Genomic DNA, 57671 nt, shown 5'->3' with positions numbered 1-57671 from the left:
GCTGCCCGTGAAGAGTTTCGAGGATCTGTTCGCCGAGCTCGGTGAGCGTGCCCGAACCCGGCCGCCCGGCAGTGCGACGGTGGCCGCACTGGACGGCGGGGTGCACGCGCTGGGGAAGAAGATCCTGGAAGAGGCCGGCGAAGTCTGGTTGGCCGCTGAACACGAACCCGACGACGCACTCGCCGAGGAGATCAGCCAGTTGCTGTATTGGACGCAGGTGTTGATGATCTCCCGCGGGCTGACGCTGCGCGACGTGTACCGGAAGTTGTGATGCTACGCGTCGCGGTGCCCAACAAGGGAGCATTGAGTGAGCCGGCCACCGAGATCCTCGCCGAGGCCGGATACCGGCGTCGCACCGATCCCAAGGACCTGACGGTCCTCGATCCGGTGAACAACGTGGAGTTCTTTTTCCTGCGGCCCAAAGACATTGCCATCTACGTGGGTTCTGGCGAGCTTGACTTCGGGATCACCGGCCGCGATTTGGCACGCGAATCCCAGGCTCCGGTGCGCGAGCGGCTGGCTCTGGGGTTCGGCTCCTCGAGCTTCCGCTACGCGGCCCCGGCCGGCCGGGACTGGACCATCGCCGACCTTGCCGGACGGCGCATCGCCACCGCCTACCCGAATCTGGTACGAAAAGACTTGGCCGGCAGGGGCATTGATGCCACCGTCATCCGGCTCGATGGGGCGGTGGAGATCTCGGTGCAACTCGGCGTCGCAGACGCCATCGCCGATGTGGTGGGATCAGGGCGGACACTGAGCTTGCATGATTTGGCGGCCTTCGGTGAACCGCTGTGTGATTCGGAGGCGGTGCTCATCGAACGAGCCGACCCGGAGGAAGGCAGCAACACCCGTGATCAACTGGTGGCGCGGGTGCAGGGCGTCGTTTTCGGACAGCAATATCTGATGCTGGACTACGACTGCCCGCGTTCTGTTCTGGACGACGCCACGGTGATCACGCCGGGACTGGAATCACCGACGATCGCCCCGTTGGCCGACCCGGATTGGGTGGCGGTGCGCGCACTGGTTCCGCGCCGGGACGTCAACGCCACGATGGACCGGCTGGCCGCCATCGGGGCCAAGGCCATTCTGGCCTCCGACATCAGGTTCTGCCGATTCTGAGGTAGGCCGGCATCGGGGCCGTTGCTGTGTTAGCGTCCGGCTAACTAATCCCGCCCCAGGAGGGCTGCCGTGACGCATTCCCTTGTCCTGTTGCTTGCCCTGTTGATCGGCGTCGTCGCCGGTCTGCGTGCCCTGACGGCGCCCGTCGTGGTCGCGTGGGCCGCGCTCTTCCAATGGATCAACTTGGACGGCACCTGGGTGTCGTGGCTGGCCCATCCGATCACCGTTGCCGTGCTGACGATTCTCGCACTCATCGAACTGGTCACCGACAAGCTTCCCTCGACACCGAGTCGCACCGCGGTGATGTCGTTTGCTGCCCGAATTATCCTGGGCGCCTTCGCCGGCGCCGTGATTGGCACGGCATGGGGCTACCGGTGGGGTGGGCTGGGCGCCGGCATCATCGGCGCCGTGCTGGGCACCCTGGGTGGTTATCAGGCACGCACCAGGCTGGCTGCGGCGCACGGCCATGATCTCTCGGTCGCCTTGCTCGAGGACGCGGTAGCGGTGCTGGGTGGATTCGCAATTGCGGCGATGACGGCCGTTCTGTGACAACGCGTTTCGACGCCATAGTGGTAGGTGCTGGTCAGGCCGGCCCGCCGCTGGCCGGGCGGTTGACCGCCGCCGGCCAACGCGTTGCGGTGGTGGAGCGCAAGCTGATCGGCGGCACCTGCGTCAACACCGGCTGTATACCCACCAAGACATTGGTGGCCAGCGCGCACGCGGCGCAGCTGGCTCGCCGTGGCGGCGACTACGGTTTCGGCGCCGGCACAGTCACTGTGGACATGGCGAAAGTCAAGGCGCGCAAAGACCACATCATGCTCGCCGACCGCCAGGGCGTCGAGGACTGGCTGGACGGGATGGATGGCTGCACCGTTGTTCGCGGCCACGCCCGGTTCGAGGATCCACACACGCTGCGCGTCGATGACGACACCTTGCAGGCCGACCGGATCTTCCTCAACGTCGGCGGTCGGGCGGTAGTGCCGAACATCCCCGGGCTTTCGGATGTCGAGTTCCTCACCAACACGTCGATCCTCGACCTCGACACGGTGCCCGAGCATCTGGTGATCATCGGCGGTAGCTACATTGCCCTCGAGTTTGCGCAGATGTACCGCCGCTTCGGTGCCCGGGTGACCGTCGTCGAGAAGGGGCCGCGGCTGGCGTCACGCGAAGACGAAGACATCTCCGCCGCGATCCGCACAATCCTGGAAGCCGACGGAATCGATATCGTCGTCAACGCCGATGATATCCACGTGGTCAAGCGCGGCAACGGTTTCGAGCTGATAGCCCGCCAAGGTGCGGCGCCGATCGCGGGCAGCCATCTGCTGGTGGCGGTGGGCCGGCGGCCCAACACCGATGATCTCGGCCTGAAGCATGCCGGTGTGCGCACCGATGACGCCGGATACATCACGGTCGACGATCAGCTGAAAACCAACGTCGAGCACATCTGGGCGATGGGGGACTGTAACGGCAAGGGCGCGTTCACCCACACCTCCTACAACGACTTCGAGATCGTCGCGGCCAACCTGCTCGACGGCGACCCGCGCCGGGTCAGCGACCGCATCACCACCTATGCGCTCTATATCGACCCGCCACTGGGACGTGCCGGCATGACCGTCGAGCAAGCGCGCACGTCGGGCCGGCGAGTCCTGGCCGGCCGGCGGCCGATGACCCGCGTCGGGCGTGCCGTGGAAAAGGGTGAGACACAAGGGTTTATGAAGGTTGTCGTCGACGCAGACACCGACGAGATCCTGGGCGCGGCCATCCTCGGCGTCGGCGGGGATGAATGCATCCACGCGATCCTGGACGTGATGTCGGCCAAAGCGCCCTACACCACGCTGTCGCGTACGATGCACATCCACCCCACAGTCAGCGAGTTGATACCCACGATGCTGCAGGAGATGTCGCCGCTGCAATAGCTCGGCGTCAGCGTCGCTGCACCAGCAGGGTTTGGGCAGAGGTACCGATGAACCCGCTGCGGTCGAAGATCTCGGCGGTGGTGACCCCGATGCCGTCGGGCCCAATCGAACCGCGGGCGCGCAGCCCGAAGTCCGCTCCGCGCGGGGCCCGGTGCAGATGCACGACGGTGTCGGTGTTCATGAAGACGAATCGCTGCGGGTCCAAGGCCGCGCCGACACCGTTGGCCGAATCGACGACCATGGCGAGGTTCTGCAACGGGGTGGTGTCTTCGGCGTCGACGACATGCACCAGCGGGCGTAGCCACCACACCGCCGCTCCGGCCGCATCGTCGGGTTGTCGGCGCCAGTCCACCGACTTCAGGTAGCCCGCGACGTTCCACCAGTGCGGTGGCAGCGGTTCGGCCGGCCCCTCGGTCAGCGGCGCGTAGCGGTCACGGGCCACGTCGGCGGTGTCGCTGGGGGCCAGTGCCCACGCGCTCACCCGTGCCACCGGCCGGTCGCCACCGTCACGCATTTCGGCTGCCACCAAGGAGATTCGCCTTCCCGGCCGCTCGATCCAGGCGCGCACCGACACCGGCGCCACTGGGATAGCGCCCAGAATGTCAAGGTTGAGCCGGCCGATCCGCAACGGCGTGTCGATAACTAGCTCTTCGATGGCCTTGGTCAGCAGCGCCAGTGGCGGTGACCCGTGTTGCAGGTCGGGTGCCCAGTTGCTGCGGGTGAAGTCGGTGGATTCAAACGTACCGTCGGCTTCGGTTGGGAGCCGACGGTAGTGGCAGCCGATCACGCGGCCGGGTCTGCCCGGTGCAGGACGGCGTCCGCATCACCTTCGTGGGGATGCTCTGGCCAGCCGGGGTAGGGCGGCGGTGTGCCGCCGTAGACCGGGCAGTGCGAGCGGTGTGCACACCAGTCGCACAGCCGCGACGGCCGGGGCCGGAAATCGCCTGTGGCCCCTGCTGATTGGATCGCCCGCCAAATCGCAATCAACGTCTTCTCGAAGCGCAGCAGTTCATCCTCGTCGGGCGTGTAGTCCAGCAGCTGGCCATCTGCCAGGTAGATCAGTCGCAGCCGGGTGGGCAGCACGCCCCGTGAGCGCAGCAGCGCGACCGCGTAAAACTTCATCTGGAACAGTGCCTTGAACTCGGCGAGGGCCCGCGCTTCCGGCGGCGCTTTTCCGGTTTTGTAGTCGACTACCCGCAGCTCGCCCGTGGGCGCGACGTCGATCCGGTCGATGAATCCGCGCAGCAGGGTGCCGTCGGCCAGTTCGACCTCGACGCGCTGCTCGCAGCTTTGCGGGTCGAACCGGGTCGGGTCTTCGAGCCGGTAGTAGCCCAACAACAAGGCGCGCGCCTCGTCGAGAAGCTGGCTGCGTTGCTCCGGCTCCACGCTGTCGATCAGGCCGGGCTCCTCGGCGAGCACCTGGTCCCAAGCCGGGCCCACCAGCGCCTGGGCGGTCTCCGGAACGCGCTGCGGCGCCGGCAGCGCATACAACTGCTCCAGCGCGGCGTGCACGACCGACCCCCGCAGCTGCGCCGACGACGGCGGCTCGGGCAACCGGTCGATCGCCCGGAACCGATACAGCAGCGGGCATTGTTTGAAATCGGCCGCGCGCGACGGGGACAACGCCGGTCGCGACTGCGTTCGATTGGCCGGCTCCTCAGCCCGCCGCGCTGCGGCGCGCATCGTCGCCGACCGTGGCGAATCCGGATGGCCGGTCATGGCAGCAGCTTAGGAGCCTAGGCCGACAACCCCAGCCACCCGGGACGGCGCGTCTGCTGGCAGGCTAGGCGATTATGTCCGCAACCGGCCCGTTCACCGTCGGTGACCGCGTCCAGCTCACCGACGCCAAGGGCCGGCACTACACGATGGTGCTCAGCCCGGGCAGCGAATTCCACACACACCGCGGGGCGATCGCGCACGACGCGGTGATCGGGCAGCCGGAAGGCAGCGTGGTCAAATCCGCCAATGGCGACCAGTTCCTGGTGCTGCGCCCGCTGCTGGTCGACTACGTGATGTCGATGCCCCGCGGGGCGCAGGTGGTCTACCCCAAAGACGCCGCCCAGATCGTGCACGAGGGTGACATCTTTCCGGGCGCCCGAGTGCTCGAGGCCGGCGCCGGGTCGGGCGCGCTGACATGTTCGCTGCTGCGCGCGGTCGGCACGGGCGGGGAGCTGATCTCCTACGAGGTGCGTGCCGACCACGCCGAACACGCCCGCCGCAATGTGGAGACATTTGTCGGCAGCCCGCCGCACAACTGGCAGCTGATCGTCGACGACCTGGTGGACTGTGATCTGGCGGACGGTTCGATCGACCGGGTGGTCCTCGACATGCTGGCGCCGTGGGATGTGCTCGAGACGGTGTCGCGGCTACTGGTCGCCGGCGGTGTGCTGATGATCTATGTCGCCACCGTCACCCAGCTGTCCAAGACCGTGGAGGCGCTGCGCGAGCAGCAGTGCTGGACCGAACCGCGGGCCTGGGAAACGATGCAGCGCGGCTGGAACGTCGTCGGCCTGGCCGTGCGGCCGCAGCACAACATGCGCGGCCACACCGCGTTCCTGGTTTCGGCCCGCCGGCTGGCACCCGGGACCGTGACTCCAACTCCACTGCGCCGCAAGCGTTAAGCCCGGTTAGTCGTCACTGCGCGAGAAGCCGCGGCGCACCGACAGCAGCTCGAACTCGGGGTGGGCGGCCACCAGGCGTTCGGCCGAATCGAGCACATCGGTGACATGGCTCCGGTCGGCGCCCACCACGGCGACACCGAGACCCGCCCGCCGGTACAGGTCGTGGGACGCCGTCTCGGCGGCCGACACGCTGAACTTGCGACGCAACTCCGCCACCACCGGACGAATCACCGAGCGCTTCTGCTTGAGTGACCGCACATCACCGAGCAGCAGATCGAACTCGAGCCAGCCGATCCACATTGCCGGCTCAGGGAGTTGGCGGCGACGACGGGCCGGGCGCAGATCCGCTGAAGGTCAACAACATCTGCGCGGTTCGCTGCGACAACTGCCAGCCCCCCTGATAGGGCTTGAACTCCATCGGGAACGAGAAGCCGGCCGGACCGGGGTTCGGCGTGCCGACATCGACGATGGCCACCACGTCGGCTGGGTTCCGGTCCGACCACGCGATATCCCTGGCTTCGAACGTCATCGGGGCGTATCCACCGTCCAGTAGCGCGGTGGCGAATTTGTCCAGCGTCGCAGCATCGTCGGGGGTGGCGCCCTCGACCAGGTTCAGCTTGTCTGTACCGGCGACCCCGGGATCTGCAAGGCGGTACAGCACATCGGTGAGGGCCTCCGGCGGAGGCACGGGAGCAACCGCCTTGGCCTCCGAGGTCAGCACAGCCGACGCCGGCGTCGACGCAGCCGACGAGGAACTGGACGGACCAGCGTCAGGTTCAGCGCCCGAACACCCCGACAGCCCGAACGCCGCCACAATCGTGGCGGCGCTCAAAGCTGCGACGAAGTACCTGGAGACTGGCAAAGCATCCAGCAGCGGTCAGCCCGCCGCCTGGAATTGCTGCACCAGCGACATGGCGGACGCGCGGGACAGTTTCCAGCCGCCCTGGTTGACGAAGGTGATGTTCTGAGTGGTCGGCGCCAGGTTCGGGCCGGTGGCCGTGACCTCAGCCGAGGCGGCACCCGGACCGGCCGGTGCGATATTCGCCACATTGAATGACAGCGGCAGGGAGCCACGCTGGGCGGCCTTCTGCAATTGGCGGTCAGCGAGACGGCCCTCGACCCCGCCGACGCCGCCCTCGACCAGGTTGCCCTTGCCGGCGAACGGAACGCTGGGGTTTTGCAGCTCGTTGAGGACGGTGATCAGCTCGCCGGCAGTCGGCACGTCAGCCGCGGGATCCAGCGGGAGCGGCGCGCCGAACACGACCGGTTGCACCTGGGGCGCAGCCTCGGTAAAGGCTGCACTAAAAGTCATACCGGTGGCTGCCGCACCGATTGCGGCGACGGCGGCAACACCCGTGGCTAGGGATTTCACGGTGACGATTGTCCTCTCGATCAGACTGACTCGAACTAAATGTTAACTCCGGCGCCAGTGTGCCCTATTTCGAGATCCCGCATGATTCCGAAATCGCCGGTAGCGTTGAAGTATCCGCCGCGCCTCCTTCCGGGGCGAGAAAGGAGCGCAACATGGGTGAGTCAGAGCGCGAAGCGTTCGAAGCCTCCCGCGAACCCGACTTGTCCAGCGAGGATGCGGCCGAGCTGGAGGAGTTGCGGCGGGAGGCGGCTATTTTGCGCGAACAGTTGGACAACGCTGTCGGGCCGCAAAGCGCCGCGCGCAACGCCCGCGATGTGCATCAACTCGAGGCGCGCATCGACTCGCTTGCGGCGCGCAATTCCAAATTGATGGAAACCCTCAAGGAGGCTCGCCAACAACTGCTCGCGCTGCGTGAAGAAGTCGACCGGCTCGGGCAGCCGCCCAGCGGCTACGGCGTGCTGTTGGCCACCCACGACGACGAGACCGTCGACGTGTTCACCTCGGGCCGCAAGATGCGCCTGACATGCTCGCCCAACATCGATGTCAAAATGCTGAAGAAGGGCCAGACGCTTCGCCTCAACGAAGCGCTGACCGTGGTCGAGGCCGGGACCTATGAATCGGTCGGCGAGATCTCGACCTTGCGGGAAATCCTGGGCGACGGTCACCGGGCCCTGGTCGTCGGGCACGCCGACGAGGAACGCATTGTCTGGCTAGCCGAACCGCTGGTCGCCTCGGATTTACCGGATGGCGTCCCCGACGCGCTCAACGACGACACCCGTCCGCGCAAATTGCGCCCCGGCGACTCGCTGCTGGTCGATACCAAGGCGGGGTATGCGTTCGAACGCATCCCCAAGGCCGAGGTCGAGGACTTGGTGCTCGAAGAGGTGCCCGACGTCAGCTACGAGGACATCGGTGGTCTGACTCGTCAGATCGAGCAGATCCGCGACGCGGTGGAATTGCCCTTCCTGCACAAAGAGCTCTACAAGGAGTACGCGCTGCGCCCGCCCAAAGGCGTGCTGCTCTACGGCCCGCCCGGCTGCGGTAAAACGCTGATCGCCAAAGCCGTCGCCAATTCGCTGGCTAAGAAGATGGCCGAGGTCCGCGGCGACGACGCGCGCGAAGCCAAGTCCTACTTCCTCAACATCAAGGGTCCCGAACTGCTGAACAAGTTCGTCGGCGAGACCGAACGTCACATCCGGCTGATCTTCCAGCGGGCCCGGGAGAAGGCGTCCGAAGGCACGCCGGTGATCGTGTTCTTCGACGAGATGGACTCGATCTTCCGTACCCGCGGCACCGGCGTTTCCTCCGACGTCGAAACGACGGTTGTCCCGCAGCTGCTGAGTGAGATCGACGGCGTGGAGGGGCTGGAGAACGTGATCGTGATCGGCGCCTCCAACCGCGAGGACATGATCGACCCGGCGATCCTGCGACCGGGACGCCTTGATGTGAAGATCAAGATCGAGCGCCCGGACGCCGAAGCGGCACAGGACATCTTCTCCAAGTACCTCACCGAGGAACTGCCGGTGCACGCCGACGATCTGGCCGAATTCGGCGGCGACCGCTCGCTGTGCATCAAGGCGATGATCGAGAAGGTGGTCGACCGGATGTACGCCGAGATCGACGACAACCGGTTCTTGGAGGTCACCTACGCCAACGGCGACAAAGAAGTCATGTACTTCAAGGACTTCAACTCCGGGGCGATGATCCAGAACGTCGTCGACCGGGCCAAGAAGAATGCCATCAAGTCGGTGCTGGAGACGGGCCAACCGGGCCTGCGCATCCAGCATCTGCTCGACTCGATCGTCGACGAGTTCGCCGAGAACGAGGACCTGCCCAACACCACCAATCCCGATGACTGGGCACGGATCTCGGGCAAGAAGGGCGAGCGGATCGTTTACATCCGCACCCTGGTCACCGGCAAGAGTTCGAGCGCCAGCCGCGCTATCGACACCGAGTCCAACCTCGGCCAGTACCTCTAGTCCCCATTCGCGTCACCTTTCACGCGAACGTGCGTGTCCCCGGTCGACACGCCGCGCGAACGCCGTAGTTTGCGCACGTTCGCCGCGGCGACCGTGCCCGCTGAGCCGTCGCCTAGTCTTTAGGGCATGCAACGAATCATCGGGACCGAGGTCGAGTACGGCATCTCGTCGCCGTCGGACCCGACTGCGAACCCGATCCTGACCTCCACGCAGGCGGTGCTGGCCTATGCCGCCGCCGCAGGTATCCAGCGGGCCAAACGGACCCGCTGGGATTACGAGGTGGAGTCGCCGCTGCGGGATGCCCGCGGCTTCGATCTGAGTCGCTCGGCCGGGCCGCCGCCGGTCGTCGATGCCGACGAGGTCGGCGCCGCCAACATGATTTTGACCAATGGTGCGCGGCTCTACGTCGACCACGCGCATCCCGAATACTCCGCCCCCGAATGCACTGACCCGCTCGACGCGGTGATCTGGGACAAGGCCGGCGAGCGGGTGATGGAGGCGGCGGCCCGACACGTCGCCAGCGTGCCCGGGGCGGCCAAGCTGCAGCTGTACAAGAACAACGTCGACGGCAAGGGCGCCTCGTACGGATCGCACGAGAACTATCTGATGAGCCGGCAGACACCGTTTTCCGCCGTCATCGCCGGACTGACCCCGTTTCTGGTGTCGCGGCAGGTAGTCACCGGCTCCGGGCGGGTTGGCATCGGACCCGCCGGCGACGAGCCCGGCTTCCAGCTGTCCCAGCGAGCCGACTACATCGAGGTCGAAGTCGGGCTGGAGACCACGCTCAAACGCGGCATCATCAACACTCGCGACGAGCCGCACGCCGACGCCGACCGCTACCGCCGGCTGCATGTGATCATCGGTGACGCCAACCTCGCCGAGACGTCGACCTACCTGAAGCTGGGTGCCACGGCGCTTGTGCTCGACCTCATCGAAGAGGGCCCCCAGCACGGCATCGACCTGACTGACCTGGCGTTGGCGCGGCCGGTACATGCCGTGCACGCCATCAGCCGGGACCCGTCGCTGCGCACCGCGGTGGCCCTGGCCGACGGACGTGAACTGACCGCGCTTGCGCTGCAACGGATTTACTTGGATCGGGTCGCAAAGCTAGTCGATTCTCGTGACCCGGATCCGCGCGCCGCCGACGTCGTGCAAACCTGGGCGGGAGTCCTCGACCAGCTCGAGCGCGACCCGATGGATTGTGCGGACCTGCTCGACTGGCCGGCCAAGCTGCGGTTGCTCGAGGGATTCCGGCACCGGGAAAATCTGAGCTGGTCGGCGCCGCGGTTGCATCTGGTCGATCTGCAGTACTCCGATGTCCGGCTGGACAAGGGGCTGTACAACCGGTTGGTGGCACGCGGCTCGATGCGCCGGCTGGTCACCGAACAGCAGGTGCTCAACGCAGTGGACAATCCGCCGACCGATACCCGGGCCTACTTCCGCGGTGAGTGTCTGCGGCGGTTCGGGGCCGATATCGCCGCGGCAAGTTGGGACTCGGTGATTTTCGACCTGGGTGGCGACTCGCTGGTGCGTATCCCGACGCTGGAGCCGCTGCGCGGCAGCAAGGCCCACGTCGGTGCGTTGTTGGACTCGGTGGACAGCGCGGCGGAGCTGGTGGAGCAACTGACGACGTGAGCCGGACAGTGAGCATGGTTAGCCGCGGCAAGACCGGGGTCGACCGGTAGGCTGGAGAAACCGGCCGCCGTGTACTGCGCGGCCGATAACGATGCAGGAGGCAGCGATGGCTCAAGAGCAGACCAAGCGCGGCGGTGGCGGCGGAGACGACGACGATCTGACTGCCAGCACGGCCGCGGGCCAAGAGCGTCGCGAGAAGTTGACCGAGGAAACCGACGATCTGCTCGACGAAATCGACGACGTTCTGGAAGAGAACGCCGAGGACTTCGTGCGCGCATACGTCCAAAAGGGCGGCCAGTGACCTGGCCGTTTCGTGATCGCTTGGCCACCAACTCAGCAATTTCCGGAGTCCCCGCTAGCCCTATAGAGCTGTCGTCTTTCGCTGATTTCCTGCGTCGTCAGGCGCCGGAGCTGTTGCCGATGGGCGCTGGTGGGGTTGAGCCCAGCGGGCAATTGCCGCACGGGACGACCATCGTCGCGCTGAAATATCCCGGCGGTGTGCTCATCGCCGGTGACCGGCGCTCGACGCAGGGCAACATGATCGCCGGGCGGGATGTGCAAAAGGTCTACATCACCGACGAATACACCGCGACCGGCATCGCCGGCACGGCGGCCATCGCGGTCGAATTCGCCCGGCTCTACGCGGTCGAACTCGAACACTACGAGAAGCTGGAAGGCGTCCCGCTGACGTTTGCGGGCAAGGTCAACCGGCTCGCGACCATGGTGCGCGGCAACCTGGGGGCCGCCTTGCAGGGTCTGGTGGCGCTGCCGCTGCTGGCCGGCTACGACATCGACGACCCGGCCCCGGAGAAGGCGGGCCGCATCGTGTCCTTCGACGCGGCGGGCGGTTGGAACCTCGAAGAAGAGGGCTACCAGTCGGTGGGTTCCGGATCGATTTTCGCCAAGTCGTCGATGAAGAAGCTCTACTCACAGGTGAGCGACGCCGACTCCGCGTTGCGGGTAGCCGTCGAGGCGCTCTACGACGCCGCCGACGACGATTCGGCAACCGGCGGCCCGGACCTGGTCCGCGGGATCTACCCGACCGCGGTCACCATCGACGCTGATGGAGCGGTCGACGTGGCTGAGCCGCGCATCGCCGAGCTGGCTCGACAGGTTATCGAAAGCCGTTCCCGCGCAGATACTTTCGGGCCGGACGCGCAGCGGGGTGAAGCGTGAGTTTTCCCTACTTCATCTCGCCCGAGCAGGCGATGCGCGAGCGCAGCGAGCTCGCCCGCAAGGGCATCGCCCGAGGCCGTAGCGTGGTGGCGCTGGCTTACTCCGGCGGTGTGCTGTTCGTCGCCGAGAACCCGTCGCGCTCCCTGCAGAAGATCAGCGAACTCTATGACCGGGTCGCCTTCGCGGCGGCGGGAAAGTTCAACGAATTCGACAACCTGCGCCGCGGTGGAATCCAGTTCGCCGACACCCGCGGCTATGCCTACGATCGCCGCGACGTCACCGGCCGGCAGTTGGCCAATGTCTACGCCCAGACGCTGGGCACGATCTTCACCGAGCAGGCCAAGCCGTACGAGGTCGAGTTGTGTGTGGCCGAGGTTGCGCACTTCGGCGAGACCAAAGCGCCCGAGCTGTACCGGATCACCTACGACGGCTCGATCAATGACGAACCGCATTACGTGGTGATGGGCGGCACGACGGAGCCGATCACCACCGCGCTCAAGGACTCCTATGCCGAAAACGCCGACCTGGCCGACGCGGTCCGGATAGCCGTCGACGCGCTGCGGGCCGGCAGCGCCAACGGCGACCAGCCCACCCTCGGGGTGTCGACGCTGGAGGTCGCCATCCTCGACGCCAGTCGGCCACGTCGCGCATTTCGGCGGATGACCGGCCCGGCGCTGGAACGCCTGCTGCCGAAAGAGGATTCGGCGTCGGACAAGTCGCCGGAGGAGTCGAACGGCGGCTAGCGTGATATCGCCGGTGATATCGACTTAAAACGTAGGGCATCGGTTCGCGGCCGGCATAGCTGTGGCCCGTGTGGCGCCTGGGTATTACGGCGCCCCGGCGGCATGTCCCACCCACGGCATTCAGACACATATCCACAGCTCCACAGGCGAGGCTTCCCACCGTCCCCGTACGGCAACAAGTACGCTCGATCACGTGCAGCGACGGATTATGGGCATCGAGACCGAATTCGGTGTTACCTGCACATTTCACGGCCACCGCCGCTTGAGCCCCGACGAGGTAGCCCGCTACCTGTTTCGCCGGGTGGTGTCGTGGGGTCGCAGCTCGAACGTGTTCCTGCGCAACGGCGCACGGCTGTATCTGGACGTGGGCAGCCACCCCGAGTACGCCACCGCCGAATGCGACAGCCTGGTGCAACTGGTCACCCATGACCGGGCCGGGGAGCGGGTGCTGGAAGATCTGCTCGTCGACGCCGAACAGCGGCTGGCCGACGAAGGCATCGGTGGCGACATCTACCTGTTCAAGAACAACACCGACTCGGCGGGTAACTCCTACGGCTGTCATGAGAACTACCTGATCGTGCGGGCGGGCGAGTTCTCCCGCATCTCCGATGTGCTGCTGCCGTTTCTGGTGACCCGCCAGCTGATCTGCGGGGCGGGCAAGGTGCTGCAAACGCCCAAGGCCGCCACCTTCTGCCTGTCCCAACGTGCCGAACACATCTGGGAGGGCGTGTCGAGTGCAACGACGCGATCGCGGCCCATCATCAACACCCGCGATGAGCCGCACGCCGACGCCGAAAAATACCGGCGCCTGCACGTCATCGTCGGCGACTCCAACATGTGCGAGACCACCACCATGCTCAAGGTCGGCACGGCCGCGCTGGTGCTGGAGATGATCGAAGCCGGGGTGGCGTTCCGGGACTTTTCGCTGGACAACCCCATCCGCGCGATCCGCGAAGTCAGCCACGACGTGACGGGCCGACGCCCGGTGCGACTCGCCGGCGGGCGTCAGGCGAGCGCGCTGGATATCCAACGGGAGTACTACGCGCGGGCCGTCGAGCACTTGCAGACTCGGGAACCCAATGCCCAGATCGAGCAGGTCGTCGACCTCTGGGGCCGCCAGCTCGACGCGGTCGAAACCCAAGATTTCGCCAAGGTCGACACCGAAATCGACTGGGTGATCAAACGCAAGCTGTTCCAGCGTTATCAGGACCGCTACAGCATGGAGCTGTCCGATCCCAAGATCGCCCAGCTCGACTTGGCCTACCACGACATCAAGCGCGGCCGCGGGGTGTTCGATCTGTTGCAGCGCAAGGGCCTGGCGTCGCGGATCACCACCGATGAGGAAATCGAAGAGGCCGTCGACCAGCCGCCGCAGACCACCCGCGCCCGGTTGCGCGGTGAATTCATCAGCGCTGCGCAGGCCGCCGGCCGCGACTTCACCGTCGACTGGGTGCATCTCAAACTCAACGACCAAGCCCAGCGCACGGTGTTGTGCAAAGACCCATTCCGGTCAGTCGACGAGCGGGTCAAGCGGCTGATCGCGAGCATGTAGCTTCTACCCTGGTGCCCGTGGCGACGTCGAAAATCGAACGGCTGATGAACCTCGTCATCGCGCTGTTGTCTACCCGCGGCTACCTGACCGCCGAGAAGATCCGGTCCACCGTCAAGGGCTACGACGACAGCCCCAACGCCGAGGCGTTCTCCCGGATGTTCGAGCGCGACAAGAACGAGTTGCGTGACCTCGGCATCCCGTTGGAAACCGGCAAGGTGTCCTCGTTCGATCCGGTCGAGGGGTACCGCATCAACCGCGACGCCTACGCCCTACCTGACATCGAGCTGACCGGTGACGAGGCCGCTGCCGTGGCAATCGCCACCCAGTTGTGGGAATCGCCCGAACTGATCACCGTCACCCAGGGCGCGCTGCTCAAGCTGCGGGCCGCCGGAATCGACGTTGACCCCGACGCGCCGGTGGCCATCGCGTCACCCGCCGGAGCCGCCGGCCTAGACAGCCTTGGTCCGCTGCTGACGGCGATCGAGGCAGGGCAGGCCGTGCGGTTTCCGCACCGGCCCGCTCCGACGGAGGCGTACACGATGCGCACCGTCGAACCGTGGGGGGTGATCACCGACAAGGGCCGCCCGTATCTGGTCGGGCACGATCGCGACCGCGACGCGACCCGGGTGTTCCGGCTGTCGCGGATCGGCGCGGACGTCACCGCGATCGGCCCCGCCGGCGCGGTGACCCAACCGGCGGATGTGAACCTGCGCGCGGTTGTCGCTGAGGCGGTGACTGACGCGCCGACGGGCGTGCACGCCCGAGTATGGGTGGCCGACGGGCGGGGCACTGCGCTGCGGCGCGCCGGAAACTCTGTCGAGGCGCGGCAATTGGGCGGTCGCGACGGCGAGGTGATCGAACTCGACATCGGGACCACGGACCGGTTGGCGCAGGAGATCACCGGGTACGGCGCCGACGCCGTCGTGCTGGAACCGGAGTCGCTGCGTGAGGACGTGCTGGACCGACTGCGAGCCCACGCATGACCGCGCTGACCACCCGCCTGGTGCGGCTACTCAACATGGTGCCGTACTTTCAGGCCAACCCGCGGGTTACCCGCGCCGAGGCCGCCGCAGACCTGGGGGTGTCGCTGGAGCAGCTGGACGCGGACCTCAAGCAGTTGTGGTACTGCGGTCTTCCCGGCGGTTACGGCGGTGACCTGATCGAATTCGATTTCTCCGGTGACACCATCGAGGTGATCTTCTCGGCCGGCGTGGACAAGCCGCTACGGCTGACTTCGCCGGAAGCCACCGTCGTGCTGATGGCGCTGTGGGCGCTGGCGGACATCCCCGGCGCGGTCGACCCGAAGGCCGCGCGCAGCGCGATCGCCAAGATCGAAACCGCTGCCGGTATCGCCGCGCGGGGATCCGGAGCGGCCGTCGACGAGCCGGCTCCGGCCGAGAGCCAGGCCACGGCCGCGGTGCGTTCCGCAGTGCGCGATAGCCGTGCTGTGGCGATCGACTACTACGCCGCCTCGCACGACACCTTGTCGCACCGGGTCGTCGACCCGATCCGGATCGTGGTGATCAACGACCACAGCTACCTGGAGGCGTGGTCACGTGAGGCCCAAGGCGTGCGGCTGTTCCGGTTCGACCGGATCGTCGATGCGCAGGTGCTCGACGAGCCGGCCGCGCCGCCGGAAGCCGCCTTGTCCGCGCCGCCGGATACCTCGCTGTTCGATGCCGATCCCGAGCTTCCCTCGGCCACCCTGGAGTTGGCCCCGGCGGCGGCGTGGATGTTCGAGTACTACCCGATGCGCCTGCTGCGCGAGCTGCCTGACGGCTACTGCGAGGCGGCCATGACCTATGCCTCCGACGACTGGATGACGCGCGTGGTGCTGGGCCTCGGACCGGCGGTGCGGGTGCTGGCCCCCGAGGCGCTGGCCCAGCGGGTACGGGACGCCGCGGCGGCGGCGCTGGAGATGTACGAGGCGGCGCTGCGGTAGCATCGGTTGGACGTCTGGAGGTAACCAAAGTGGGCAGTTTCAGTCCGTGGCATTGGGCGATCCTCGCCGTCGTAGTGGTCATATTGTTCGGTGCCAAGCGGCTCCCTGACGCCGCACGCGCACTGGGCAAGTCGTTGCGAATCTTCAAATCCGAGGTCCGTGAACTACAGAGTGAGGGCAAGTCGGACGCGCCGGCCGCCCCGACAACCGTGCAGGCCGAACGGGTCGACCCGCCGGCACCTGCACCCGGACAGGATCGGCAGGCTTAGGCTGCGATCGCTGTCAGGGTGTCTGAGCGTCACCCACTGACCGTCGTGCGCACCACCGGTTTATTCAGGCGACTCGATCCGCGCCTGCGTCGCAGCCGCACCAATCCAGACGGGACGATGTCGCTCGTCGACCACCTCACCGAGCTGCGTACCCGGCTGCTGATCTCGCTGGCCACGATCGTGCTGACCACCGCGCTGGGGTTCGTCTGGTACTCGCACTCGCTGTTCGGGGTGGAAAGCCTGGGGGAGTGGCTGCGCCATCCGTACTGCGCGTTGCCGCCCTCGGCGCGCGCGGAGATCAGCGCCGACGGGCAATGCCGCTTGCTGGCCACCGCGCCGTTCGACCAGTTCATGCTGCGGCTCAAAGTCGGGCTGACCGCCGGCATCGTGCTGGCCTGCCCGATGTGGCTCTACCAACTGTGGGCGTTCATCACGCCGGGGCTCTACAAGAAGGAGCGGCGCTTCGCGGCGGCGTTCGTCATTCCCGCCGCGGTGCTGTTCGTCGTCGGTGCTCTGCTGGCCTACCTGGTGTTGTCGAAGGCATTGCACTTCCTGCTAACCGTCGGCAGCGACGTCCAGGTCACCGCGTTGTCCGGCGACCGGTACTTCGGATTCCTGATCAACCTGCTGATGGTTTTCGGCATCAGCTTCGAATTCCCGTTGCTGATCGTCATGCTCAACTTGGCCGGTGTGCTGAGCTATGCGCGGCTGCGGTCCTGGCGGCGCGGCCTGATCTTCGCGGTGTTCTGCTTTGCGGCGATCTTCACCCCGGGATCGGATCCGTTCTCGATGCTTGCGCTCGGGCTGGCGTTGACCTTGCTGCTCGAACTGGCCATCCAGATCACCCGCCTGCACGACAAACGGAAAGCCAAGCGCGAAGCGCTGACCGAGATTCCCGACGAGGAGGCCTCGACGATCGAACCGCCGTCGGCGGTGGCGACGCCGTCGGGCAGCGCCGGATCCCATGACGACGTCACCTGACAGCCACTCGGGCGAGCTGGCGCGGTTCAGCGCGGAACTGGCCTTCGGGCTCGACGGTTTCCAGCAGCAGGCGTGTGCGGCGCTCGAGCGCGGTCACGGGGTCTTGGTCTGCGCGCCCACCGGGGCCGGCAAGACCGTGGTCGGCGAGTTCGCGGTCCATTTGGCGCTTGCTGCGGGAGGTAAATGCTTCTACACCACCCCGTTGAAAGCGCTGAGCAATCAGAAGCACACCGACTTCGTTGCCCGCTACGGCAAAGACCGGATCGGGTTGCTCACCGGCGACTTGTCGGTCAATGCCAATGCACCGGTGGTGGTGATGACTACCGAAGTGTTGCGCAACATGCTGTATGCCGGTTCGCCTGCGCTGCAAGGGCTTTCCCATGTGGTCATGGACGAGGTGCACTTCCTGGCCGACCGGATGCGGGGCGCGGTGTGGGAAGAGGTGATCTTGCATCTGCCCGACGAGGTGCGGTTGGTCAGCCTCTCGGCGACGGTGAGCAACGCCGAGGAGTTCGGCGGCTGGATCCAGACCGTGCGCGGCGACACCGCGGTGGTGGTCGACGAGCACCGGCCGGTGCCGTTGTGGCAGCACATGCTGGTCGGTAAACGCCTCTTCGACCTGTTCGACTACGACGGCGACGGGGCCAAGCATCAGCCCCATGTCGACCCGAACCTGGTGCGCCACATCGCCCATCGCCGGGAGGCCGATCGGCTCGCCGACTGGCGTCCGCGCCACCGTGGCCCGGGTCGGTCCGGCCGGCCCAGCATGTACCGGCCGCCGCCGCGCCCGGACGTGATCACCGCGCTGGACCGCGAAGGCCTGCTGCCTGCGATCACGTTCGTGTTCTCCCGCGCCGGATGTGACGCGGCGGTCGCCCAATGTCTGCGCTCGTCGTTGCGGCTGACCACCGAGGAGGACCGGGCGCAGATCGCCGAGGTGATCGACCATCGCTGTGGCGATCTGGCTGACGCCGACCTCGACGTGCTCGGCTACTACGAGTGGCGCGAGGGCCTGCTACGCGGTTTGGCCGCCCACCATGCCGGGCTGTTACCGGTGTTCCGGCACACCGTCGAAGAGCTGTTCACCGCAGGGTTGGTCAAGGCGGTATTCGCCACCGAGACCCTGGCGCTGGGCATCAACATGCCGGCCCGCACGGTCGTGCTGGAACGGCTGGTCAAGTTCAACGGCGAGCAGCACGTTCCGCTGACGCCGGGGGAGTACACCCAGCTGACCGGCCGGGCTGGTAGACGCGGCATCGACGTGGAAGGCCACGCGGTGGTGATCTGGCATCCCGATATCGAACCGGCCGAAGTCGCCGGCCTGGCCTCCACCCGCACCTTCCCGCTGCGCAGCTCGTTCGCCCCGTCGTACAACATGACGATTAATCTCGTGCACCAAATGGGTCCCGAGCAGGCGCACCGGCTGCTGGAGCAGTCGTTCGCCCAATATCAGGCCGACCGTTCGGTCGTCGGGCTGGTCCGCGGCATCGAGCGGGGCGAGCGGATGCTCGAGGAGATCGCGGGCGGACTGGGCGGCCCGGACGGACCGATCCTCGACTACGCCCGGCTGCGCGAACAGATTTCGCAACGGGAACGCGCGCAGGCCCGCGCCTCGCGGTTGCAGCGCCGGCAGGCGGCCAACGACGCACTGACCGCGCTGCGCCGCGGCGACATCATCACGATCCCGCACGGCCGCCGCGGTGGCCTGGCGGTGGTGCTGGAATCCGCCCGGGACAGCTCCGATCCCCGGCCGTTGGTACTCACCGAACACCGCTGGGCCGGCCGGATTTCGTCGGCGGACTACTCCGGGGCGGCGTCGCCGGTCGGGTCCATGAGCTTGCCCAAGCGGGTTGAACACCGCCAGCCGCGGGTCCGGCGGGATCTGGCGTCGGCGCTGCGCTCGGCGGCGGCCGGACTGGTCACCCCGGCGGCTCGGGGCCGGCGACGAGGCCAGGCATCTGATGGCCCCGATGTGGATCCCGAGCTGGCGTCGCTGCGCGAGCAGATGCGCCGTCATCCCGCCCATCAGGCAGCCGACCGTGAAACCCAGATGCGGGTCGCTGAGCGTTATCTGCGGATTGAACGCGATAACGAGCAGCTGCAGAAGAAGGTGGCCGCGGCCACCAACTCATTGGCGCGCACCTTCGACCGCATCGTCGGGTTGCTCACCGAGCGCGGGTTCATCCGCGCCGGCGACGATGCAGAGCGCAGCGATGAGGAGGAGCGGCGCCATGACGCCGCCGGCGACGCCGACGATGATCCGCAGGTCACTGACGACGGCCGGTTGTTGGCCCGGATCTACAGCGAAAGCGACCTGTTGGTGGCCGAGTGCCTGCGCACCGGGGCATGGGCCGGCCTGCGGCCGCCGGAACTGGCGGCGGTGCTCTCGACGGTGCTCTACGAGACCCGCGGCCCTGACGGTCCGGGGCCGCCGCTGCAACACGGGGAAGCGCTGCCCGCGCAGTTGCGCCAGGCGCTGCACCGGACACGACGGCTCTCGGCCGGATTGCGTGCCGACGAGCAGCGGCACCGCATCACACCGAGTCGCGAGCCCGACGACGGGTTTGTCGCCGCGATCTATCGCTGGGCCAGCAGCGGCGACTTGGCGTCGGCGCTGGCGGCCGCCGACAGTGAGGGTGGCGGTTCGCCATTGTCGGCCGGGGACTTCGTGCGCTGGTGCCGGCAGGTGCTCGACCTGTTGGACCAGGTGCGCAACGCCGCGCCGCAACCGGACCTGCGCGTCAGCGCGAAACGCGCGATCGACGCCATTCGGCGCGGCGTCGTCGCAGTTGATGCCGGGTAGGCTGAGCTCCGGCTACGGTTACAGACGGCAGTGTCAGTACTGAGAGGACCGAGAACACGATGAGTGGACCGCAGGGATCCGACCCCACGCAGCCGTGGCAGCCGCCGCAGGGCGAGGATCAGCAATCCACCGACCAGCCGACCGCGCAGGGCTCGCCCTGGCAGCAGTCATCCGGCGCTGAGCAGCAGGGTTGGCAGCAGCCATCCGCCGACCAGCAGACCTGGCAGGCACCCGCGTACACGCCCACCGAGTATCCGCAGTACCAGCAGACCGGCCAGTTCTATCCGCCGTCGCAGCCGTACGCACAACCACCGGCCTACCCACAGTCCGAGCAGTATGGCGCGCAAACCGAGCAATACGGTGGCCAGCCGGGCCAGTACGGTCAACCGGGCCAGTACGGCCAGCCCACCCAGTACGGCCAGCCGGGGCAGTACGGCCAATACCCACCCGGCCAATACGGCCAATACCCGCCACAACCGGGCCAGTACGGTCCGCCGCCGGCGGGCCCACAGCGTTCGCGAGCGGTGATCGGCACGGTCATCGGAGTGTTCGCCGCTGTGGTCGTCGCGGTGATTCTGGTGCTGGGCTTCTGGGCGCCTGGGTTTTTCGTGACCACCAAGCTGGACATCAACACGGCGCAGACCGGTGTGCAGCAAATCCTTTCCGACGAGACCAACGGCTACGGCGCCAAGAACGTCAAAGACGTCAAGTGCAACGACGGTCAGAACCCGGTCGTCAAAAAGGGCGGAACCTTCGACTGCAACGTCAGCATCGACGGCTCCAAACGGCAGGTGACCGTGACTTTCCAGGACAACAAGGGCACCTACGAGGTCGGCCGGCCCAAGTAAGCCACCGTCAGCCGGGTAGCGAGTCCAGCGCTTTCTGCAGCCGGGCGATCGACGAGCCGACACCGAATTGGTGTGCCAGCTCTGCGACGGCGTTGGGGTCGGCGGCCGCCAGCGGCAGCGCATCGCTCGGCGTCGACAACGTGACCGGCGCATCGGTGGCCACCCGGACCACCGGCCCGGCGGCTTCGACGTAGTCGGCGGCCTCCTGAAGCTTCCGCCGAAGGCCTTTGGACAGCGATGATTTCGGGTCATCGACGGCAGCCAGGATTCCCGCCAGTGACCCATGCTGCGCCAGCAGCGTCGCCGCGGTCTTCTCGCCGATACCGGGGACACCGGGCAGCCCGTCGGACGGATCGCCGCGCAGCAACGCCAGCTCGGCATAGCCGGCGCCGGCCCGATCGGCGGGCACACCGTAGCGGTCGGCCACCTCGGCCGGCCCCATCAGCGTCGCGTTGGTCAAGCCGCGGCCCAGGTAGAGCACCCGAACCCGGACCGGATCGTCGCCGACCACCTGTAGCAGGTCGCGGTCGCCGCTGACGACGACGACGGGGTCGCGGCGTTCGGCGGCGGCCAGTGTGCCGATCACGTCGTCGGCCTCGAAGCCGGTCGCGCCGCCGGCGGCAATGCCGAACGCGTCCAGGATCGCCTCGATCATCTCCACCTGCGGGGACAACTCGTCGGGCACTTCCTCGACATCCGGCTGGCCGTCGGGGTTTGCCTGTTCGACGCGGTGCGCTTTGTACGACGCGATGGCGTCCACCCGAAACTGCGGGCGCCAGTCCAGATCCAGGCACACCACCAACCGGGCAGGCCGCTGCTTGGTGATCACCAGCGCCATCGAGTCCAGGAAGCCGCGGACCGCGTTCACCGGCCGGCCGTCGGGTGACGTGATCGACGACGGCACCCCGTAGTAGGAGCGGAACCACATGCTGGCACCGTCAAGCAGCAGCAGGGGCGCAGGCATGTCCGCCATCGTCTCACGCCTGCGGGCTAGCCTGGCAGGCGTGAATTCCCGCCGATTCGACACCGACGTATACGCCCGCCGCCTCGCCGCAGCGGCCGCCGCCACCGCCGGCGCGGGCCTGGCGGGTTTGGTAATCACCCCCGGCTACGACCTGCGGTATTTGATCGGTTCGCGCGCACAGACCTTCGAACGGCTCACCGCATTGGTGTTGCCGGCCTCCGGTGACCCCACTGTGGTGGTGCCGCGGCTGGAGCTGGCCGCGCTCAAGGAATCGGCTGCCGCGGATCTGGGCTTGGCGGTGGCCGATTGGGTCGACGGCGACGACCCCTATCAGCTGGTCGCGGCGGCACTCGGCGGCGCCCCAGTGGCGACGGCGGTCACCGATGCGATGCCGGCGCTGCATCTGTTGCCGCTGGCCGATGTCCTCGGCGTACTGCCGGTACTGGCCACCGGGGTGCTGCGCCAGCTGCGGATGGTCAAGGACGCCGCCGAGATCGACGCGCTGCGCAAGGCGGGTGCGGCGATCGATCGGGTGCATGCCCGGGTGCCGGAATTTCTGGTGCCGGGCCGAACCGAGGCGGACGTCGCCGCAGACATCTCCGAAGCGATTGTCACCGAGGGTCATTCGGACGTCGCGTTCATCATCGTCGGGTCCGGCCCGCACGGCGCCGACCCGCATCACGAATGCTCCGACCGCGAACTTCACGCCGGGGACATCGTCGTCGTCGACATCGGTGGCTCCTACGAGCCGGGATACCACTCGGACTCGACGCGGACCTACAGCATCGGTGAGCCCAGCGCTGAAGTAGCGCAACAGTATTCGGTGCTGCAGCGCGCGCAGCACACGGCCGTGGCTGCGGTTCGCCCGGGTGTAACGGCGCAGCAGGTGGACGCGGCCGCCCGCGACGTGCTGAGACAGGGCGGGCTCGGCGAGTACTTCGTGCACCGCACCGGGCACGGCATCGGGCTGTCCGTGCACGAAGAGCCTTACATCGTCGCGGGCAACGAAGTCCCACTGACAGCGGGCATGGCGTTTTCCGTCGAGCCGGGCATCTACTTTCCCGGCCAGTGGGGGGCCCGCATCGAGGACATCGTCGTGGTGACCGAAAACGGCGCCGAGCCGGTGAACCAGCAACCACATGAACTGATCGTCGTTCCGATCGACTGACCCGCGGCGCAGCGACTACGCTCGGGCGATGAGCAACCACGACCGTGCCGCTGCCCGTCGGGAAATCGCCGACGCTTTGCTCCTCGCCCTGGAACGTCGCCACGAGGTATTGGACGTGATCGTGGAGGCGGACGACCGACCTGCCGCGGTTGAGGCGATCGTCGCCTCGTTGGGGATCTCGCACCGGGGCAGCGAGGCGGTGATGGGAATGTCGTTCGACCAACTCACCAAGGACTCCCGTAAACGGATCGCTGCCGAACTCGACGACCTGAACACCCAACTGAGCTTTACCCTGCAGGAGCGGCCCGCGAGCTCGGGCGAAAGTCTGGCGCTGCGGCCCTTCGCCGGCCAGGCCGACCGCGACATCTTCGGTGTGCGCACCGAGGAGATCGGCGGCGCGGGCGACGGGTCGGGCGGGCCCGCCGGCACCCTCGACGACGAGATCCGCGCGGCGCTGGCCCGGATCGACGCCGAGGATGCCGCCTGGTTCGTCGCGGTCGACGGCGCGCAGAAGGTCGGCATGGTCTTCGGCGAGCTCATCGGCCACGAGGTGCACGTCCGGATCTGGATCCGTCCCGATTGCCGCCACCGGGGCTACGGCACTGCCGCCCTGGGTAAGTCGCGACCGGAGATGGCGGCCTATTTCCCCGCGGTACCGCTGGTCATCCGAGCGCCCGGCGCCCGCGATGCCCGGACGACCCGCTAGGTTTCGGCCCGCAGCCGGACCATCCGCGTTGTGCTGCTCTCGTCCAGCTCTACCAGTTCGCTGCGTGACCGCAGAAAGTCACTGAATGATCGGAATCCCAGTGACTTTTCACTGAACGACGGGTCCATCCGCTTCATTTGCGCCTTGACTGCCGAGTTGTGCAGCCATTCCGCGTCGTCCTTCTCGTGGCCGATCCGCAGCGCCCGTGCCAGCAAGCCGGTGGCCGCGGCCTGCGCGGCGGGCGGTTGCGGCTCCTCGTCGGCCTCCGGGGTCTTCGTGCGTCGGGGCCGTTTCTTGGGCGCGGCGTCCTCGGGGCTGGAAACGCCGGGCAGAGCATCGTAGCTGACAAAATCGTCGCAGGCTGCGGTGAGCGACCGGCTGGTCGAACCGGCCACGCCGATACCGACGACGTAGCGACCGAGCCGCTTACACCGTTGGGCCAGCGCGATGTAGTCGGAGTCGCCGGCCACGATGACGACGTGGGTGAGGTCCGGCAACCGGAACATGTCTTCGACCGCGTCGACCGCAAGCCGGATGTCGGCCCCGTTCTTGCCGTACGCCGCTGCGGGAAACAGCTGCACCAAATCGACTGCGCGGCCGACCAGTTGGTCACGGTAACCGGCGTTGACGTCGGCTGACCAGTCGGCGTAGGCCCTGGTCAGCACCAGCGTCCCAAACGACGACGCGAAATCGATGATGGCGCCGACGTCGACGGCGGCCTTCACCAACCGCTCCGGCTCTTTGTCGAAGCCGCGTGCCTTGTCGCGTTGGAACGAGTTGCGGCCGTAAACCTGGTCATACCGCGACATCACGATGTTGTCGAAGTCGAGGTACACCGCGACGCGGTCCGCAGCGGGTTCCGTCAAATCAGCCCTTGCCGCGGTCGAGCAGATCCGACGATCCCAGCACCCGCTCCACTTGCACCTCGATGACCACCCGTCGCGGGTTTTCGCGTGGGGTGCGGTAGCGCTGCGCATAGCGCAGTTCGGCGTCGCGCACGGCGTCGACCCCGCTGTTCACACTGGCCCGGCCTTCCAGGGACAGCCAGCGGGCGCCGTCGACCTGACTGAGCACAGCGACTCCGCCGCGCTCCGCGTTGACGGCCTTCTGCGAGCCGCCGCTGGTGATGACGCGTGCGATGTGGGTCTTGGGGTCGAAGGTGAAGCCGACGGCCACCACGTGCGGCGAATTGTCCGCGCGCAGGGTGGTCAACATGGCCAAATGGCGCTCGGTGAGGAACGCCAGCGCGTCGGTGGTGAGCCGGGTGGTGGTATTCGCCATCACCGCTCACGTTATCGCAGGCGATAATCGCAGCCGTGGATGACACGGATGCCGGGACGGTGCTGATTCTGGGCGGTCGCAGCGAGATCGGCACCGAACTGGCGCTGCGGCTGGCTCCCGGGGCCACGGTGGTGCTGGCGGCGCGCCACGCCGACCGGCTCGGCGAGCAGGTGTCGATGATCCGGGCGGCCGGGGCGGTGGCGGTGCGGACCTGCGAGTTCGACGCCGACGACCTGGCTTCACACGGCGCGCTGGTGGAGTCGATCATCGCTGATCACGGGCCGATCGAGACCGCGGTGCTGGCGTTCGGCATCCTTGGCGATCAAGCCCGCGCCGAGACCGACGCCGCGCATGCGGTAGCCGTCGTGCACACCGATTTCGTCGCGCAGGTCAGCCTGCTCACCCATTTGGCGGCGGCCATGCGCACCGCCGGGCGGGGCTCGCTGGTGGTGTTCTCCTCGATCGCGGGGGTGCGGGTGCGGCGCGCCAACTACGTCTACGGCTCGGCCAAGGCCGGTCTGGACGGCTTCGCGAGCGGACTGGCCGATGCGCTGCACGGCACCGGGGTGCGAGTGCTGATCGTACGGCCGGGATTCGTCGTCGGCCGGATGACCGAAGGTATGTCGCCGGCGCCGCTGCCCAGCACTCCGGCGCAAGTGGCCGCCGCGACGGCGCGGGCACTGGCCAAGGGGCGGCGCACAGTGTGGATTCCGTGGGCTTTGCGGCCGGCGTCGGTGGTGATGCGACTGCTACCGCAGTTCGCCTGGCGAAGGATGCCGCGGTGATCCGCGTCGGCGACGATGCAGAACGAAGTGATGAGGAGGAGCGGCGCCAATGATCCGCGTCGGCGACGATGCAGAACGAAGTGATGAGGAGGAGCGGCGCCAATGATCTTTGTTGTGGGGATCGGCGCCGACGGGATGGCCGGCCTGTCGGAGCGGTCGTCGACTGAATTACGCAGCGCCGCAGTTATTTACGGCTCACGCAGGCAACTGGACATGCTCGACGCCTCGGTGCCCGCGCACAAGCGGGAATGGCCGTCGCCGTTGCTGCCCGCGCTGCAAAGCCTGTGCGACGAGTCGACCGACGTGCACGTGCTGGCCAGCGGCGACCCGATGCTGCACGGGATCGGCGGCACCCTGATCCGGCTGTTGGGTGCGGAGCAGGTCGTCGTGTTGCCGCATGTCTCGGCGGTGACGCTGGCGTGTGCCCGGATGGGCTGGATCGTCCAGGACACCGAAGTGATCAGTCTGGTGACCGCGGGGCCGCACACTGCGGTACGCCGCGGCGGGCGCGCGGTCGTGTTGTCGCGCGACGCCGGTACCCCGTTGGCGCTGGCCGGGTTGCTCACCGAATACGGCCGCGGCGATTCGCTGTTCAGCGTGCTCGAGCAGCTCGGCGGTCCAGGGGAGCGATGTCGTCACAGCACCGCCCGCGACTGGGCCGCCGCCCCGCCCGACGATGTCGACGGCCTCAATGTGATCGCGGTGCGGTATCTGCCCGACGACCGGGTGTCGGCGGTGCTGCCCGAGGACGCGTTCGCCCACGACGGTCAGATCACCAAGCAGAGCATCCGCGCGGTGACGCTGGCGGCGTTGGCGCCGCGCCCCGGCGCGCGGTTGTGGGATGTGGGGTCGGGTTCGGGGAGCATCGCGGTGGAGTGGGCGCGCACCGGCCGGGGTTGCACCGCGGTGGCTTTCGAACGCGACGACACGCGTCGCGACAGCATTGCCCGCAATGCCGCCGCGTTCGGCGTCGACGTCGAGGTGCGCGGCGCGGCGCCGCAGGCCTTCGATGGTGCTGCCACGCCGTCGGCAGTGTTCCTCGGCGGTGGGCTGACCCAGCCGGGGATGTTCGAGGCGTGCCTCGACCACCTGCCCGCCGGCGGACGGCTGGTGGCCAACGCCGTCACCGTTGAGTCGGAAGCCGTTCTGGCGCAGCTATATTCACGTTTAGGCGGAACCTTGCAACGTTTTCAGCACTATCGTGGCGAGCCGCTGGGCGGCTTCACCGGTTGGCGACCGCAGCTGCCGGTCACCCAATGGGCGGTGACCAAATCATGACCGTGTACTTCATCGGCGCGGGCCCCGGCGCGGCCGATCTGATCACCGTGCGGGGGCAGGAGATGCTGCGCCGCTGCCCAGTGTGCCTGTACGCCGGCTCGATCATGCCCGACGACCTGCTGGCCCTCTGCCCGCCCGACGCGCGGGTCGTCGACACCGGACCGCTGACCCTGGAGCAGATCGTTGCCGAGATCGTCGAAGCCCACTCCGCCGACCGCGACGTAGCACGGCTGCACTCCGGTGACCCGTCGCTCTACAGCGCGTTGGCCGAGCAGTGCCGACAGCTCGACACACTGGGCATCGAATACGAAATCGTGCCCGGCGTTCCGGCCTTCGCCGCAGCCGCGGCTGCGCTGGGGCGTGCGCTCACCGTCCCGGGCGTCGCGCAGACAGTCACGCTGACCCGGGTAGCGACCTTGTCGACGGCCATGCCGCCCGGTGAAGACCTTGGCACGCTGGCCCGATCCGGTGGGACCCTCGTGTTGCACTTGGCTGCCGCGCAGATCGACGCCATCGTCTCGCAATTGGTGAACGGCGGCTATCGCCCCGAAACACCCACGGCGGTAGTGGCTTTCGCCACCTGGCCGCAACAGAGCGTACTGCGCGGCACACTGTCCGACATCGCCGGGCAGATGCACCATGCAGGGGTTACCAAGACCGCGGTCATCATCGTCGGCGACGTGCTGGCGGCGGAGGGTTTCACCGACAGCTACCTGTATTCGGCAGGGCGTGCCCGGGGGAGCGGGCACTGATGCGGGTGCTGCTACTCGGCGGCACCGGCGAGGCGCGAGCGCTGGCCGCCCGGTTGTACCCAGACGTCGACATCATCAGTTCGCTGGCCGGCCGGGTGCCCGACCCGGCGCTGCCGGTCGGCGCGGTGCGCATCGGCGGGTTCGGTGGTGCAGCCGGACTCCGGCAGTGGCTGCGCGACGAACACATCGACACCGTCGTCGATGCCACCCACCCATTCGCGGCCACCATCACCGCACACGCCGCACAGGTATGCGGCGAGATGGGACTGCCGTATCTGGTGCTGGCCCGCCCGGCCTGGGACCCGGGCGGCGCCACCTTGGTTGCCTCAGATACTGAAGCAGCTGAAGCTGTTTCGCATCGGGGATTTTCGCGGGTGTTCCTCACCACCGGCAGATCCGGTACGGCGGCCTTCGCTGACAGCGAGGCCTGGTTTTTGATCCGCGCGGTCACGTCGCCGGACACCGAGGTCTTGCCCCGCCGCCACCACCTGCTGGTGTCCCGCGGTCCGTACCACTACGACGGCGAATACGCGCTGCTGCGCGAGCATCGCATCGACGCGCTGGTCACCAAGAACAGCGGCGGCCAGATGACGCGGGCCAAACTGGACGCCGCTGCCGCACTGGACATCCCCGTGGTGATGGTGGACCGCCCGCCGCTGCCGCCCGGTGCGATGACAGTGCGCACGGTCGACGAGGCGGTGACCTGGCTGGCGCGTCTTTTCCCAGCGTAGGGATGCGTGCGGTGTCACGATAGTGGCGTGAGCGACGGCAGTGTCACCGCCGGATTGGCCTGCGCGGCATGTGGCACTACGGCGCGCGCGGAAGCCAAATTCTGCGACGAGTGCGGGTCGCCGCTCACCGCTTCGGCTACCGCCGCCGAGTACAAGCAGGTGACGGTGCTGTTCGCCGACGTCGTGCATTCGATGGACATCGCCGCGGCTGTCGGTGCGGAGCGGCTGCGGGAGATCATGACGCAACTGTTCAGGCGCTCCGTCGCCGCAGCACAGCGCTATGGCGGCACGGTGGATAAGTTCACCGGCGACGGCATCATGGTGATCTTCGGCGCACCAGTGTCTCTGGAAGATCACGCTTTTCGGGCCTGCGCCGCCGCGCTGGACATGCAAGCAGAGGCCAAGCGTCTGGCCACCGAGGTCAAAGCCAACGACGACATCACCCTGCAACTGCGGGTCGGATTGAACTCCGGGGAAGTCATCGTGGGCGAGATCGGTTCCGGCCCTGCCGGTTATACCGCGATCGGCCACCAGGTCGGGATGGCTCAGCGGATGGAATCGATCGCGCCGCCCGGTGGGGTGATGCTCAGCGAGACCACCGCGCGGCTAGTCGAGCATGCCGCTGTTCTCGGCGAACCGGAGCTGGTGCGAATCAAGGGCTCCGCCGACCCAGTGCCGGCACGCGGGCTGATGGCGCTGGCGGCGAGGCAGGGACGGATTGGTCCACATGCGCTGGCCTTGGTGGGCCGGGAGTGGGAGCTCGCCGCCCTGACGGCGATGCTGGATCGGTCGACAAAGGGCCACGGCTGTGTGGCTGGGGTCGTCGGGCCGGCCGGCATCGGTAAGAGCCGCATCGTCGCCGAGACGGTTTCTATTGCGGAAAGCCGCGGCGTGCAGGTGTTTGTTGTGGACGGCGCTGACACCAAAACTGAGCGCGTGCGAAATCACTGAGGCCCTGCGGATGGCGCAGCACATGATCGATCTGGCGGACGGCGACCCGCATATGGGCGACCTCATCGTCGAAACGCCACTGATAATGGCGTTGATGGCGCGCGCCGTCGCGCTCGCCTGCTTGGGACAGCCGGGCTGGAAAAGCGAAATCGACAAAGCCGCGGCGATGTGCCGCGAGATCAAGCCCGGTGGTCGCGCGGCGATCGAACTGCCCTTCATCTATGGCTTCGGAATACTGCACGGGCTGCTGCGCTCCGACACTCCTCTGCTACAAGACACCGCGGAGACGTTGAAACTGGCGGAAGATCGAGGCGACGATTACGCGCTGACAGCGGCTCGAATGCTTCGCGGCTTCGCGCTGACTCAATCCGACGGTCGGCAACGCAGCGATGGCTTCCACCTACTCGCAATGGCCCGCGATGCGCTGCTAGAGAACCGGTTCATCACGAACACGGTACATCTGATCGATATGGCAAGCGCCAAGGAGAAAGTAGGAACGGGCAATCATGACGACGCGATCGAGATCCTCCGCACCATCGCATACCACGTATTCGCGGCCGGTGCAACGGTTTACAGCGGAACAGCAGTGATCGCTCTCGCCGAAGCTTTGCTCCAACGTGGCACCGACGCCGACGTGACCGAAGCCAAGGCCGCAATCGAACACCTGGCGGCCGTGCCCGTCGAACCGGGGTTCGTGCTCTACGAGGTGGCGCTGCTGCGCTTGCGAGCGCTGCTCGCGCGGGCGCAGGACAACGATCGAGCGTATCGAGATTTCGTCGATCGCTACCGCGCGATGGCGACATCGCTTGGCTTCGAAGGCCATATTGCGATGGCCGAGTCCATGGAACGCTAAACCGCTACCTTGTCGACTGGAGCCGTTGGTTCACTGACCTGCCCGTCGCGCCGCCGCTGGCGATAGTTGGCCGAGGCCGCGCGCCACAGCATGTTGGGCCGCAGCAGCCGGTTCGGCGGATCAACAAGCGACGTTACCTTGACGAACTGATTCAGCGCGACAGTGTCGAATTCCGCAGCGGTCAGCACGCGATCCACGTATCCGTTGAACATTCGCGTCGCCCGCGGTCGTTCGCCGTCGATCTCGGGCAACGCGAGGTCGCCACCGGCGGCCAGTTGCCACGCGTGGCGGATTGGCTTCGCCGAAGCGCGGAAGAACCGCCAAGCCAGATCACTTGTCCCCGTGCATAAACAGCGCCGCAATACCAAGGCTTCCAGCGCGGCCACCGTCATACCTTGGCCGTAGATCGGGTTGAAACTGCAGATTGCGTCCCCGATGACCAACAGTCCTTGGGGAAATCGGCGCATCTTGTCATACCGGCGCCACTGGCTCGACGGGACACGGTGCCGTACTACCTCCCCGATAGGGTGCGCATCGCGTACTGCATCCAGCACATGTTGGGGTGCGAATCCTTCGGCGAACGCACACATCGCGGAGAGCTCGCAGGGCGGTTGCCGGCCCGCCATTCCCATCACGGTCAGCACCCAGGTGTCATTCTCACAACTGATAAGCCCCAGCCCGGCGGGCCGGCCGGGCACCACGCCGACCAAAACACCCAGTTCGTGCAAAGCGCCGGGCCGCATCGTTAGCCGCTGACTGGAATAGGCCAGGTGGACCACGACGCGGTCTTCGATCGGGCGGGCATAGCCCAGGCTTTCCAGCCACAGCGGTGTGCGCGACGCGCGTCCCGTCGCGTCGACGACCAGATCGGCGGGCAGGATCGACTCGTGCCGGCTGTGCCGGTCGACGGTGAGGACGCCGGTGACGCGGGTGCAGTCCGGCCTCGACATCAACTCGACGACATCGTGATTGTCGAGCAGCCTGACATTGGCGATGGCGCGGACCCGCTGCCGGACGTGGTGCTCCAGGAACGGTCTGCTGGTCAGGTAAACGGCTAGCGCCTCGGCCGAGCCGGTACTGACGAATCGGTGGCCGGCCACGCTGTAGTGCAACTTGGATAGGTCGCAGCCATCGAAGTACGGCGCACCGTCAGTGATCAGCTCGTCGAGAATCTCAGGGAACAGCTCATCCAATACCTGCGCACCCCTCGCCAACAGCGCATGTAGGTGGCGTCCCTGTGGTACCCCCCGACGGTCGGCGGCCTCGTAGGGCAGGGTGTCGCGCTCGACTATCGTGACCGTCTCGTAGAACTCGGCCACTGCCCGTGCGGCCAGCAGGCCGGCCATGCTCGCGCCCAAGATAACTGCATGATCACCGATCTTGGCCATTGCGCACCCACTCTCGACGAGCTGTCACTGACGCACACCATCGTCGATGCCGGCGGAAGGAGCCGGACAGCGTAGTCAACTACTCGACTTGCTGGATACGGTCCGCGCGGGAATAGCTGCCAAATTGCCTCGTGAGCTGCGCGGTCGCGGTTATAGTCGCCGCGTGATCAGCGGTGATCCGTTGGCTGGCCGGGACGGTGAACTAGGGGCTATTCGTCGCGCGCTGAGCGGGTTTGGCAACTACTCCGGCGTGATGATCGCCGGAGCTGCCGGGGTGGGCAAGACCCGGCTCGCTCGCGAGGTGTTGACCCGCGCGGCGGCGGGCGGCGACCGCACCAACTGGATCGTCGGCACCGAATCGGCGCGATCACTTCCGCTGGGTGCATTCACCGCGCTACTCACCGACTCGGTGACCGAGCCGCTGCCGAACGTGCGGCGGTTGATCAATAGCTTTGTCGCGCAGCAGCGCCAGGGCCGGGTGTTGGTGGGGGTCGACGATGCGCACCTTCTCGACGGGTTGTCCGCGCATGTCGTGCATCAACTGGCCCAGACACGGGGCGCGCGGTTGGTGGTGACCGTGCGAACCGGCGCAGACGAGCCCGACGCGGTGACGGCGTTGTGGAAGGACGGCCTGCTCACCCGACTGGATCTGGAACCGCTGTCCGCCGAGGCAACTCGCGCCCTGATAGAGGCCTCCGTCGGTGGGTCGGTCGATGCCCGCAGCGCTGAGCGGTTTTGGAGGCTGACGGGCGGCAACGCGTTGTTCTTGCGGCAGTTGATAGCCGACCAACTCGCCGCGGGCCGGATGCGGCAACTGGCCGGAGTGTGGATGTGGGACGGCGATGTCGCGGTGTCACAGAATCTCAGCGACATGCTGGCCCGGCAGTTGGGCCGGATGACCGCGGGGGTAGCACGCGTCATCGACACCCTCTCGCAGTGTGAACCGCTGAGTGTGCCGGTGCTCTGCGATCTGGTGCGCCGGGGAGACCTCGAGTCGGCCGAACAGATGCGTCTGGTGGCCGTGGAGCGAGTGGGTGACGAGCGGCTGGCCCGGTTGGCGCATCCGCTGATCGGCGAGCTTCGCCGAGCGACGGCAGGAGAGATGCATCTGTCCAAGGTCCGCGGCCGGTTGGCGCAACGGCTGGGCCAGGAGGCCGATCGCGACATGCACGCGACGGTGCGGCGCGCTCTGCTCACCCTCGACTCGGATCTCGATCCCGACCCGGACTTGTATCTGGAGGCAGCACGCTTTGCGATGATGCTGCTGGATCCCGATGCGGCCGAGCGGTTCGCCGCGGCGGCAGCCTCCTGCGGCGCCCCCGACGCTGCGACCATGCGTGCGATGACCCTCGTTCTGCTCGGACGGGGCGAGCAGGCCGAGGAAGTCCTGCGGGACGTCTGTGAGAGCGGTCGTGCGGACAGCCATCGATGGTCGACCGTTCGGGCTGCCAACCTGGTGTGGATGCTTGGCCGGCCGGCGGAGGCGGCGGACATCCTCGAACGCCTCGCCGCAGCAGCGGAGTCGGCGGCCGACCGCGATGCACGCATGGCGGTCCAGGCGTGCGTCGACGTGGTGTTGGCCCGCTGCGCGGCCGCGGACGAAAACGCCAGGGCAGCATTGTCTTCCGGGACATTGTCGGACTTTCACGCGATGATGGCATCGGTTGCGCGGATCATGGCAATGGGCGCTCTCGGCACGGTGGACGAGCTGACCATCGTCGCCGAACAGGCCATCGACCGGGTGATCACCGCGTTCGAATCATCGCCGATGCGGTTCTGGTTCGGCGGGGTGTACGCCCGCGCCTGCCGCTTGACCGGCCGGATCGACGAGAGCCTGCAAGCCGCCAAGCGGATCGCCGACTCGGCTCGAGACGTGCCCGGTCTTGCCTACGCCAACCTCGCGTTCCTGTTGGGCCATGCCGACTTGATGCGCGGTGACTTCCACAACGCCGTCCGGCTGCTGCGCGAAGCACGTGCAGGAGTCGAACGACATGGTGCGACAACGGGTTTACGTCCAGCGAGTTGCTTCGGCTTGGCCGAAGCGTACGCCAAACTGGGCCAGCCGGGGGCTGCCGAGGAAGCGCTCGACGAAGCCCGGCGCTGCGTGCCGGCCGACTACCTTTTCATGCACACCGCACTGGCGCTCGCCACCGGGTGGACGCTGGCGGCCAAAGGCTATCTGGTCGAAGCCATCGCCGCGGTACGCGCGGCAGCCGATGAGGCGCGGGACCGGGGGCAACCAACCCACGAACTGGCCTGCCTTCAGGCGATGGCTCAGTGGGGTGATGCATCGGCTGCGGGCCGAGCCCGTGAGTTGGCTGATACATTGTCGCTTCGCCTTGCCGATACCGTTGCGCTGCACACTGAATCGCTGCTCGCAGGTAACGGGGACGGCTTGCTCACGGCTTCGTCGGAATACCGTGCGATCGGCGACCGGGCCGCGGCGGCCGACGCGGCCGCACAGGCGGCGGCCGTCTTCACTGGGAGCCGGCAGCGCCAGCGCGGACTGTACGCGGCCGCGGTAGCACGCGAGCTGTCCGATGAATGCGGTGGGCTGTGCACACCGGCGTTGCGCAGCTCGGCGGGTCTTCCGTTGAGCGGTCGCCAGCGCGAGGTGATCGAATTGGTGCTCGCGGGGTTGTCCAACCGCGAGATCGCCGAGCGGCTGATGATGTCGGTGCGCACCGTCGAGGGACATGTCTATCGGGCCTGTCAGCGGGTCGGCGTGACTACCCGCGACGAGTTGGGGTCCGTCATCCGTGGCGGGCTGGCCAAGTCTTGAGCAGCTATGTCGGATAGGTCCGTGGGGTGAAGACGCGGTCTCCGTACCACTGTGTCTGCGAGGAACCGACGATCAGCAGGCAACGCATATCGACACCGGCGGGGTCGAGGTCACCCAGCCGCACCACCCGGACCTCTTCATTCGGGCCGGACACGTCGCGACCGATCACCACCGGTGTGCCCGGTTCGCGATGTGCGAGCAACAGATCTTGCATTGCTTCGACTTGCCAGGTCCGGGTCTTCGACGCCGGGTTGTACACGGCCAGCACGAGATCGGCCGCGGCTGCTGCCGAGAGTCGCGCTGCGATCACCTCCCACGGCTTGAGCCGATCGGATAGCGAGATCACCGCGTAGTCGTGGCCCAGTGGGGCGCCGACCCGGCTGGCGACGGCTTGCGCTGCCGTCATCGCGGGAATCACTCGCACCGGCACCGTCGGCCACTGTTTGGCCTCTTCGAGCACTGCTGTCGCCATCGCGAACACCCCGGGGTCACCCGACGACACCACCGCCACCGCGCGCCCCTGCTCGGCCAGCGCGCACGCCAACTGCGCCCGCGCCGGTTCGTCGGTGTTGTCGCTGGGGTGCCGGCGCTGACCGTTACGGACCGGGATGCGCTGCAGATACGGGCCGTAACCGATCAGATCCGTTGCGGCGGCCAGCTCGCGACGGCTCTCCGGCGTCATCCAGTCGGTGTGTCCGGGGCCCAGCCCGACCACCGCGACCCCACCCGGGCGCGAACGGCGCTGCCGCACACCGGGAACCATCGCCAGCGAGAAGTAGGGCACGGTGGTCTCTTCGATGTCGGCGGCCGGCAGCACCCGCTGCTCGACGGTACTCGCGCGCTCTACATAGAGGGCATCGTCGAGCTGACCGGCTAACGAAAGAGCCTCTCGCACAGCAGGATACGATCGGCCCAGCTTCAACACCACGGCGGCGTCGGCGTCGGAAAGCCGACGCGCCAGCTCGGCGACCGGCAACGTGCCGGGTAGCACGGACAGCACCTCGTCGCCGGCGACCAACGGCGTTGCGATCGCCGCCGCGGCCGCGCTGACCGACGTCACACCCGGCACGATCACCGCGGAGAACTGCTGCGTCAGCCGGGTGTGCAGATGCATGTAGGAGCTGTAGAACAGCGGATCACCCTCGGCCAGCAGAGCCACGTCGCGGCCGGCGTCCAGATGGGCGGCAATGCGGCCGGTGGCAGCGGTGTAGAAGTCCTCTAGCGCCCCGGCGTAGCCGCCGGGATGGTCGGTGGTCTCGGTGGTGACCGGATAAACCAGGTGCTCCTCGATGTGACCCGGCCGCAGATATGGTTCGGCGATACCACGGGCGATGCTGTGACCGTGGCGAGCGCTGTGATAGGCCACTACGTCCGCGTCGCCGATCACCCGGGCGGCTTTGACTGTCACCAACTCTGGGTCGCCGGGGCCCAGCCCGACGCCGAACAGCGTGCCGCGCCCGGTCATTGCGCGCCGGCGATCGCGTTGACGGCGGCGGCGGCCATCGCGCTGCCGCCGCGACGGCCCCGCACCAGCAGATACGACATTCCGCGCGGGCGGTCGATGAGTTCCTGCTTGGACTGCGCCGATCCAACGAACCCCACCGGCCCCCCGAGCACCGCGGCCGGCGTCGGCGCCCCGTCGTCGAGGAGTTCGAGCAGTCGGAACAACGCGGTGGGCGCGTTGCCGATCGCCAGCACCGCCCCGGACAACCGATCCGCCCACAGCTCCACCCCGGCCGCCGAGCGGGTGGTGTTTTGGCGCGCGGCCAACTCCGCGGCGCGCGGGTCCGCCACCAGCGACACCACCTCGTTGTCCGCCGGAAGCCGGGCGCGGGTGACGCCGGCGGCCACCATCGACGAATCGCAGAGCACCGGAGCACCGCCCGTCAGGGCGGCGCCGGCCCTGGCGACGACGTCGTGGGTGTAAGCGACATGCTCGGGAAGGTCGACCTGGCCGCAGGTATGAATCAGCCGCACCACCACCTCCACGACGTCGGCCGGGAACCCGGCCAGATCCGCCTCGGCGCGGATGGTCGCAAACGACTGCCGGTAGATTTCGGCGGCGTCGCGAAGGTAGTCGAGCACGCGCTCACCCTACGGGCGTGCCCGCAGCGTTCGGTACCCGTCTCCGGTGGCGACCAGGACTTCACCCACCGGCGGACTGCCGCAGGCCCGCTCGCAGCCGACAAAGTGGCGGCGGTGTTGCGGATCGGCCGTCTGCGCCGCGAAAGCCGCGGCATCGGCCCGTACATCGGCCGCCGAATATGCGCATCCCGGGCTGCCGACGCAGGCGCTGATCGACAGCCAGGGCGAGTTCTCGTCGAAAACCAGGCCCAGCGGCGCCAGCACCCGCAGCGCCGCGTCGGCGACCGCTTCGTCGAGATCGCACACCAGCACCGACCGCCACGGCGTGATGACCAGTGGCGCGTCGATCGCGGCCAGATAGTCCGCGGTGCGGGACGGCACAATGCCCAGGGGCGCCACGGCGCCCAGCGCTATGCGGCCGTCATCCTGTGCGATCCACCCAACCGGCGGGGCGGCGACCCGGGGCACCCGGTCGCCAACGCGGGCGCCGGGCACCAACACATTTGGATCGGCCAATTCGCAAATGCGCCAGGCGTTTCCACGTGTCTCGACGAACCGTTTCGCGACCCCAACCAGCGCGCCCACCGCCTCGTCGGCTGTCACCCGCACGCCGGTGTCCCGGCCGGCCAAGAGCAGCGCGACGCCGTCGTCGAGCCGCTGTAGGCCGGCATCAGCGCCCAACCCCGACACGTCGCCGCGACCGTCGTCGATGCTGAACCAGAATCGGCCGGGCAGCAAAGTCAACGCGGCTTCGGCTTGAATCGCCGTGTCGAGCTCACCAACCCACCTGCGCACATCGACGCTGCCACCCACCCGACCCGACAACGGGGAGGCGACGATGTTGCGGACTCGCTCGTGTGTTGCCGACGGCAACAGACCCGCGCTGCTCAGCAGATCGGCGACCCGCACCGGGTCGGTGATCGCGCGGATCTGCACGTTGCCGCGCGCCGTCAATTCGAGCGTTCCCGAGCCGAACTGGCGCGATGCCTGCGCCAGGGTTGCCAACTGGGCCGCGGCGACCATTCCTCCGGGCAGCCGGACTCGAACCAACGGTCCGTCGGCGGCCTGATGCAGCTGCAGGGCGCCGGGGCAGGCGTCCTGGTCGCGGGTGCGCATTACCGCTAACGCTACGGCCTATCGCAGCCGGGACATCAAAAACAGGTAGTCCACTACTCGTGCGTGCCACGCGTTGCCGGTCGTAGGTTGCTGGCATAGCCGCCAACTCAGCGCACGACACGCTCCTAGGTAGGAAGAACGACCCGCTATGACCGGTCTACTGGAGGTTTTCACAGGTGTTTTGCTGGCGCTGATCCTGTTCGGTCTCTACCGGCTGCAGCCCTGGCTTGAACAATGGGACACCGAGCGGCACTTCGAGGACTGAGCGCCGCTGTCTCGCGGGCCCGGCGGTCGGGTAGAACCGTTTTGCACTCTGGCCTCGAATACAGGCAGTAAAGTCGCACCAGCACGCGCGTTAGCAGCCGGGAGGTTCCACGGCCGGTGCACATCGAGGACAGATCGAAGTGGCCCATTGTGGCCCGCGACGAGGAGTTCCGCCAAGCATTGGCGGCACTCGATGACGGCGCGGAATTCGAAGGCGTGGCGTTGGTCGGCGCCAGCGGGGTGGGCAAATCGACGCTTGCTCGCGCCCTTGCCCAAAGCCTCGAGTCGAGTGGACGGACCGTGCGATTTGTGCTCGGCACCGAAACCGGTTGCGCCGTGCCATTGGGGGCGTTCTCCCGGGCGATCACGGTTGCTGCCGCACAAGAACCGGCCACCATGCTGGCCGCGGCCCAAGAGACTCTGGAGCAGGAAGAAAACCTGGTAGTCGTCGTCGACGACGCGCAGCTGCTAGACCCACTTTCGGCCACCTTGGTCTATCAGCTTGCGGCTTCCCGCAGTGCCCGGTTGATCGTGACGATCCGGTCGGGGGAAGCGGTGCTCGACGCGGTGACAGCGCTGTTGAAAGAGCGGTTGCTGCTGAATCTGCACGTCGATGCATTCACCGCCGAGCAGACCGGCGAACTCGCCCGTCGCGTGCTCGGCGGCGCCGTCGAGTCTCGACTGGTCGGCGAACTCCACGGCCGCAGCGGGGGGAACTTGCTGCTGCTGCGGGGCTTGCTCGGCGCCGGCCGGGAAAACGGTGTCCTGGTCCGTAGTGACGACGGCTGGCAACTGAAGGGTCCGCTGCGTGCGGACCGCGAACTCTACGACCTCCTGGAGTTCCGGCTGAGATCCCTTACTCCAGAAGAGTTGGAGGCAGTCGAGATTTTGGCAATCGGCGAGCTGCTGGACTGGGAGATTGTGCGCGAGCTTTGCGATGCCGGGGCGTTGGTGAGTCTGGAGCGCCGAGGCCTCATTCAATTGCTTGCCGACGGTCGGGAAACCGTAGCGCAGTTGAACCACCCCGTCATCGGTGACGCCGCGATTCGACTCGGCGGAGTGGTGCGTTCACGACAACTCAATGGCCTGCTGGCCCAAGCGCTGCAAAAGCACCTGCGGGCCGGCGGGCGCCGTTCGAGGTTGCCCGACCTGCGCGGCCAGATCCGACTTGCTCAATTCATGATGCGAAGCGACTTGGAGCCGGATCTGGAGGTGATCATCACCGCGGCTGCGAGCGCGGTCGCCATGTCGAACCACGGCTACGGCGAAGAGCTGGCCCGATACGCGTTCGACTACGGCGGCGGTCTGCCGGCCGCGCTCGTACTCGCCGATTCGCTGAGCTGGCAGGGCCGAGGCGACGCAGCCGAGGCAGTGCTCGCCGAAGTCGATCCCGATGGAGCGGCTGAATTGTTGACCATTCGATGGGGGTGTCTGCGCGCGGCCAATCTGTTCTGGGTCTGTGGGCGCGTCGATGCGGCGCGGCAGGCACTCGCCGACGTCAGAAATCGGGTGGATTCTGCGTTGGGCCTCGACCTGGTTGCGGCCCTGGAGCTGTCGTTTGCCTTCTTCTCCGGCGACGTCGCAACGGCAGCCAAGGCCGGCCCGGCGCTGTGCGTACCGGAAGTGCTGCCGTTGGCGACGGTGTGGGCGGCGGTACCGACGATTTGTGCGCAGGCGCTTGTCGGGCGGCATGGCCAGGTCCACCGCCTCGCGGAGGCGGGGTTGCGAGCCGCGGCGCTCAGCGAGTCGGGACCGCAGCGGTTCGCCATCGGCGTCGCTGAGGTCATGGCGTTGACGGCCGTCGGTGATCACCGGGGGGCTGAGCGGGCTGCCGAACGCTATGCCGAGATGGCTGCCGGTGTGCCTGCAGCAGACGCCATGGTGGGTGCCATATCCGGGTTCGTGCACCTTGCCGGCGGTGCGCTGCAGGCCGCGTGTTCGGAGTTCTGCCTTGCGATATCGGGGTTATCGCAAGGCTTTCCGTCGCCCTGGGTGATGTTGGTGAGCGCCTGGCACGCCCAGGCCGAAGGCGCCCGGGGAAACGCTGACGCTGCGGCCGCTGCGTTGCAGAGCTCAGAATCCGCCTATGGCCCGCAGGTGGCGGTGTTTTTACCGGAGCTCGAGCTTGCTCGGGCCTGGGAAAGAGCAGCCGCCGGTCAGACGTCGGCCGCCCAGACGCATGCAGTGCATGCCGCGCAGCACGCGCAGCGGTCCGGGATGTCAGCGGTAGAGATGCGTGCACTGCACACCGCTGCCCGGTTCGGTGACCGTGCGCACACCGCGAGGCTGGCGGAGCTTGCCAAGAAATTGCGAACTCCGATGGCAGAAGCGGTCGCCGCGCATGCTGCCGGCCTGGTCAACCACGACGGTGATGCGCTGGATAGCGCGGCAGGTCGGTTCGCGGAGCTGGGCGCAGTGGCGCTTGCCGCCGATGCGGCCGCCCGGGCGGCACGCGAGCATGCCCGCAGCGGTCATCACGGCAGGGAATTGGAGTCGTCAACCCACGCATACTGGCTCGCCAGCCAGGGCGACATCCGCACACCGGCAGTCAATGCTGCCGCGCAGCCGCTGCCGATCACCGATCGCGAGCGCGAGATTGCGATGCTGGTGGCAGCGGGCTTGTCCAACCGCCAGATCGCCGACCGACTGTGCGTATCGGTGCGCACTATCGATGGACACCTCTACCGCATCTACGTGAAACTTCACATCGAGCGCCGTGACCAGCTGGTGGACTTGATCAGTGGTTCGAGGGCCACCCGTAATCGCCGCTCGAGAGGCTATCCGGCCGCGAACTCAGACTGAGGCCGCGGCCGAGTAACAGTTGCCATTGCCGGATGCGCCGTCAGCCGCGTTGCCGTTTTCACGGTTCGTCGTCGTCATCTTCGTCGCGCAATAGCTTTTCGGGGTGGTGGTCGGTGTTGGTTCTGGGTCGACCCCGAACCGCCAAAGTATGTTCTTAACGGCAGACGGAACCAGCCAGCCCTAGTCGGCGTCTTAGTGCGTCTTAGTAGTTGGCCGGGCCGTCCCCACTTTCCCTTGGGGTGGCCCGAACGTTTCTCTCGGCGCTGCAGCCTTGCTCGGACCCGGACCCGGTATCATCGAAGAAAGCAATTGCCGCGCCGACCGTGCGCGGGGATTGGAAAGTAAAAGTGGGTAACACGATACGAGTCACCTTCGGTGACTTACGGGATTTCATCGAGAGCAATTCGAGCCACGTGCCCGGTGTTCTGGTCGATGCGGTCGCGTCAGAGCTGAACGCCCGGCTCAGTTTGGTGGGCGACCACCCGCCGACGACCGTTCTGAATGCGGCCACGGTCCCAGAGTGGATCGCAATCCGTGTCGAGAATGATCTCGGTCAGGACCTGTACGACAAGATCCTTCGGGAGAATGCCGTCGGCGACGAATAACCTAATAAGGCTTGGCCCCGTCGGTAAGGGATTGCTCGGCGGGGCCAACTTGTCGCGATCGGGCTTGTAAACGGGGCTGTTGTCGTCTTCGGACTTGCGACGGGACTCTGCCGTAGACGCCCGTTTCACCCGCCTTGCCAAGGGATAAAACAACGAACCCTGCGCCAGGCGCAGGGTTCGTGATCTTGAGTGTCAGAGCCTCATATTGTGTCACGGTTGCACATGTCGCACAGTGTAGTCGTGCGGCGAGCGACAGGCAATCACCGGACGGGCACGGCTTACTGACGACTGCTGTGATGCTCCTCGACCTTGACGTGATGCGATTGCAGAATTATACGGTTCAGCCGTGGAAATCGAATGTGCAAGTCATTCGACTAACAAACGGAGCGATGCATGAACGCTGATCCGAACTGGGCCGAGATCGTCACAGCGATCGCAACCGCTGTACTTGCATTCGCTGCGTTACTGGCCCTCGGACAAATCAGCCAGGCGCGACATGCCCGGTACGCGGAGGCTGCAACGGAAGCAGCGCGGCGATGGGATGATATAGCTTTTCGACGTGTGCGTTCGACCGTGGCCAAGTATCGGGCGGAGAGTGGCCCTATCGGACTCAGAGACGAAATGTTAAAGCTGCGCGACGAAGGTACATTAGAGTACTTCGAATTTCTTACCATCTTGGATTATTTCGAGGACCTTCGCATACTTATTAAGAGTCGGGCAATTTCCTTCCGCATCGTGGACGATTCCCTTGGCACCACCGTCGTCCAATACTGGAGCACCTGCAAGCCGTTCGTAATTGAACTCCGCAGGCTGCTTAATGACAACAGGACGTACGAGAACTTCGAGAAGCTCGCTGTCAAGATTTCGAAAAAGCACGGGTATTCAATCCTGTGGCAACCCAGTACAGGCAAACCCGACTCAGTCGGGGCGGTTGTAGATCCTGCCGGGAGCGACAAAACGAAGGACTCTAACGACGCACACGGCTCTAACTAACCGCTGGTCACCTCAGTGCCCTTCAAACGATCCGCGCGCCTCTTACGGCGCTTCTGGGGCTGGCCGTACTCTCCTCGGGACGACCCACACCTGCGCCCGCTCGAAGAAGTGAAGTGCTAACACCAGCGCGCGAACCTCCTCTCCGCGCATGCGCGACCTCGACACGAATCGACTCCGAACTGCGATTGGTGGCAACTCTTCGGCCTGCGGCTCGGAAGCGGGGTTGCCCGCTGCCATGGATGGATCACTACCCGAACGCATATTCGAATGCTACCGCGTTAGTCCCACCCTCGCAGTCCCACCCTCGCGCGCATCTTGACGTGAGGGAACGCAAGTCCGACATAGATTGAGACATCGTACCGTCGACTGTGGATAAAAGTGTCGAACCGGGGATACCTCACTGAAATCACAGTGAAACAAGAGGTTTCAATGATTCATAAGCTTGCGCCGCCAGATTCGATCGGTACCGCGACACCGGCGCTGGGCGACCAGAAGCGCCGCTACTAAAAATCGAGTAGCCATCTACCCTATGCGCCCACCCCAGGCGCTCTGGACACTATGGCCATGCCGGGGACTTCTAGAAGCTGCGCTGTCCGCGGGGGCATACCGCAGCGATGGCCCCGGCTGCCCGACGGATTGTAACGACAAGGTAGAGAAGGGGTTCGGAATGTCCAATCAGAATATTGAGACGACAAAAAGGGGCTACGCCGCGTTCACAGCGGGCGATCTCGAGTCGGCCCTGGGCATTTTCGATGACGCCGCGGAGTGGACGCTCACCGGCGAAAGCGCGATCAGCGGGACCTACCGCGGCAAAGACGAACTCACCGAATTGTTCAGGCAACTAGGGGAGAAATCCACCGCAGTTGAAATCAAGAACATTGTTGCCGACGGCGACGTTGTGGTGGTCCTGACCGAAGTTACGGTCGACGGAGCGCCCTACCAGGAAGCCGACGTTTACACATTCCGCGAGGGCGCCATTGTCAAGGCCCAATCATTCGGCGACACTGCCGCACAAGAACGGATCTTCGGTTCCAAGCGAGTAGTCGCCAGTTAGCCGGCGGAATCCCGCAATCGGTCGACTTGGCCGGCGTAGGTTTAGGCCTACGCCGGCAACGGGAGGTTGCATGTACCAGAAGCGTCCACTGAAGATCGCGATCATCGGCGCCGGGATGTCGGGGCTGTGCATGGCCGTCAAGCTGCAACAGGCGGGCATCGACTCGTACACCATTTTCGAGAAGGCCGATGAAGTCGGTGGTACTTGGCGCGACAACACCTATCCGGGTCTGACCTGTGACGTCCCATCGCGGTACTACTCGTATTCGTTTCGGCCCAACCCGAACTGGTCGCATCTGCTGCCGCCCGGTCCGGAAATCCAGGCATATTTCCGGCAGGTCGCCGACGAACGAGCCATTCGGCCGCACATCCGGTTCGGCACCGACGTCACGTCGGCCCGTTACGACGACGGGCGCTGGTGGTTGACCACCGCCGGGGGCGAAGAATCTTTCGACGTGCTGATCACCGCAACCGGTGTCTTGCGCGTGCCCCGCTACCCTCAGATATCCGGACTGGAGACCTTCGCCGGCCCGGCGTTTCATTCCTCGCGGTGGGATCATTCGATTACGCTGCCCGACAAACGCATTGGGTTGATCGGCACCGGCTCCACCGGCGTGCAGATCACCGCGGAACTCGGCGGGCAAGTCCGCCAACTGACGGTCTTCCAGCGCACCGCGCAGTGGGTCTGCCCAATGCCCAATTTGCGCTACTCACCGCTGACGCGGGCGGCGCTGGGCCGGTGGCCGAAACTCAACGACGTCGGCTACCGCTTCTGGGGCTGGTACACGCGGGTCATGTTCGGGCGCGCGCCGATCCGTCCCGGCTTCCAACGCTGGCTGTTTCAAATTCAGTGCCGATGGAATCTGCGTCTCTCGGTACGTGACCGGCATTTGCGGGCGAAGCTCACACCCCAAGACCAGCCAATGTGCAAACGGCTGATCTTCGCGGGGCATTTCTACCGTTCTGTGCAGAAGCCGGGAGTCGACATCGTGACCGACTCGATCGACCACATCGAACCGCGCGGCGTCGTCACGTCTGATGGTACGTTGCACGAGCTCGATCTGCTGGTCTACGCAACGGGTTTCGACGCCCGCGCCTACGTGCGTCCGCTCGTCGTCATCGGCGAGGGCGGGCTGACCCTCGACGAGGCCTGGGCCGACGGACCCAGGGCCTATCGATCGGTTGCGGTGCCAGGATTTCCCAACCTGTTCATGCTGATGGGTCCGCATTCGCCCATCGGCAACCAATCGTTGGTACCGATCGCCGAGGATCAGGCCGACTACGCGATGTGGTGGGTCAACCAGATCCGCGATGGCCGCGTCGTTGCCGCCGCACCAACCGAAGTGGCCACCAAGGAATACAACGAAGATATGAAACAGGCGATGCCACAGACCATCTGGGTTACCGGATGCAACAGTTGGTACCTTGGCAAAGACGGTCTGCCCGAACTGTTCCCGTGGACACCAGAGCGGCACCGCGAACTGCTGCGGCAGCCGCCCGAGCTCGCCGACTTCGACATCCGCACCGCCTGACCGACCATGTCAAGGACTCAGCGCAAGCAGCAGCCGCACCAGTTCCGCTTGACGGTGGGTGTCGGTTTTGTCGAAGACGTGTTGCAGATGCGTGCGAACGGTGGTCATGGAGACTGATAGCTCTTCGGAGATCTGCTTCAGGTCCGCGCCGCGCGTCACGCGCACCGCCACTTCGGCTTCGGCCTCCGTGAGCTGGTAAAGCCGCCGTAACAGTGCGGCCGTGGGTTCAGGTTCGTCCTCGGGGTCGACGATCAAGACCAGGGCCATTGGCTGCCGGAGTGGCTCATCGGCGTCCCGGCGGTGCGAGGGCAGCACGTGAATGATGTAGGGCCGCCTACCAGAGGGCCGCACGCAGACGAGTGACCGGCTCCCGCGAACGGCGGAGGTTCCGCCGGCCAGGGCCTCGTTTACGGCGCGTTGCAGCCCATGGTCAGCGTGCATATTGGTCGCGACGACACGTCCTGACCGCGTGCAAAGGCCATCCTCGGCGCGGACGATCCGCTCTGCCGCGGCATTCAGGTTGATCACCAGTTGGTCGCGGGCGACAATGATCATTCCGTGCCGGACAACCTCAAGCGCGCCGGCCAGCTCAATTGCACTGTCGGCCAATGCAGCCAGCTTGTCCTGGGTGCGCACCGCCTGCTGCAGGTGCTCGACCAGCCCACTCATCAACTGCACCCGTTCGGGCGTGTCGAAGGACTGTCGCGCTGACGTCACAAGGAAAGTCGTGGGCCGGTCGCTGCCGCCGGTCAACCGGACGAATAGCCCGTCTTCGAATTGGTTGGTGCGCATCCAGTCGGCGTAAAACTCGTCGTTCCGGTTGGGAACCAAAATTTCTGGGCCGGTCCGCACCGCGCCGACCGGTCCTTTCTTTACGGCGGCGACCACATAGTCCAGTCGGTGGTAGTACTTCGCATAACTTTCGAGTGCTGCGACGGGGATGGTCGAATTGCGGAAAGACCAGGAGTCATCGCCCAGCAGAAGGGAGCCGCCTGTTGCGCCGAGCGCGCGATGAATGTCGCGTATCGCCGGCTCCCAGTGTTGCGGAGTGACCGCCGCCGCGTAGATGCCCGATACTAGGCGCGAGAAGTCCTCGACCGTGACCATCGCCTGGTCTCCGAGCCGCCGGTCAGCATTTGCATGTGGGGCTGCCTGGATGGAAGCCTGCCGCGAAAAGACGCTGAATATCCGCCATTTGAATGAGGTATCTGACCTCCCATGGTGGTTGTCTTGCGATGTACTGATTGAGCATGAAGGGATCCGCACATGCTGCATGTATTACCGCGATCCCCCGGGCGACCCGCTGTCGGGGCGCCGCGTCCCGCGGAAAGCTCCCAGAAGCGTTCTCCAACAACGGTCGTCGTTACCGAACAGGAAGTTGTCTTCGGCAGCGCGGCAGTACTGTCGTTGCCGCCGACGGTAACTCGCCGTCGCCGGCTCAATCTAAAGCTGGTTGCTGCGATTGGCCGCATGCTCACCCCGCTGCCCGAGCCACGATTGCAGTACCCGCCGCGTGAACCGAATTACTTCGAGGCCGCGCGGATGTCTCGCGAGATGGACCGCCTATAGAGGCGGGCCAGCCCGGGCCGGCACCACCGCCTCGCAACTTCTCGTATCGCGTCTGTGTTAATCATTCGACTATTCCGCGGCCGCGCCAAGGTGGATAGGGTAATCGCCTACCTCAATCGAGTGACCCGTCAGGACGTCCCGGTCCGGTCGGCATACGATTTGCGCTTCGTGACGTCGACGTCCGAGCTGAAGACACGCTCGGTGCCCAGCGCACGGCCGAGTGCCTCGGATACCCGCTGCGGCACGAATCGCTGAGACTGCAGCACGACGGCCATCGACCGCGGAACCACCACGCGGCGTTTTGGTTTGCCGATCAGCCCCGCGACCGCGTTGGCAACCTCCTCGGGCTCGGCGTTCCTGAGTCCCTTGGCGTGCCCGATGCCGGCGATCATCTCGGTGTTGGTCAACGTCGGCAGAACCGCCGAGAAATGAACGCCGCTACCACGGTTCTCCATGCGGACCGTGTCGGTGAATCCGAGCACCGCGTGCTTGGTCGCGCAATAGGTCGCGATGCCCGCCGTCGGCAGCAAGCCACCCACCGAAGCGATGTTGATGATGTGACCGTGGCCGCGGGGCACCATGCGTTCGGCGGCCAGCTTGGTGCCCAGGATCACCCCGTAGACGTTCACATCGAGCAGCCGCTTGGTGACGGCGTCGGCCTCGTCGACCGCGTTGCCCACCGCGATGACCCCGGCGTTATTGACCAACACGTCGATAGGACCGAGCTGATCTTCCACGGTGTCGAGAAAATTGCTGAAAGAACGGCGTTGCGTCACGTCCAATCTGCCGTGAATCTCGAGGCCCAACCGGCTGGCGGCCTCCTTGGCGGCGGGTTTGTCGACGTCGCCGATGGCGACCTTGGCGCCGAGGCCGTGCAGTACGCCGGCGGTAGCCAAGCCGATCCCGCGAGCCCCGCCGGTGATGACAACGATCCTTCCCGCGACAGACATAGGTCGCATCCTGTCATGCTCACCGTGCGCCGACACCCGAGTCGTGCTGCGGTAGGAATGACGGGTGTCCGATCCGACCGTGCTGTTGCTCTCGACGTCCGACACCGACCTGATCACCGCCCGTGCCAGCGGGGCGAACTATCGGTGGGCCAACCCCGCGCGACTGCTGCCCGATGAATTACCGGAGTTGCTCGACGGCGCCGACATCGCCGTGGTCCGCATCCTTGGCGGCTACCGCGCCTGGCAGGACGGCATCGACACCGTGCTGGCCAGCGGCGTCCCCGCCGTCGTGGTCAGCGGCGAGCAGGCACCGGATGCCGATCTGACCGAGCGGTCCACCGCACCGGCTGGAATCGCCTTGCAAGCGCATCTCTACCTGGCCCAGGGTGGGATGGCCAACCTGCGCCAACTGCACGCCTTTTTGTCCGACACGCTGTTGATGACCGGCTTCGGATTCAACCCGCCGGCGAGCACGCCGACCTGGGGCTTACTGGAACGCGCGCAGGCAGAAACCGAGGGCCCGACCATTGCGGTGCTGTACTACCGCGCGCAGCAGCTCGCCGGCAACACCGCGTATGTCGAAGCGCTGTGCGGAGCCATCGAGGCCGCCGGTGGACAGGCGCTGCCGGTCTACTGCGCGTCGCTGCGCACCGCCGAACCCGACATGCTGCAAATCCTCGGTAGGGCCGACGCAATGGTGGTCACCGTGCTGGCTGCCGGGGGAGCCACACCCGCGAAGGCGGCCGCCGGCGGGATGGATGACAGCTGGAACGTCGAACACCTCGCCGCGCTGGACGTCCCGATCCTGCAGGGTCTGTGCCTGACCAGTTCCCGCCAGCAGTGGCACGACAACGACGACGGGCTCAGCCCACTGGATGTGGCCAGCCAGATCGCCGTCCCCGAGTTCGACGGGCGCATCATCACGGTCCCGTTCTCGTTCAAGGAGATCGACGACGAAGGCCTGATCTCTTATGTCGCCGACCCTGAACGTTGCGCGCGGGTGGCCGGCCTGGCAGTCCGCCACGCACGGCTGCGGCACCTGCCGCCCAGCGAAAAGCGGGTGGCCGTCGTGTTCTCCGCCTACCCGACCAAACATGCCCGCATCGGCAACGCGGTCGGACTGGACACACCGGCCAGCGCCGTGAAGTTGTTACAGGCCATGCGCGAGCATGGGTATCACATCGGCGAGCTGCCCGGCGTCGATGCGCAAGACGGTGACGCGCTGGTGCATGCGCTGATCGAACGCGGCGGTCAGGACCCCGATTGGCTCACCGAGGGCCAGCTGGCGGGTAACCCGATCCGGGTGTCTGCCAACGACTACCGCGCCTGGTTCGCGACTCTGCCCGCCGACTTCACCGATGCGGTGCAAAAGCATTGGGGGCCACCGCCGGGTGAGATGTTCGTCGACCGGGCTAACGACCCGGACGGCGAAATCGTCATCGCCGCAATGCAAGCCGGCAACGTCGTGCTGATGGTGCAGCCGCCGCGCGGATTCGGCGAGAACCCGGTGGCGATCTACCATGACCCCGACCTGCCGCCCAGCCACCACTATCTGGCCGCCTATCGCTGGCTCAACACTGGGTTCGGCGCCGACGCCGTCGTGCATTTGGGCAAGCACGGCAACCTGGAGTGGCTGCCGGGCAAGACATTGGGGATGTCGGCCGGCTGTGCATCCGATGCCGCTTTGGGCGATCTGCCGCTCGTGTACCCGTTTCTGGTGAACGACCCGGGTGAGGGCACCCAGGCCAAGCGCCGGGCGCACGCCGTGCTTATCGACCACCTGATCCCGCCGATGGCCCGCGCCGAAACCTACGGCGACATCGCCCGGTTGGAGCAGTTGCTCGACGAGCACGCCACCATCGCCGCGCTGGATCCCGGCAAGCTGCCCGCGATCCGTCAGCAGATCTGGACGCTGATCCGCGCGGCCAGGATGGACCACGACTTGGGGTTGGCCGAGCGCCCCGAAGATGACTCGTTCGACGACATGTTGCTGCATGTCGACGGTTGGCTCTGCGAGATCAAAGACGTCCAAATCCGCGACGGGTTGCACATTCTCGGCCAACCACCGCAGGGCGAGTCCGAACTCGACCTGGTGCTGGCGATCCTGCGGGCCCGCCAGCTGTTCGGCGGTGAGCACTCGGTGCCCGGGCTGCGCCAGGCGCTGGGCCTCGCCGAGGACGGCACCGACGAGCGGTTGTCCGTGGACGAAGTCGAAGCGCAAGCTCGGCAGCTGGTCCAAGCGCTGCAGGACACCGGGTGGGACCACGACGCCGTGCAGCACCTCACCGACGACGCCGACGTCGCGGCAGTGTTGCGATTCGCCGCCACCGAGGTGGTTCCGCGACTGGCCGAGACCGGGGCCGAGATCGGCCAGGTGTTGAAGGCGCTCGACGGCCGGTTCATCCCGGCCGGGCCGTCGGGTTCGCCGCTGCGCGGGCTGGTCAACGTGCTGCCCACCGGTCGCAACTTCTACTCGGTTGATCCCAAAGCGGTGCCGTCGCGGTTGGCCTGGGAAACCGGTGTGGCCATGGCGGATTCGCTGCTCGCGCGCTATCGCGACGACCACGGGCAGTGGCCGCGGTCGGTCGGCCTGTCGGTGTGGGGCACCTCGGCGATGCGCACGGCCGGCGACGATATCGCCGAAGTGCTTGCGCTGCTGGGGGTTCGGCCGGTCTGGGACGACGCGTCACGGCGAGTCGTCGGACTCACGGCGATCCCGCTGGCCGAGCTGGGACGGCCGCGGATCGACGTGACGGTGCGGATCTCCGGGTTCTTCCGGGACGCCTTCCCGCATGTGGTGACGATGCTCGACGATGCGGTGCGCTTGGTTGCCGACCTCGATGAGCCCGACGACGAGAACTACGTGCGCGCACACGCCCAGGCCGACTTGGCGCAGCACGGTGACCAACGCCGGGCCACGACACGCATCTTTGGATCGAAACCGGGGACCTATGGTGCCGGCCTGCTGCAGCTGATCGACAGCCGCAACTGGCGTGACGACGCCGACCTGGCGCAGGTGTACACCGCATGGGGCGGATTCGCCTATGGCCGCGAGTTGGATGGCCGCGCCGCCACCGACGACATGAACCGGGCCTACCGGCGGATCACCGTGGCCGCCAAGAACACCGACACCCGCGAGCACGACATCGCCGATTCCGACGACTATTTCCAGTATCACGGCGGCATGGTGGCCACCGTGCGGGCGCTGACCGGTCAGGCACCGGCCGCCTACATCGGCGACAACACCCGACCCGACGCGGTTCGCACCCGCACTCTTTCGGAGGAAACCACCCGGGTGTTCCGCGCCCGCGTCGTCAACCCGCGCTGGATGACCGCGATGCGACGGCACGGCTACAAGGGCGCCTTCGAGATGGCGGCGACCGTCGACTACCTGTTCGGCTATGACGCCACCGCGGGCGTAATGGCCGACTGGATGTACGAGCAGCTCACCGACGCCTACGTGCTGGACAGCCAGAACCGCAAATTCATGGCCGAGTCCAACCCGTGGGCGCTGCACGGAATGGCCGAACGACTGCTGGAGGCGGTCAGCCGCGGAATGTGGGCGGACCCGCAGCCCGACACCCTCGACAGCCTGCGCCAGGTGCTGCTGGAAACCGAAGGCGACCTGGAGGGCTGACCCAACCTCCCGCGCGAGCGTGCGTGCGCCCGGCCGACACGCCGGGCCGTAAACCGTTTCTGCGCACACTTGCGGCAGAAGGCGCCGGACGCGCCGGTAGGTTCGAGGCCATGGCCCTCACCTTTGCCGACCTTGCCAACTCGAAGTACGTCTTGTTGACCACCTTCACCAAGGACGGCCGGCCCAAGCCGACCCCGGTCTGGGCTGCCCCGGACGGCGACCGCCTGCTGGTCATCAGCCAAGAGGCGTCGTGGAAGGTCAAACGGATCCGCACCACGCCGCGGGTGACGCTGGCGATCTGCGATATGCGCGGCCGCCCGAAAAGCGAGGCCATCGACGCGACAGCAACCATTCTCGAGAAGACCTACAACGGCGCCGTCTACGAGGCGATCGGCAAGCGGTACGGACTGGTCGGGGCGGTGTTCAACTTCTTCAGCAAAATGCGCGGCGGCATGGAGAACAACGTCGGTCTCGAGCTGAGAGCAGCCAGCTAACGCTGTTATCCGGACGCGTCTGTTTGAAGGTGTTCGCCGAAGAAGGCGAAGACACGGGCCCAGGCGTCTTCGGTGGCCGCCTCGTTGTAGCCGAATCCGGTGATACGCAGCAACGGCTGGGCGGGAAGTTTGTTCGCGAAGCTGTGGCCCGCCCGCGGATACACCTTGACGTCGTTGGTGACGGCTTTCCGCTCAAGCACGCGTTGCAGTCTTTTGGGTGCGCCGACGCCCAGCGGATCGCGCGCGCCGAAGCTGGCCACGATCGGGCACGCCCCGTCCAACGTTTCGCTGAGATTGCGCGGCAGCGGCGTGCCATAGAACGGCGCAGAGGCGCCAAAGCCCTTGGGCGACATCACTAATGCAAACTGCCCACCCATGCAGAAGCCGGCAATACCGACCCGGCCTGAGCATTGCGGCAAGGACTGCAGATGATCACGGGCGGCCAGGACGTCGTCGAGCGAACGGCCCCGCTTGGTCAACAGTTCCCGCATGACGCGGGTGATGCAGCGCGCCCGGCCACCGCGAGCGAACAGATTCGGCGTCAGCGCGATGTATCCGGCTGCGGCGATGTGCGCTGAAATCAATTCCTTATCGGGTCCGTAGCCAATCGCGTCGTGGACCACCACAACGCCGGGAAACGGGGCCTGCCCGTCGGGAATGTCCAGCAGCGCATCGATCGGCCCGGCAGGGGTGTCCATCTGGATGGTCGTCACATCAAGCATCTAACCGCGCACCGCACGCCGACGGAACTCCCGCGCCGGACGGAAACGTTGGCATGACATGGTGTCGCGACTGTTTCTGGTCTATGCCGTCGTCGAGCTTGCGGTGGTGGTGGCGTTGGCGTCCACGATCGGGCTCGGCTGGACGCTGCTGGTGCTGTTGGGCACCTTCGTCATCGGCACGGCATTGGCCGGTAGGCAGGTCAAGCGCCAACTCACCCGGTTGCGGTCCGCACCGGGCGAGGCCGTCACCGACAGCGCAGTGATTGCCCTGGGCACGATGCTGGTCGTGGTGCCGGGCCTGGTCACCACCGCGGCGGGGGTGCTGCTGCTACTGCCGCCGACGCGGGCCGCCGCCCGGCCGCTCTTGACCGCGATGGCAGCCCGCCGCGTCGGCCGGCCGCTGATCACCGTCACCACGCTCGGGGGCGAACGACTGGCAGCCGACCGGAGCTCCCGCGACGACGTGATCGACGGTGAGGTCATCGACGTCACCGACGTGCAGCCGCCCGCCTTCCCGTCCCGCCCCGACTGACCGCCCCATAGGTTTGCAGTGTGACGACGCTGCTGTTCAACGGGCGCATCCACAGCCCGAGTCATCCCGATGCCACGGCGCTGGCGGTTCGCGACGGCATCGTCGCCTGGTTGGGCAGCGACGACGTCGGCCGCGACCAGTTCGCCGATGCTGACGTCGTCGATCTCGACGGCGCCTTCGTCGCCCCGGCGTTCGTAGACAGCCACATCCACCTCACCGCCACCGGACTGATGCTCAGCGGACTGGACCTGCGCGCGGCCACCTCACGGCAGCACTGCCTGCAGCTCATCGCCGACCATGCCGCCGCCCGCCCCGATCACATGTTGTGGGGCGACGGCTGGGACGAATCCACCTGGCCCGATAGCACCCCGCCGACCACGGCCGACCTCGATGAGCTGCTCGGCGACCGGCCTGCCTACCTGGCCCGGGTCGACGTGCACTCGGCGCTGGCTTCGACCGCCCTGCGCCGCCAGGTCCCCGATCTGCGAGAGGCAGCCGGATTCGCCGAACAGCTGCCGCTGTCGGGCGAGGCTCACAACCTGGCCCGCGCCGTGGCCCGTGACCAGCTGGCCGGCACCCAGCGGGCCGAGGCTCGCGCCGCGGCCCTGGATGCCGCCGCCGCAGCCGGCATCGTCGCAGTACACGAATGTGCCGGTCCCGACATCGGTGGTCTGGCCGACTGGCAGGAACTGCGCGCCACCGAGCACGGTGTCGACGTGATCGGCTACTGGGGTGAGGCCGTGACCAGTGCCACGCGGGCCCGCGAACTGCTGGCCGAGACCGGCGCCCATGGCCTGGCCGGCGACTTGTTCATCGACGGCTCGGTGGGCTCGCGCACTGCCTGGCTGCACCGGCCCTATACCGACGCCCCGCACAGCGTCGGCGACTGCCATCTCGAGCCGGACGCCGTCGCCGCGCACGTCCGCGCCTGCACCCAGGCAGGCGTGACGGCGGGTTTTCATGTCATCGGCGACGCCGCCGTGGCAACAGCGGTCGACGCCTTCGAGCAGGTGGTCGACGAGGTCGGCGTCGTCGCCGTCGCACGGTGCGGGCACCGGCTGGAGCATCTGGAGATGGTGACCGCCGACCAGGCGGCCAAACTGGGCGCCTGGGGCGTGATCGCGAGCATGCAGCCCAACTTCGACGCGCTGTGGGGCGGCGACGAGGGCATGTACGCTCGTCGGCTCGGTGCCGGCCGAGGTAGACAGCTCAATCAATTCGCGCTGTTAGCATCCCAAGGCGTGCCCCTGGCGTTTGGATCCGACGCACCGGTAACGGGCCTCGATCCGTGGGCAACCGTGCGCGCGGCCGCCCAGCATCACAACCCGCACAGCGCGGTGTCCATCCGTGCCGCGTTCGCCGCCGCCACCCGCGGTGGTTGGCGAGCCGCCGGAGTGCGCGACGGGCTGACCGGGACCTTGACACCGGGCGCGCCCGCCTCCTACGCCGTCTGGGACGTCGGCGAACTCGAGGTCACCGCGCCACCGAACGCCGTCCGGCGGTGGTCGACCGATCCGAGGTCCCGGGTGCCCGCCTTGCCGCGACTGAGCCACACCGAGGCGTTGCCGCGCTGCCGGCAAACCGTGCATCGGGGCGCGGTCATTTATGGCTAGGGGAAAGCGGCGCCGCCATGACACCACCGAAATCATCCCGGCGATCGGTGACGACTACGACGACGACCCCGGCGACGCCGGCGAGACCACGGTCGCTGAGGCGGAGGATCCCGAACCGTCGAACCGGGCCAGCCGTGTCAATGCGGTATTGCAGCAACGCCTCCCGGCGTTGAGCATCGCGGCGCGGACGCGATTGGCCGGCGCGGGTTCGGCGCTGCTGGCCCGGCTGCCCGGCGTCGGCCGTGCGCTCAAGCCCCGGCTCACCAGGCTGGCCGCCACGATCGCCGCCGCTCTGCTGCTCTATGCCAGCTTTCCGCCGATCGATTGGTGGTGGGGCGCGGTCGTCGCATTTGCGCTGCTGGCCTGGGTACTGACACGGCCCGCGACCACACCGGTGGGCGGATTCGGTTACGGGTTTCTGTTCGGGCTGACGTTCTACCTGCCGCTGCTGCCATGGATCAGCACGCTCGTGGGCGTGACGCCGTGGATAGCGCTGGCGACGGTGTCCGCCCTGTTTCCGGGCCTCTTCGGCTTGCTGGCCGTTGTGGTGCGTGATTTGCCCGGGTGGCCGATCTGGTTCGCGACGGTGTGGGCAGCGCACGAGTGGCTGAAATCGACCGTCCCGTTCGGCGGATTTCCCTTCGGTGTGGTCGCCTTCGGTCAGACCGAGGGGCCATTCCTGCCGTTGGTCCGACTCGGGGGGCCTCCGCTGCTGTCGCTGGCGATCGTGCTGATCGGTTGCAGCTTGACCGCGATCGTCCGGGAAATCGCGTTGTGGTGGCAAAGCACCAGGGAGGGCGGCCCGGAAGCCAGGGCCGTCGAAAGACCGCCGGCGGTGGTGCTGCCGGCGGTCTGCATCTGCCTGGTGTTCTTCGCCACCGTCGTCATCTGGCCGCAAGTCCGGCACTCCGGAACCGGGTCGGGCAACGAGCCCGCCGTGACGGTCGCGGCGGTGCAGGGCAATGTGCCCAGACTCGGCCTCGACTTCAACGCGCAACGCCGGGCGGTGCTCGACAACCACGTCCGGGAGACCCTGCTGCTGGCCGGCGACGTACGCGCCGGTCGCGCGCCGCAGCCACAATTCGTCATCTGGCCCGAGAATGCGTCGGACATCGATCCGCTGGCTAATCCCGACGCCGCGCAGCAAATCACAGTGGCAGCGGACGCGATCGGGGTGCCGATCCTGGTCGGCACCGTGCTCGATGTCCCGAATCGGCCGCCGGGTGATTCGGCGTACACCAACACCGTGATCGTCTGGAATCCGGCCACTGGACCCGCCGAACGCCACGACAAACAGATCGTCCAGCCGTTCGGTGAGTACCTGCCCTGGCCGTGGCTGTTCCGGCATCTGTCGGGATACGCCGCGTGGGCCGGCAACATGGTGGCGGGCCACAGCACCGGAGTCGTACACGCCGCCGGCATTCCGGTCGGGGTGGCCACCTGCTGGGAAGTGATCTTCGACCGCGCCACCCGTGAATCAGTACGCAACGGAGCGCAGCTACTGGCGATCCCCAGCAACAACGCCACGTTCAACCAGGCCATGAGCGAGCAGCAGCTGGCGTTCAACAAGGTGCGCGCGGTGGAACATGACCGCTACGTCGTCGTCGCGGGCACCGTCGGGATCAGCGCCGTTATCGCTCCGGATGGCCGCGAACTGGCCCGAACCGACTTTTTCGAGCCCGCCTACCTCGACACCCAGGTGCGCCTCAAGACGGCGCTGACTCCGGCCACCCGCTGGGAGCCGATCGTCCAGTGGATCCTGGTGCTGGCAGGCGTCGGGGCGGTTCTGGGCGCAATACTGCAGAATGGATGGTTCCCGCGTCCGGGTCGTCGACGATTCCGGCCGGCGAAGTCGGACGTTCCTACGGAAGACGCCGTCGACAGTCCGTCCGACCACCGCGACGAGGATCCGCTCGAAGACGACGACCCGCTCGACCAGGGCGGCCGACATTCCGCCCGGTGAGGGCCAGACAGAGGAGCTATATGACGGGCGACCGTCCCACCCAGCACACGCTGGTGATCATTCCCACGTTCAACGAGCGGGAGAACCTTCCGCTCATCCTGCAGCGCCTGCACCAAGCACGTCCCGATGCCCACGTACTTGTCGTCGACGACAGCAGTCCCGACGGCACCGGAGAGCTTGCGGACGAGCTGGCGTCAGCCGACTCCGAGCGGATACACGTGATGCACCGCACCGCCAAGGACGGGCTGGGCGCCGCCTACCTGGCAGGTTTCGCCTGGGGTCTAAGCCGCGGCTACTCGACACTGGTCGAGATGGACGCCGACGGCAGCCACGCGCCCGAGCAGCTGCACCGGCTGCTGGAGGCCGTGGACGCCGGAGCCGATCTGGCCATCGGTTCGCGCTACGTCGACGGCGGAACCGTCCGCAACTGGCCGTGGCGGCGCATCGTGCTGTCCAAGGTGGCCAACACCTATTCGCGGCTGCTGCTCGGGATCGGCGTTCACGACATCACCGCCGGCTACCGCGCCTACCGGCGCGAGGTGCTGGAGAAAATCGACTTGAACGCCGTCGACTCCAAGGGCTACTGCTTCCAGATCGATCTGACGTGGCGCACGGTCCGCAACGGCTTCTCCGTCGTCGAAGTGCCCATCACCTTCACCGAGCGTGAACTGGGCGTGTCGAAGATGAGCGGATCCAACATCCGTGAAGCGCTGGTCAAGGTTGCCCAGTGGGGGATCAGCGGCCGGCTCAACCGACCGCCAGCGGGCGTGTCCCAGATGCAACACGGATGATTCCCGGGTCTGCGCACCGTCGCGCCGGCGCGCAGCAGGCAATCAACTGCCGCGACGGCGCGTCTTGATCAAATCGAGGCGCTCCTTGAGCAACTCCTCGAGTTCCTCCACCGAACGGCGCTCCAGCAGCATGTCCCAGTGAGTGCGAGGCGGCTTGACCTTCTTGGGCTCGGGCAGATCACCCTCGATCAGGGTGCCTTCCATACCGTTGCGGCACAGCCAGGTGCCGGGAATCTCCGCGTCGTCGGCGAACGGGACGTCGAACTCTTCACCGTTTTCGGTGCGGTACCGCGCAACCCGCCGCGGCGCCAGGTCGTGGTTGCGGTCGGTCTCGTAGCTCACGGCTCCGAGGCGA

General features: G+C 66.8%; 50 protein-coding genes and 3 pseudogenes (2 of these 53 cut by a window edge). 37 read left to right on the top strand and 16 right to left on the bottom strand.

Translation table 11 applies throughout. From position 1 onward, the window contains the following. From AC5Y5W_RS14570 to AC5Y5W_RS14555, 4 genes are all read left to right on the top strand, one after another. Positions 1-271, top strand: partial view of a phosphoribosyl-ATP diphosphatase gene (locus tag AC5Y5W_RS14570; protein WP_500010318.1) — the 3' portion only. Its footprint begins 11 nt before the window's first position; only the last 271 of its 282 coding nucleotides appear in the window; the start codon falls outside the window, past its left edge; it ends in the stop codon at positions 269-271. Then, positions 271-1119 (top strand): ATP phosphoribosyltransferase, encoded by an 849-nt coding sequence (hisG, locus tag AC5Y5W_RS14565; protein WP_500010317.1) that lies wholly within the window; start codon positions 271-273, stop codon positions 1117-1119. The genes AC5Y5W_RS14570 and hisG overlap by 1 nt, the downstream gene beginning before the upstream one ends. Positions 1120-1188: 69 nt before the next feature. Beyond that, positions 1189-1668, top strand: a complete 480-nt coding sequence (locus tag AC5Y5W_RS14560; protein WP_500010316.1) for a DUF4126 family protein — start codon at positions 1189-1191, stop codon at positions 1666-1668. Then, positions 1665-3035 carry an FAD-containing oxidoreductase gene (locus tag AC5Y5W_RS14555; RefSeq protein WP_500010315.1) on the top strand — a complete coding sequence of 457 codons (1371 nt, stop codon included), beginning with the start codon at positions 1665-1667 and terminating at the stop codon, positions 3033-3035. The genes AC5Y5W_RS14560 and AC5Y5W_RS14555 overlap by 4 nt, the downstream gene beginning before the upstream one ends. Positions 3036-3042: 7 nt before the next feature. Here the strand turns inward: AC5Y5W_RS14555 and AC5Y5W_RS14550 are convergent, their stop codons facing one another. Further along, a complete protein-coding gene (locus tag AC5Y5W_RS14550) occupies positions 3043-3822 on the bottom strand; it encodes a thioesterase family protein (protein WP_500010314.1) in 780 nt (259 codons plus the stop codon). After that, positions 3819-4718, bottom strand: coding sequence for a RecB family exonuclease (locus AC5Y5W_RS14545; protein WP_500010344.1), 900 nt, complete (start codon positions 4716-4718; stop codon positions 3819-3821). The genes AC5Y5W_RS14550 and AC5Y5W_RS14545 overlap by 4 nt, the downstream gene beginning before the upstream one ends. Before the next feature lie 110 nt (positions 4719-4828). On the opposite strand from AC5Y5W_RS14545, the gene trmI reads away from it, so the two are divergent. Continuing rightward, complete coding sequence (trmI, locus tag AC5Y5W_RS14540) at positions 4829-5656, top strand: tRNA (adenine(58)-N(1))-methyltransferase TrmI (protein WP_500022381.1); 828 nt, start codon at positions 4829-4831, stop codon at positions 5654-5656. 6 nt (positions 5657-5662) lie between these two features. On the opposite strand, the gene AC5Y5W_RS14535 is transcribed toward trmI, so the two are convergent. Genes AC5Y5W_RS14535 through AC5Y5W_RS14525 form a run of 3 tightly spaced genes read right to left on the bottom strand, consistent with a single transcriptional unit; the run spans position 5663 to position 7037 of the window. After that, complete coding sequence (locus tag AC5Y5W_RS14535) at positions 5663-5956, bottom strand: DUF503 domain-containing protein (RefSeq protein WP_500010312.1); 294 nt, start codon at positions 5954-5956, stop codon at positions 5663-5665. Between the two features lie 7 nt (positions 5957-5963). Beyond that, the gene (lppK, locus tag AC5Y5W_RS14530) at positions 5964-6518 is read right to left on the bottom strand and encodes a lipoprotein LppK (RefSeq protein ID WP_500010311.1); all 555 of its coding nucleotides are present in this window, start codon (positions 6516-6518) and stop codon (positions 5964-5966) included. A gap of 15 nt (positions 6519-6533) precedes the next feature. Next, a complete protein-coding gene (locus tag AC5Y5W_RS14525) occupies positions 6534-7037 on the bottom strand; it encodes an MTB12 family secreted protein (protein WP_500010343.1) in 504 nt (167 codons plus the stop codon). Between the two features lie 143 nt (positions 7038-7180). On the opposite strand from AC5Y5W_RS14525, the gene arc reads away from it, so the two are divergent. From arc to AC5Y5W_RS14465, 12 genes are all read left to right on the top strand, one after another. Then, positions 7181-9007 carry a proteasome ATPase gene (gene arc / locus AC5Y5W_RS14520; protein ID WP_500010310.1) on the top strand — a complete coding sequence of 609 codons (1827 nt, stop codon included), beginning with the start codon at positions 7181-7183 and terminating at the stop codon, positions 9005-9007. Positions 9008-9133: 126 nt separating this feature from the next. Then, positions 9134-10642: a pup deamidase/depupylase gene (dop, locus tag AC5Y5W_RS14515; protein ID WP_500010309.1), complete on the top strand. Its 1509-nt coding sequence runs from the start codon at positions 9134-9136 to the stop codon at positions 10640-10642. A gap of 106 nt (positions 10643-10748) precedes the next feature. After that, complete coding sequence (locus AC5Y5W_RS14510) at positions 10749-10943, top strand: ubiquitin-like protein Pup (RefSeq protein ID WP_062540654.1); 195 nt, start codon at positions 10749-10751, stop codon at positions 10941-10943. After that, positions 10940-11818 (top strand): proteasome subunit beta, encoded by an 879-nt coding sequence (prcB, locus tag AC5Y5W_RS14505; RefSeq protein WP_500010308.1) that lies wholly within the window; start codon positions 10940-10942, stop codon positions 11816-11818. The genes AC5Y5W_RS14510 and prcB overlap by 4 nt, the downstream gene beginning before the upstream one ends. Continuing rightward, on the top strand, positions 11815-12561 hold the full coding sequence (gene prcA, locus AC5Y5W_RS14500; protein WP_500010307.1) for a proteasome subunit alpha: 747 nt from the start codon (positions 11815-11817) through the stop codon (positions 12559-12561). The genes prcB and prcA overlap by 4 nt, the downstream gene beginning before the upstream one ends. A gap of 193 nt (positions 12562-12754) precedes the next feature. After that, entirely contained in the window at positions 12755-14113 is a 1359-nt protein-coding gene (pafA, locus tag AC5Y5W_RS14495) for a Pup--protein ligase (RefSeq protein WP_500010306.1), read from the top strand. 17 nt (positions 14114-14130) lie between these two features. Next, a complete protein-coding gene (locus AC5Y5W_RS14490) occupies positions 14131-15096 on the top strand; it encodes a helix-turn-helix transcriptional regulator (protein WP_500010305.1) in 966 nt (321 codons plus the stop codon). Next, positions 15093-16055 carry a helix-turn-helix transcriptional regulator gene (locus tag AC5Y5W_RS14485; RefSeq protein ID WP_500010304.1) on the top strand — a complete coding sequence of 321 codons (963 nt, stop codon included), beginning with the start codon at positions 15093-15095 and terminating at the stop codon, positions 16053-16055. Before AC5Y5W_RS14490 ends, AC5Y5W_RS14485 begins: the two co-directional genes overlap by 4 nt. 29 nt (positions 16056-16084) lie before the next feature. After that, the gene (gene tatA / locus AC5Y5W_RS14480) at positions 16085-16324 is read left to right on the top strand and encodes a Sec-independent protein translocase subunit TatA (RefSeq protein ID WP_500010303.1); all 240 of its coding nucleotides are present in this window, start codon (positions 16085-16087) and stop codon (positions 16322-16324) included. 45 nt (positions 16325-16369) lie between these two features. After that, positions 16370-17305, top strand: coding sequence for a twin-arginine translocase subunit TatC (gene tatC, locus AC5Y5W_RS14475; protein WP_499884614.1), 936 nt, complete (start codon positions 16370-16372; stop codon positions 17303-17305). Next, positions 17289-20108 (top strand): DEAD/DEAH box helicase, encoded by a 2820-nt coding sequence (locus AC5Y5W_RS14470; RefSeq protein ID WP_500010302.1) that lies wholly within the window; start codon positions 17289-17291, stop codon positions 20106-20108. Before tatC ends, AC5Y5W_RS14470 begins: the two co-directional genes overlap by 17 nt. Positions 20109-20167: 59 nt before the next feature. Beyond that, a complete protein-coding gene (locus AC5Y5W_RS14465; protein WP_500010301.1) occupies positions 20168-20956 on the top strand; it encodes a DUF4333 domain-containing protein in 789 nt (262 codons plus the stop codon). A 7-nt stretch (positions 20957-20963) separates the two neighbouring features. Here the strand turns inward: AC5Y5W_RS14465 and AC5Y5W_RS14460 are convergent, their stop codons facing one another. Then, positions 20964-21920 (bottom strand): 5'-3' exonuclease, encoded by a 957-nt coding sequence (locus tag AC5Y5W_RS14460; protein ID WP_500010300.1) that lies wholly within the window; start codon positions 21918-21920, stop codon positions 20964-20966. 40 nt (positions 21921-21960) lie between these two features. Between AC5Y5W_RS14460 and AC5Y5W_RS14455 the strand changes: the two genes are divergently transcribed. Together AC5Y5W_RS14455 and AC5Y5W_RS14450 are read left to right on the top strand one after the other, a co-directional pair. Continuing rightward, complete coding sequence (locus AC5Y5W_RS14455; RefSeq protein WP_500010299.1) at positions 21961-23088, top strand: M24 family metallopeptidase; 1128 nt, start codon at positions 21961-21963, stop codon at positions 23086-23088. A 28-nt stretch (positions 23089-23116) separates the two neighbouring features. After that, positions 23117-23794 carry a GNAT family N-acetyltransferase gene (locus tag AC5Y5W_RS14450; RefSeq protein ID WP_500010298.1) on the top strand — a complete coding sequence of 226 codons (678 nt, stop codon included), beginning with the start codon at positions 23117-23119 and terminating at the stop codon, positions 23792-23794. Here the strand turns inward: AC5Y5W_RS14450 and AC5Y5W_RS14445 are convergent. Then, a complete protein-coding gene (locus AC5Y5W_RS14445; RefSeq protein WP_500010297.1) occupies positions 23791-24660 on the bottom strand; it encodes an NYN domain-containing protein in 870 nt (289 codons plus the stop codon). The two genes, AC5Y5W_RS14450 and AC5Y5W_RS14445, sit on opposite strands and share 4 nt — an antisense overlap. A 1-nt stretch (position 24661) precedes the next feature. Beyond that, a complete protein-coding gene (locus AC5Y5W_RS14440) occupies positions 24662-25075 on the bottom strand; it encodes a F420-dependent biliverdin reductase (RefSeq protein ID WP_499884079.1) in 414 nt (137 codons plus the stop codon). Between the two features lie 35 nt (positions 25076-25110). Here AC5Y5W_RS14440 and dprE2 point away from each other — a divergent pair, with 35 nt between their 5' ends. The 6 genes and pseudogenes from dprE2 to AC5Y5W_RS14410 all read left to right on the top strand — a co-directional run bounded on the left by dprE2 (position 25111) and on the right by AC5Y5W_RS14410 (position 30425). Beyond that, a complete protein-coding gene (gene dprE2 / locus AC5Y5W_RS14435) occupies positions 25111-25860 on the top strand; it encodes a decaprenylphospho-beta-D-erythro-pentofuranosid-2-ulose 2-reductase (RefSeq protein ID WP_500010296.1) in 750 nt (249 codons plus the stop codon). 102 nt (positions 25861-25962) lie between these two features. Next, a complete protein-coding gene (gene cbiE / locus AC5Y5W_RS14430; RefSeq protein WP_500010295.1) occupies positions 25963-27138 on the top strand; it encodes a precorrin-6y C5,15-methyltransferase (decarboxylating) subunit CbiE in 1176 nt (391 codons plus the stop codon). Continuing rightward, on the top strand, positions 27135-27890 hold the full coding sequence (cobM, locus tag AC5Y5W_RS14425; protein WP_500010294.1) for a precorrin-4 C(11)-methyltransferase: 756 nt from the start codon (positions 27135-27137) through the stop codon (positions 27888-27890). The genes cbiE and cobM overlap by 4 nt, the downstream gene beginning before the upstream one ends. Continuing rightward, on the top strand, positions 27890-28621 hold the full coding sequence (locus tag AC5Y5W_RS14420; protein WP_500010293.1) for a cobalt-precorrin-6A reductase: 732 nt from the start codon (positions 27890-27892) through the stop codon (positions 28619-28621). The genes cobM and AC5Y5W_RS14420 overlap by 1 nt, the downstream gene beginning before the upstream one ends. A 192-nt stretch (positions 28622-28813) precedes the next feature. Next, a pseudogene (locus AC5Y5W_RS14415) lies at positions 28814-29524 on the top strand (adenylate/guanylate cyclase domain-containing protein); the annotation flags it as partial. Position 29525: 1 nt separating this feature from the next. After that, the gene (locus AC5Y5W_RS14410) at positions 29526-30425 is read left to right on the top strand and encodes a hypothetical protein (RefSeq protein WP_500010348.1); all 900 of its coding nucleotides are present in this window, start codon (positions 29526-29528) and stop codon (positions 30423-30425) included. Here AC5Y5W_RS14410 and AC5Y5W_RS14405 read toward each other — a convergent pair. After that, entirely contained in the window at positions 30422-31813 is a 1392-nt protein-coding gene (locus AC5Y5W_RS14405) for an FAD-dependent oxidoreductase (RefSeq protein WP_500010292.1), read from the bottom strand. The genes AC5Y5W_RS14410 and AC5Y5W_RS14405 overlap by 4 nt on opposite strands. Positions 31814-31976: 163 nt before the next feature. Here AC5Y5W_RS14405 and AC5Y5W_RS14400 point away from each other — a divergent pair, with 163 nt between their 5' ends. Continuing rightward, positions 31977-34595 (top strand): LuxR C-terminal-related transcriptional regulator, encoded by a 2619-nt coding sequence (locus AC5Y5W_RS14400; RefSeq protein WP_500010291.1) that lies wholly within the window; start codon positions 31977-31979, stop codon positions 34593-34595. Positions 34596-34599: 4 nt separating this feature from the next. On the opposite strand, the gene AC5Y5W_RS14395 is transcribed toward AC5Y5W_RS14400, so the two are convergent. From AC5Y5W_RS14395 to cobG, 3 genes are read right to left on the bottom strand one after another with little or no spacing between them, the layout of a single operon-like run. Continuing rightward, positions 34600-36060, bottom strand: coding sequence for a precorrin-2 C(20)-methyltransferase (locus tag AC5Y5W_RS14395; protein WP_500010290.1), 1461 nt, complete (start codon positions 36058-36060; stop codon positions 34600-34602). Continuing rightward, positions 36057-36680, bottom strand: coding sequence for a precorrin-8X methylmutase (locus AC5Y5W_RS14390; RefSeq protein WP_500010289.1), 624 nt, complete (start codon positions 36678-36680; stop codon positions 36057-36059). Before AC5Y5W_RS14390 ends, AC5Y5W_RS14395 begins: the two co-directional genes overlap by 4 nt. 9 nt (positions 36681-36689) lie before the next feature. Continuing rightward, positions 36690-37796, bottom strand: a complete 1107-nt coding sequence (gene cobG / locus AC5Y5W_RS14385; RefSeq protein ID WP_500010288.1) for a precorrin-3B synthase — start codon at positions 37794-37796, stop codon at positions 36690-36692. A 414-nt stretch (positions 37797-38210) separates the two neighbouring features. On the opposite strand from cobG, the gene AC5Y5W_RS14380 reads away from it, so the two are divergent. From AC5Y5W_RS14380 to AC5Y5W_RS14360, 5 genes are all read left to right on the top strand, one after another. Next, positions 38211-40862 carry a LuxR C-terminal-related transcriptional regulator gene (locus AC5Y5W_RS14380; RefSeq protein ID WP_500010342.1) on the top strand — a complete coding sequence of 884 codons (2652 nt, stop codon included), beginning with the start codon at positions 38211-38213 and terminating at the stop codon, positions 40860-40862. A gap of 239 nt (positions 40863-41101) precedes the next feature. Next, positions 41102-41467 (top strand): hypothetical protein, encoded by a 366-nt coding sequence (locus tag AC5Y5W_RS14375; protein ID WP_500010287.1) that lies wholly within the window; start codon positions 41102-41104, stop codon positions 41465-41467. 393 nt (positions 41468-41860) lie between these two features. Next, positions 41861-42460 (top strand): DUF4760 domain-containing protein, encoded by a 600-nt coding sequence (locus tag AC5Y5W_RS14370; RefSeq protein WP_500010286.1) that lies wholly within the window; start codon positions 41861-41863, stop codon positions 42458-42460. A 667-nt stretch (positions 42461-43127) separates the two neighbouring features. Beyond that, positions 43128-43514: a nuclear transport factor 2 family protein gene (locus tag AC5Y5W_RS14365; protein ID WP_500010285.1), complete on the top strand. Its 387-nt coding sequence runs from the start codon at positions 43128-43130 to the stop codon at positions 43512-43514. A gap of 70 nt (positions 43515-43584) precedes the next feature. Then, positions 43585-45045, top strand: coding sequence for a flavin-containing monooxygenase (locus AC5Y5W_RS14360; RefSeq protein WP_500010284.1), 1461 nt, complete (start codon positions 43585-43587; stop codon positions 45043-45045). Positions 45046-45054: 9 nt separating this feature from the next. Here AC5Y5W_RS14360 and AC5Y5W_RS14355 read toward each other — a convergent pair whose 3' ends face one another. Next, complete coding sequence (locus tag AC5Y5W_RS14355; RefSeq protein ID WP_500010283.1) at positions 45055-46152, bottom strand: helix-turn-helix transcriptional regulator; 1098 nt, start codon at positions 46150-46152, stop codon at positions 45055-45057. A 590-nt stretch (positions 46153-46742) separates the two neighbouring features. Next, entirely contained in the window at positions 46743-47564 is an 822-nt protein-coding gene (locus AC5Y5W_RS14350) for an SDR family oxidoreductase (RefSeq protein ID WP_500010282.1), read from the bottom strand. Between the two features lie 64 nt (positions 47565-47628). Here AC5Y5W_RS14350 and cobN point away from each other — a divergent pair, with 64 nt between their 5' ends. Both cobN and AC5Y5W_RS14340 read left to right on the top strand, forming a co-directional pair. After that, positions 47629-51201 (top strand): cobaltochelatase subunit CobN, encoded by a 3573-nt coding sequence (gene cobN / locus AC5Y5W_RS14345; RefSeq protein ID WP_500010281.1) that lies wholly within the window; start codon positions 47629-47631, stop codon positions 51199-51201. A 110-nt stretch (positions 51202-51311) separates the two neighbouring features. Then, entirely contained in the window at positions 51312-51695 is a 384-nt protein-coding gene (locus tag AC5Y5W_RS14340; protein ID WP_500010280.1) for a PPOX class F420-dependent oxidoreductase, read from the top strand. 5 nt (positions 51696-51700) lie between these two features. On the opposite strand, the gene AC5Y5W_RS14335 is transcribed toward AC5Y5W_RS14340, so the two are convergent. Next, the gene (locus tag AC5Y5W_RS14335) at positions 51701-52408 is read right to left on the bottom strand and encodes a dienelactone hydrolase family protein (protein ID WP_500010279.1); all 708 of its coding nucleotides are present in this window, start codon (positions 52406-52408) and stop codon (positions 51701-51703) included. Positions 52409-52475: 67 nt separating this feature from the next. Here AC5Y5W_RS14335 and AC5Y5W_RS14330 point away from each other — a divergent pair, with 67 nt between their 5' ends. The 4 genes and pseudogenes from AC5Y5W_RS14330 to AC5Y5W_RS14315 all read left to right on the top strand — a co-directional run. Then, on the top strand, positions 52476-52949 hold the full coding sequence (locus tag AC5Y5W_RS14330) for an FxsA family protein (RefSeq protein ID WP_500010278.1): 474 nt from the start codon (positions 52476-52478) through the stop codon (positions 52947-52949). A 20-nt stretch (positions 52950-52969) separates the two neighbouring features. Then, the gene (locus AC5Y5W_RS14325; protein WP_500010277.1) at positions 52970-54562 is read left to right on the top strand and encodes an amidohydrolase; all 1593 of its coding nucleotides are present in this window, start codon (positions 52970-52972) and stop codon (positions 54560-54562) included. After that, positions 54555-56408: pseudogene (gene lnt, locus AC5Y5W_RS14320) on the top strand (apolipoprotein N-acyltransferase); the annotation flags it as partial. The gene AC5Y5W_RS14325 and the pseudogene lnt, both read left to right, overlap by 8 nt. Positions 56409-56474: 66 nt before the next feature. Continuing rightward, positions 56475-57316: pseudogene (locus AC5Y5W_RS14315) on the top strand (polyprenol monophosphomannose synthase); the annotation flags it as partial. A 42-nt stretch (positions 57317-57358) separates the two neighbouring features. Here the strand turns inward: AC5Y5W_RS14315 and AC5Y5W_RS14310 are convergent. Beyond that, on the bottom strand, positions 57359-57671 hold the 3' portion of the coding sequence (locus AC5Y5W_RS14310; protein ID WP_065016459.1) for an RNA polymerase-binding protein RbpA. 26 nt of this gene lie beyond the right edge of the window; 313 of the gene's 339 nt are visible here — the last part of the coding sequence; the start codon falls outside the window, past its right edge; the stop codon is at positions 57359-57361.

The organism is Mycobacterium sp. NGS51, from assembly GCF_059812525.1.
Note: the sequence above shows the minus strand (reverse complement) of the source record. Positions and strands in the feature narration are given on the sequence as shown.

Coding starts and splice junctions, on each gene's coding strand:
- hisG (WP_500010317.1), top strand. CDS start 271: ATGCTACGCGTCGCGGTGCCCAACAAGGGAGCATTGAGTGAGCCGGCC.
- AC5Y5W_RS14545 (WP_500010344.1), bottom strand. CDS start 4,718: ATGCGCGCCGCAGCGCGGCGGGCTGAGGAGCCGGCCAATCGAACGCAG.
- trmI (WP_500022381.1), top strand. CDS start 4,829: ATGTCCGCAACCGGCCCGTTCACCGTCGGTGACCGCGTCCAGCTCACC.
- AC5Y5W_RS14535 (WP_500010312.1), bottom strand. CDS start 5,956: ATGTGGATCGGCTGGCTCGAGTTCGATCTGCTGCTCGGTGATGTGCGG.
- arc (WP_500010310.1), top strand. CDS start 7,181: ATGGGTGAGTCAGAGCGCGAAGCGTTCGAAGCCTCCCGCGAACCCGAC.
- dop (WP_500010309.1), top strand. CDS start 9,134: ATGCAACGAATCATCGGGACCGAGGTCGAGTACGGCATCTCGTCGCCG.
- AC5Y5W_RS14510 (WP_062540654.1), top strand. CDS start 10,749: ATGGCTCAAGAGCAGACCAAGCGCGGCGGTGGCGGCGGAGACGACGAC.
- AC5Y5W_RS14485 (WP_500010304.1), top strand. CDS start 15,093: ATGACCGCGCTGACCACCCGCCTGGTGCGGCTACTCAACATGGTGCCG.
- AC5Y5W_RS14470 (WP_500010302.1), top strand. CDS start 17,289: ATGACGACGTCACCTGACAGCCACTCGGGCGAGCTGGCGCGGTTCAGC.
- AC5Y5W_RS14465 (WP_500010301.1), top strand. CDS start 20,168: ATGAGTGGACCGCAGGGATCCGACCCCACGCAGCCGTGGCAGCCGCCG.
- AC5Y5W_RS14460 (WP_500010300.1), bottom strand. CDS start 21,920: ATGCCTGCGCCCCTGCTGCTGCTTGACGGTGCCAGCATGTGGTTCCGC.
- AC5Y5W_RS14450 (WP_500010298.1), top strand. CDS start 23,117: ATGAGCAACCACGACCGTGCCGCTGCCCGTCGGGAAATCGCCGACGCT.
- AC5Y5W_RS14440 (WP_499884079.1), bottom strand. CDS start 25,075: ATGGCGAATACCACCACCCGGCTCACCACCGACGCGCTGGCGTTCCTC.
- cbiE (WP_500010295.1), top strand. CDS start 25,963: ATGATCTTTGTTGTGGGGATCGGCGCCGACGGGATGGCCGGCCTGTCG.
- cobM (WP_500010294.1), top strand. CDS start 27,135: ATGACCGTGTACTTCATCGGCGCGGGCCCCGGCGCGGCCGATCTGATC.
- AC5Y5W_RS14420 (WP_500010293.1), top strand. CDS start 27,890: ATGCGGGTGCTGCTACTCGGCGGCACCGGCGAGGCGCGAGCGCTGGCC.
- AC5Y5W_RS14405 (WP_500010292.1), bottom strand. CDS start 31,813: ATGGCCAAGATCGGTGATCATGCAGTTATCTTGGGCGCGAGCATGGCC.
- AC5Y5W_RS14395 (WP_500010290.1), bottom strand. CDS start 36,060: ATGACCGGGCGCGGCACGCTGTTCGGCGTCGGGCTGGGCCCCGGCGAC.
- cobG (WP_500010288.1), bottom strand. CDS start 37,796: ATGCGCACCCGCGACCAGGACGCCTGCCCCGGCGCCCTGCAGCTGCAT.
- AC5Y5W_RS14370 (WP_500010286.1), top strand. CDS start 41,861: ATGAACGCTGATCCGAACTGGGCCGAGATCGTCACAGCGATCGCAACC.
- AC5Y5W_RS14365 (WP_500010285.1), top strand. CDS start 43,128: ATGTCCAATCAGAATATTGAGACGACAAAAAGGGGCTACGCCGCGTTC.
- AC5Y5W_RS14360 (WP_500010284.1), top strand. CDS start 43,585: ATGTACCAGAAGCGTCCACTGAAGATCGCGATCATCGGCGCCGGGATG.
- AC5Y5W_RS14355 (WP_500010283.1), bottom strand. CDS start 46,152: ATGGTCACGGTCGAGGACTTCTCGCGCCTAGTATCGGGCATCTACGCG.
- AC5Y5W_RS14350 (WP_500010282.1), bottom strand. CDS start 47,564: ATGTCTGTCGCGGGAAGGATCGTTGTCATCACCGGCGGGGCTCGCGGG.
- AC5Y5W_RS14340 (WP_500010280.1), top strand. CDS start 51,312: ATGGCCCTCACCTTTGCCGACCTTGCCAACTCGAAGTACGTCTTGTTG.
- AC5Y5W_RS14330 (WP_500010278.1), top strand. CDS start 52,476: ATGGTGTCGCGACTGTTTCTGGTCTATGCCGTCGTCGAGCTTGCGGTG.